The following is a 55,925-nucleotide window of genomic DNA, read 5'->3' as shown; positions in this document are numbered from 1 at the left end:
AACCGCTCGGCCTCCTCGGCGGTCATCGCCGCGTCCAGGGCTCCCGTGTCGACGGGCCCCGGGCTGACGGCGTTGACCCGGATGCCGCGGGGCAGCAGCTCGCGGGAGAAGCTGCGGGCCATCGAGCGCAGCGCCGCCTTCCCGGCCGCGTAGACGCTGGTGTCCGTCATGCCGATGACATTGGCGACCGAGGTGGTGAGGACGACGCCGGCGCCCGTGTTCAGCAGCGGGGCGAGCTTCTGCACGGTGAACCAGGCGCCCTTGACGTTGATGTCGAACAGCTCGTCGTACGCCTCCTCGGTCGTCGATTCGAGCGGCGTGAGGGTCGCGATGCCCGCGTTGACGAACAGGGCGTCGAGCGTGCCCAGTTCGGCCTTCACCCGGTCGGTGAGGGCGTCCAGGTCCGGCAGTGAGGCCACGTCGCCCCGGACGGCCACCGCGTTCTCGCCGAGCCGCTCCCGGGCGGCGTCGAGCGTGGCCTGCGAACGGCCGGTGATCACCACCCGGGCCCCGCCGGCCACCAGCAGCTCCGCCATCGCGAAACCCATTCCACTGCCGCCACCCGTGATCACGGCATTCCTGTTGCTGTACATTCCCATTTCCGGGTCCCTTTTCGCAGACTTTTCCAGCTTCACTTTTTTCGGGTCACCCCTGGAATGTCAGCCCCTGGGATATTCCCCGCCGTCCACGGCGAGGCTGGTCCCGGTCACCCAGCCCGCCCGGTCGGACACGAGGAACAGCACCGCGTGGGCGATGTCGTCGGGCAGGCCGTCGCGTCCCAGCGGGGCGGTGCCGCTCGGGGCCGGACCGGCGTCGAGGCTCGCCCAGTGCTCCCGGGTCTCCTCCCCGCCGGGGGTGGCGGTCCGGCCGGGGCTGACGGTGTTGACCCGGACGCCGGAGGGGGCCAGCGTCGCGGCCAGTCCGGCGCTGTAGTTGTCCAGCGCCGCCTTCGCCGCCTGGTAGTGCAGGAAGGGGGGCGCCGGGGGCGCGACCGCGGCCGAGGAGATGTGCACGATCGCCCCCGAGCGCCGCTCCCGCATGCCCGGTACCAGAAGGGAGTTCAGCCGGACCGACGCGAGGAGGTTCAGGTTCAGCGTGTCCAGCCACTCCTCGTCGGGGATGACCAGGCCGTCCTTGTGGGGCCGCGCCCCGCCCGCGTTGTGGACCAGGATGTCCACCCCGCCGAGCGCCTCCAGCGCGGCCCCGGCGAGCGCCTCGGCCCCGGCGAGGGTCCGCACGTCCGCCTGCACGAAACCCGCGCCCTCCGGCGCCGGGCCCGTCGCCGACCTGGCGGTCGTGATCACCTCGGCGCCGGCCTCCAGGAGCCGGCGGACGATCGCCGCTCCGATTCCGCGCGTACCGCCGGTGACCAGGGCCCGCTTTCCCGCGAGTTCCCTGTTCTCCGGCACGTTTTCCTTCACGGACATGACGTTTTCCCTTTCACCTTCGCATGATTACCCCCACACGGTAGGTCCGGAAATTGAAGGGAGGCAAAGACGAAATTGCAGCGGCTGCCATAGGAAGCTCCTATGGCAGCCGGGCGGCGTTGACGCGGCGCCTCACGCGCCGTCGTAGGGCCGCTTCTCCTTCGCCTCCCGCAGGGCGCGTCCCCACCACACCAGCTGGTCGAGCATCGTCTTGGCCGCCGCGTCCGGACCGGACGGGTCCCGAAGCCTGCCCTCGCCGTCGAAGGACGCGCCCGCGTTGTGGAAGGAGACGGTGTCGCGGACGGTGACGGCGTGCAGTTCGGCGAAGACCTGGCGCAGGTGCTCCGCGGCCCGCAGACCGCCGGCCAGGCCACCGTAGGAGACCAGGCCGACGGGCTTGGCCCGCCACTCGGTGAAGTGCCAGTCGATGACGTTCTTCAGACCCGCCGGGAACGAGTGGTTGTACTCGGGGGTCAGTACGACGAACGCGTCGGCGTCCGCCAGTTTCGGGGTGATCTCCGCCAGCGCGGCGGTCGCTTCCGGGGTCGGGGCGAGTGTGGTGGGCAGGGCGGTCCCGGCGACGTCCACCACCTCGGGGACCAGGTCGTCGTGGGCCCGGAGGTGGTCCAGGAGCCAGTCGGCGACGACGGGGCCGAAGCGGCCGTGGCGGTTGCTGCCGACGAGCAGGGTGACGCGGAGCGGTGCGGTCGTCGTGTTCACCGTGGTCGCGGTGTTCATGGCGTTCATGGTGTTCATGGTGTTCATGCGGGAGAGCCTGGTACCTCAAGTTTGCTTGAGGTCAAGCCGCCTCGCTCCCGGGCCCGTTCGGAGGCACCGGTCACCCGTTCACACCCGCCCGGGGAGCGGGCCGGGGCCGGTGCGCCTTTCCTCGGTAGGGCAGGGGCCACCGAAGAGCTCAAAGGAGCACCGATGCGACGTACCGCCCGCCTGCTGACCGGTACCGCGCTCGCCGCCGCGGCCGTCGGTCTGACCACCGCGGCCACCGCGGCCCCGGTGTACGCCGGGGATGCCGCCTCCACCGGCGGCCTGACGGTGTATCCGGCCTCGGTCGTGCCGGGCGACCGGGCCGTGGTGACGACCGCGGTGTGCGGAGAGGGCGGCTCGGCGGCGGGCGACGCCAGCGCGGTCGGCGCGGGTGCGTTCCCGCTGGCGCCGGGCACCGGCGAGGGGGAGGCGACCGGCCGCTTCGAGGTGCCGCCGAGCGCGCAGCCGGGGACGTACGAGATCGTCGCGACCTGTGGGGACGACGAGCGGCGGGTGACGGGTGACCTGGTGGTCACGCTGTCCTCGGCCGCCGAGCAGGTGTACCCCAAGGGAAGCGTGAAGACGGGGGTCGGCGGCGCTCTTGGCACCGACCCCGTGCAGACCGCGGCCGGCGTGGCGGCTCTCGCCGTCGCCGCCGCGGGCGGTACCTGGCTCCTGCATCGCCGGGCGAGAGGCGACGGGATCTGACGGGCACCCTCCGCTGCCCGTCCGCCGGTACCGCACTTCCCCACCCCCTCCGGGTCCGACGCCCCTCGCGGCCCGGAGGGGGCAGGGGGTCCCAGGGATCCGAGGGAGAGGGGACGTCATGCGCAGGGTCAAGGACACCGCGATAGCGGCCGTCACCGCGGTCGCCCTCTGCTCGGGCGGATGGCTGCTGCTGGGCGGCTCCCGTACCGACGCCCCGCCGCAACCGTCGGCCGCGCAGTCCGGCACCACCGACCGGGCCGGGCACGCCGACCGGGGCGCGGCCGCACCGGCGCTGCCGCCCTCCCCGCCGGACCGGGTCCGCATCCCGGCGATCGGCGTGGACGCCCCGCTGACCGGCCTGGGCCTGACCGGGACGGGCAGCCTGGACGTGCCGCCCGCCGAGAAGAAGAACCTCGCCGGCTGGTACGAGGCCGGCACCACCCCCGGCGAGACGGGCACCGCGATCGTCGCCGGGCACGTCGACAACGCGGAGGGCCCCGCCGTCTTCTACCGCCTCGGCGCCCTGGAGAAGGGCTCGGCGATCGAGATCGACCGGCGCGACGGCGGCGTCGCCGTGTTCACGGTGGACGCGGTGGAGGTCTACGCCGCCGACGCCTTCCCCGACGAGAAGGTCTACGGCGCCGCCGACCGCCCCGAACTGCGGGTCATCACCTGCGGCGGCCCCTACTCACGCAGTACCGGCTACCAGGGCAACGTGGTCGTCTTCGCCCACCTGACCGGGAGCCGGTGACGCGCTCAGCACGTGCGCCTTCCCCCACGCGCCGAGCGGCACCAGCGCCTCGTTGAGGGCGACGCCCCGGGCGGTCAGCGAGTACTCCACGCGGGGCGGCACCTCGGCGTACTCCTCGCGGTGCACGATGCCGTCGGCCTCCAGCTCCCGCAGCTGCGCGGCGAGCACCTTCTCGGTGACGCCCGGCAGCGCGCGGCGCAGCGCGCCGAAACGGTACATCCCCTCGCCGAGGGCCCACAGGATCAGTACCTTCCACTTCCCGCCGATCACGTCCATCGCCGCGTCGACCCCGCAGTGGTACGCCCCCGGCCGCCGTGCCGTCCCCATACCCGTCACCCCGTCCCTGCCCGCTGCCTGCACGCTTCCGCCGGGGTAACCACCCACTCCGAAGTAGGTACTTGAGCGGTCACCGGCCCCGTCGGAACCTGATCACCATGACTGACAAGACACCCGCCGCCCGTATTCCGCTCACCGTCCTCGGCACCGGCGCCATGGGCACCGCCCTGGTCCGCGCCTGGCTCGCCGCGGGCCACCCCGTGACCGTCTGGAACCGCACCACCGCCCGCACCGGGGCCCTCGCCGCCGAGGGGGCGGCCGTCGCCGCGAGCGCCGCCGAGGCGGTGGCCGCGAGCCGCCTGGTGATCGTCTGCCTGCTCGACGACGCCTCGGTCGGCGCGGCCCTGGACGGGGCCGGCCTGACCGGGCGGGACCTGGTGAACCTCACCACCGGGACGCCCGCCGAGGGCCGCGCCCGCGCCGGGTGGGCGCGGGAACGCGGCGCCCGCTTCCTGGACGGCGGGATCATGGCCGTACCGCCGATGATCGGATCCCCGGAGTCCGGCGGGTACGTCTTCTACAGCGGCTCCGCCGAGCTGTTCGAGGAGCACCGGGACACCCTCGCCGTCCCGGCCGGCACCCGTTACGTGGGCCAGGACGCGGGCTATGCGGCGCTGCACGACGTGGCACTGCTGAGCGCGATGAGCGGCATGTTCGCGGGCATCATGCACGCCTTCGCGCTGATCGGCCCGGAGGACATCGCCCCGAGGGACTTCGCGCCGCTGCTGGTGTCGTGGCTCGGCGCGATGACCGGCTCCGCCCGTCCGGCGGCCGACCGGATCGAGAGCGGCGACTACGCCAAGGACGTCGTCTCCAACCTCGCGATGCAGGTGGCGGGCAACGCGACGCTGCTGCGCACGGCGGCGGAGCAGGGGGTGAGCCCGGAGCTGCTGACGCCGTACACGGCGCTGCTGGAGCGGTGGCTCGCCGAGGGGCACGGGACCGAGGACACGACGGGGGCGGTGGAACTCCTGAACCTGCGCCGGACCGCGGCCTCCACGAGATCCGATCACGTCATGGATAAGACCTGCTGATCCTGTGAAGATCGGCGAATGCATTCGACTACTTCGCGTGGCGCGGTCCTGGCCACCCTGCTGGCCCTCATAGGCGTCTTCGCCACCTACCGGGCACTGCCGGCCGGTGCCGACGGCTGGCAGGACTGCTCCACCGGTCAGTTCTGCCTCTACACGGCCGCCGACGGCTCCGGCACGGCCTGGGCGGCCGGCCCCGACGACGACGGCCAGACCTACGGCGCCGACCGCGACGACAAGGCCGTCTCGGCCTGGAACAACACCCCGTACTGGGCGTGCGTCTACGCGGACGCCTCCTACGGTGGTGGCATCCAGGCGCTGCGGCCCGGATTCCGGGGCGATCTGTCCCTGGGGTCGGTCGACCTCACCGGCGACGTGAGCTCCCACAAGCTGGCCAAGGCCAAGTCCGGTTGCTGGACCGGCTTCGAGCGCTGCACCGACGGCCGCCTGTGCCTCTTCGCGGAGCCCGGCGGACGCGGTGAAGCCACCGTCTCCACCGCCGACAACCCCGGCTACGGCGCGGCGTGGGACAACAAGGTGGTGTCCGTGTGGAACCGCACGGGACAGCACGTCTGCTTCTTCCGGGCCCCCGACTACACGAGTACGTGGACCATCGACGGCCGGGACTACGACGCGTACGTGGTCCTCAGGGGCGACAGCACCACGGTGCCCGCCCCCTACGCCCCGACCTTCAGCTCCCACAAGTTCGTCGACTCGACCTCGGAGTGCTGACCATGACGAAGAAGCTCCCGGGTCCCGCCGTGCACCGCCGCGCGGTCGTCCTCTTCACCGCGGCCCTGCTGCTCGGCCTCGGCCTGCCCCGCGCCTCCGCCGAGTCCCGGCAGGACGAGCCGACTTCCCTGATCACCAGCCCCGGCTACACCCGGACGACCGCGTCCCCCGGGCCCGGTCTCACGCTGTTCACCTACCAGAACCCCGACGACGACCGCGTCGTCCACGTCCTGCGGGCCGACCCGGACGCAGCCCCCCTGACCGTCGAGAGCACCGCGGGCACCTCCGGCGCGCGGGCCGAGAAGACCACGGACATGCTGAAGTCCACCACCGGCTACGCCCCCCGGTGGCCGCACGCCGGGCTCAACGGCGGGTTCTGGTACCGCCAGGGCGACACCTTGGCGTTCATGGGCATATCCGTCCAAGAAGGTGTCGTGCAGAGCGCGTCCTGCTCGGCGGCGGGCCGGGGCGAGGCCGCGCTGATCCAGCACGGCCGCCCCTACATCGGCGACTTCACCACCCACCTGGCGGTGACCGCTCCCGGCGCCGCCCCGATGCCACTGGACGGCGTCAACCGGCACCCCGGCTGGATGACCGGCTGCGCCCAGGGCTCGGGAGCCACCGCGGACCGCTCGATCGGCGGCGGCGTCTTCGCCGACGCCTCCGAGATCATCGCCTTCACCTCCCGGTTCAAGGCGCCTACGCCGGTGCCCGACGCCGACGCCCGCTTCACCGAGGACGACGACCCCGGCGCCGAGGCGGTCGTCGCGGCCGACGGCACGGTGCTGTCGCTGAACCCGAACGGCCGGGGCGGCGTCACCGTCCCCACCGGCGGACGCGTGCTCCAGGGCACCGGCACGGGCGCCGACTGGCTGCGCGCCCACGCCACCCCGGGTACCGATCTGGCCTTCGAGGAACGCCTCCACGACGAGCGCTTCGGCGACGACATCCCCCTGGACTCCTCGGTCGACGTCGTCAACGGCCACTACCCCTTGGTGCACAACGCCCAGTACGCCTACACCGGGCAGAACACCGCCGTCGACCCGCGCAGCGCCATAGCCGTCGACGGCCCGGGCCGCACCCTCTTCGTCACCGCGACCGGCAAGTCCGGCCGCAACGGCGTCACTCTCGACGAGTTCGCCCGCATCCTGCTCGACCTGGGCGCGGTGGACGGCCTGAACATGGACGGCGGCGGCTCCACCACCCTCGTCGTCGAGCAGGCCGTCGTCAATCGCCCGTCGGACAGCACGGGCGAACGCCCGGTGGCGGACAGCCTCTACATCGGCCACGGCGGCTACGGCCACTACGCCGACTGACACCTCACCGGCAGGAGTGCCTCCCGGGGCCTCCTGCCGGCCCCCGCGTCAAAGGGCTCAGGCCACCCACTGCTCCCACGCCAGGTTCGCCACCAGGGCGAAGACGACCGTCAGCAGGACGACGCGGACGAAGCCGCTGCCCCTCTTGAGGGCCGTGTGGGCGCCGAACATGCCGCCGGCCAGGTTGAAGGCGGCCATCAGGACGGCCAGCTGCCACAGCACCGCGCCCTGCCAGGCGAAGGTGGCGAGGGCGCCGGCGTTGGTGCAGCAGTTGACGATCTTGGCGGTGGCGGAGGCGGTCACCAGGTCCAGGTGGAGCAGCGCGGTGAGGGCCAGGACCAGGAAGGTTCCGGTGCCGGGGCCGACGAGGCCGTCGTAGAAGCCGATGCCGAGGCCCGCGAGACCGATCGCGGCGAGGATCCGGCGGCGGGTGGCCGGGCCGGTGGCGGGCGCGGTGCCGAAGGCGGGGCGGAAGATCACGAAGGCGGCGACCGCGAGCAGCACCACCATGATCACCGGTTTCAGGACCTCGGTGCTCATCCCGGCGGCGAAGAAGGCGCCGCCCGAGGACCCGGCCAGCGCCGCCAGGCCGATGCGTACGGCGGTGCGCACGTCCACCGGTGCCTTGCGGGCGTACGTCACCGCCGCGCCGGTGGTGCCGACGATGGCGACCGCCTTGTTGGTGCCGAGCGCGTGCGCGGCCGGGGTGCCGGAGGGCAGGCCGAGCAGGAGCGCGGGCAGCAGCAGGAGGCCGCCGCCGCCGACCACGGCGTCGATCCAGCCGGCCGCGAGTGCGGCGAGGCAGAGCAGGACGACCGTGGTCAGCGATATGTCGGGCATGATCGCGACCTTATGGACGGGATGGATGTGCCGTCCATCGAGATGAGGGACTTCTGAGGTTCCCGCGCCCCGGCCGGGGCCCTCACACGCGCCGGCCGGGCCCGCTGAGGGCAGCGTTCCCCGTGGGAAACAGAAGGGATGCGGCCGGGTAACACCCGCACCGCACGCTCGGTGCCATGACCTCGAAAACGCGTGTGGTGGTGATCGGCGCCGGACTGGCGGGTGTGACGCTCGCCCGGCGGCTCGGTGAGCTGGGCACGCCCGCGCTGACCCTCGGCGACGAGGAGCACCGCCCGTACAACCGGGTGCTGCTCGCCGAGGTGCTGGCCGGACGGTACGGCCCCGAGGTGATCGCCCTGCCGGCGCCCGCCGGGCTGCTGCGCGGCCGGGTCACCGGCATCGACCGGGCCGGGCGGACCGTGCGCTGCGCCGACGGGTCCGTGATCGCGTACGACACGCTGGTCCTGGCCACCGGCTCCAACGCGGTGCTGCCGCCCCTGCGCGGCCTGTTCACCCCGGACCACGAGCTGCCCGAGGGCGTGCACGCGTTCCGGACGATGGACGACTGCCTCGGGTTGTCGAAGGCGGTACGGCCGGGGGTGCGGGCCGTCGTGATCGGCGGCGGGCTGCTCGGGGTGTCCGCCGCCCGTGCGCTGGCCGTGCGCGGCGCCCAGGTCGTGCTCGCCCAGCAGTCCGAGCGGCTGATGGAGCGGCAGCTCGACCCGGCGGCCTCCGCGCTGGTGCGGCGGCACCTGGAGGGCCTCGGCGTGGAGGTGCACACCGAGTGCCGGGTACGGGACGTGCGCAGCGTCGGCGGGGCGGTGCGGTCGGTGGAGATGGGCGACGGGTACGCCCTCGGCGCCGACCTGGTGGTGCTCGCGTGCGGGGTGCGGCCGCGGGCCGGGCTGGCGCGGGAGGCGGGGCTGGCGGTCGGCAAGGGCGTCCTCGTCGACGACGAGCTGCGCACCTCCGACCCGCACATCCGCGCGATCGGCGACTGCGCCCAGCACGCGGACCGCGTCTACGGCCTGGCCGCGCCCGCCCTCGAACAGGCCGGGGTGCTGGCCGAACTGCTCGCGGAGGGCGGGACCGCCACCCGGCACTACACCGGCACCCGCGCACTGACCCGGCTCACCCTCACCGGGGCGGACAGCCCGTTCGCCCCCCTCGACCTCGCCGCGTTCGGCGAGACCGACCCCCGCCCCGGCGACGACGTCGTGCAGCTCGCCGACGCCACCCGGGGCACCTACCGCAAGGTCGTCGTCCGCGACGACCGGCTGGTGGGCGGGGTGCTGGTCGGCGAACTCGGCACCGTCGGCGCGCTGGCGCGCGCCTGGGAGGGAGCAGAGCCGCTCCCCTCCGACGGCGGCCCCCTGCTCCACCTGCTCACCCAAGACGGAGGCTCCTGATGACCGCCACCCCGGGGAACCCCCCGACGATCGTGCTGGTCGGCCACGGCATGGTCGGCCAGCGCTTCCTGGAGGCCCTCGCCGAGCGCGGCCTGACCGGCACCCACCGCGTGGTCGTCCTGTGCGAGGAGCCGCGCCCCGCCTACGACCGCGTCCAGCTCACCTCGTACTTCTCGGGGAAGACCCCCGAGGACCTGTCGATGACCGACCCGGCCTTCATCGCCGAGCACGGCATCGAGCTGCGCGTCGGGGATCCGGCGGAGACGATCGACCGGGAGGCGCGCAGGGTGACCGCCCGCTCCGGGCTGGTCGTCGAGTACGACGTCCTCGTCCTGGCCACCGGCTCCTACCCGTTCGTCCCGCCGGTGCCCGGCAAGGACGCCGAGGGCTGCTTCGTCTACCGCACGATCGAGGACCTGCTCGCCATCGAGGCGTACGCGAGGACCCGGGCGACGACCGGTGCCGTGGTCGGCGGCGGGCTGCTCGGCCTGGAGGCCGCCGGTGCGCTCAACGGGCTCGGACTCACCTCGCACATCGTGGAGTTCGCGCCCCGCCTGATGCCGGTGCAGGTCGACGAGGGCGGCGGCGCGGCGCTGCTGCGCACCATCGAGGAGATGGGCCTGTCCGTCCACACGGGCGTCGGCACCCAGGAGATCACGACCGGCGAGGACGGCGCCGTCACCGGGATGAAGCTGTCCGACGGCTCCGAACTCGCCACCGACCTCGTGGTGTTCAGCGCCGGTGTCCGCCCCCGCGACCAGCTCGCCCGGGACTGCGGACTGGCGGTCGGCGAGCGCGGCGGCATCAGCGTCGACGAGCGGTGCCGCACGGTCACCGACGAGCGCGTGTTCGCGATCGGCGAGTGCGCGCTGGCCGCCGACGGCCGGGTGTACGGGCTGGTGGCGCCGGGGTACGAGCAGGCCGAGACGGCCGCCGCCACCATCGCCGCCCAGGAGGCGTCCTTCACCGGCGCCGACCTGTCCACCAAGCTGAAGCTGCTCGGCGTGGACGTGGCCTCCTTCGGCGACGCGCACGGCACCGCCGAGGACTGCCTGGACGTCGTCTACTCCGACTCCCGCGCGGGCCTGTACAAGAAGCTGGTCGTGGGCCGCGACGGCACGCTGCTCGGCGGCATCCTGGTCGGCGACGCGGAGGCGTACGGCACCCTGCGGGCCTTCACCGGCTCGGTCCCGCCGGTCTCCCCCGAGTCGCTCGTACTGCCCGCCGGTGCCGGGGCCCCGGCCCAGCTGGGCCCGGCCGCGCTGCCCGACGACGCGGTGATCTGCTCCTGCCACAACGTCACCAAGGGCACCATTCGCGGCGCGGTGACCGAGCACTCCTGCACGACCGTGCCCGAGGTGAAGAAGTGCACCCGGGCCGGCACCGGCTGCGGCTCCTGCGTGAAGGTGCTCGGCCAGCTGGTCACCGCCGAGCTGGAGGCGAGCGGAGTCGAGGTCGACAAGGGGCTGTGCGGCTGCTTCGCGCAGACCCGCGAGGAGCTGTACGAGATCGTCGGCGCCCTGCGGATCACCTCCTACCGGGAGCTGCTGGACCGGCACGGCCGGGAGGGCGCGCGGGGCGGTGAGGGCTGCGAGGTGTGCAAGCCGGCGGTCGGCTCGATCATCGCCTCGCTGGCCCCGAGCATCGGCGCCAGCGGCTACGTCCTGGAGGGCGAGCAGGCCGCGCTCCAGGACACCAACGACCACTTCCTGGCCAACCTCCAGCGCAACGGCTCGTACTCCGTCGTGCCGCGCATCCCGGGCGGTGAGATCGCGCCGGAGAAGCTGATCGTCATCGGCGAGATCGCCCGGGACTTCGGGCTCTACACGAAGATCACCGGCGGTCAGCGCATCGACATGTTCGGCGCCCGCGTCGAGCAGCTGCCGCTGATCTGGGCCCGGCTGGTGGACGCCGGCTTCGAGTCGGGGCACGCGTACGGGAAGTCGCTGCGCACGGTGAAGTCCTGCGTGGGGCAGACCTGGTGCCGCTACGGCGTCCAGGACTCGGTGCGGATGGCGATCGACCTGGAGCTGCGCTACCGGGGGCTGCGCTCCCCGCACAAGCTGAAGTCGGCGGTCTCCGGGTGCGCCCGCGAGTGCGCCGAGGCCCAGTCGAAGGACTTCGGGGTGATCGCCACCTCCAACGGCTGGAACCTGTACGTCGGCGGCAACGGCGGGGCCACCCCGCGCCACGCGGACCTGCTCGCGCAGGACCTGTCGGACGCCGAACTGGTCCGCCTGATCGACCGGTTCCTGATGTTCTACATCCGCACCGCCGACAAGCTGGAGCGCACCTCCACCTGGCTGGAGCGCATCCCCGGCGGCCTGGACCACGTACGGGACGTCGTCGTGCACGACTCGCTCGGCATCTGCGACGAGCTGGAGTCCCTGATGCGGGCCCACGTCTCGCACTACCGCGACGAGTGGGCCGAGACCGTCAACGACCCGGAGAAGCTGGCCCGGTTCGTGTCCTTCGTGAACGCCCCCGACGTCCCCGACCCGGTCGTGGGCTTCGTGCCCGAACGCGACCAGATCAAGCCCGACCTGCCGCTGCTGGACATCGGCCGGCGGCCCGCCTCAGCGGACGACCTCCTGGAAGGAAGCACCCGGCGATGACTATGGCACCCGAGACCCTCGCCCCCGACACGACCGGCCTGGAGGTCCGGCTGCGGCTGACGGACGACTGGTTCACGGCCTGCGACCTCGGCGCCCTGCTCCCGGGCCGGGGCGTGGCGGCCCTGCTGCCGGACGGCGGCCAGGTGGCCCTGTTCCGCGACCGGGACGGCGGGCTGTACGCCATCGACAACCGGGACCCGTTCACCGGCGCGGCGGTCCTCTCCCGCGGCCTGACCGGCACCCACCAGGGCCGCCCGTTCGTCGCCTCCCCGCTGCTCAAGCAGCGCTTCGACCTCACGACCGGGGAGTGCCTGGACGACGCGGCGATGCGGGTGGAGACGTATCGGGTACAGGCCGTGCGGGCGGTGCCGGCCGTGAACGCCGTGAACCCCGCCTGAGCCGGGCTTTCTTGACCGATCGTTTCAGATGGTCCTAGGCTGTCGATCGTGGCCAGGACCAAGGAGTTCGATCCGGACGCCGCGCTGCGGGCAGCCCTTGAGCTGTTCTGGCGGCGCGGCTACGAGGCGACGTCGATGTCCGACCTCGTGGAGCACCTCGGCGTCGGGCGCGCCAGCATCTACGCGACCTTCGGCAACAAGCGCGAGCTGTACCTGAAGGCGCTGGCGCGCTACGAGCAGGGGCTGCTCCCGGACCTGCTGGCGGACCTGTCCCGGCCGGGCCCGGCCCTGCCGGGCGTGCGGGCCCTGGTGCGGCGCTACGCCGCCGAGGCGAGCGCCGACGACTCGCGCCTGCACGGCTGCTTCGTCACCAACACCGCCGCCGAGCTGGCCGCGCACGACGCGGTCGCCGCCCGGCGGGTCGAGCGCAACTGGGACCAGTTGGAGACCGTGCTGCACTCGGCGCTGGCCCGGGCCCGCGCCGAGGGCGACCTGCCCGCGGGGCGCGATCCGCTGGCGCTCGCCCGGATGCTGCTGGTCCTGCTCCAGGGCATGCGGGTGGTCGGGAAGGCCTCGCCGGACCCGGCCAGGATGCGGGACGCGGCGGAAGCGGCCCTCGCGCTGCTCGACTGAGGAAACGGACGCACCCCTCTCCGGAGGGGTCTCTTCACGGCCACATACTGAACCGATCGGTCAAGAAAAAGGGGAGATTCATGACCACCCAGCGCTTCACCGGCAAAACCGCCCTCGTCACCGGCGCGGGCTCCGGCATCGGACGGGCCGTCGCCCTCGCCCTGGCCGCCGAGGGCGCGCACGTCGTCGTCGCCGGGCGCGCGAGGGGACCGCTGGACGAGACGGCGGCCCTGGTCGAGCAGGCGGGCGGCAAGGCACTGGCCGTCACCGCGGACGTCACCCGGCGCGAAGACGTGGACGCCCTGGTGTCCGCCGCGGTGGAGCACTTCGGCTCCCTCGACGTGGCGGTGAACAACGCGGGCGTCTTCCGCGGCGGGGTACCCGTCGCGGACCTGTCCGAGGAGGACTGGCACACGCAGCTCGACATCAACGTCACCGGCGTGTTCCTCGCCCTGCGCGCCGAGGTCCGGCACATGCGCGCCCAGCCGGGCGGCGGCACGATCGTGAACATCGCCTCCACCTTCGGCGCACACAAGCGCAGCCCCGGCGCCACGGCCTACGCGGCGACCAAGGCGGCCGTCTCGGCCCTCACCCGGGGCGCCGCCCTGGACCACATCGGGGACGGGGTCCGCATCAACGCCGTCAGCCCCGGCGCCACGGCGACCTCCATGTCCCTGCGACCGGGCGAGACGGAGGCCGGGCGGGCCGAGCGGATGCGGCAGGAGACGCCGCTCGGCCGGGTCTCGGCGGTGGCGGAGGTCGCGGCGGCCGTGCTGTACCTGGCGTCCGACGACGCGGCGTCGGTGGTGGGGACCGACCTCGTGGTGGACGGCGGCCAGACGGCCTGAGCGCCGGAGGTCGCCCCGGCGCCCTCCGGCCGCCCCCGGGCCCCTCAGGGCAGCAGCGCCTCGTAGATGACGCCCGTCAGCCGTTCGGAGGCCGCCCACAGCCGCTCGCCCATCGCGTCGTCGATGGTCCAGGACGCCCGCCAGGACGGTGCGGGCGTCCCGCGCCACATCGCGAAGGACGGTCCGGTGAAGGAGTCGGAGGGGACGCCGGGCGCGGTCGCCGCGTACAGCACGGGCAGCGCGCCGGCCTCCGGGGACTGGGCGACGACCCGGCTCCCGAGCCGCGCCAGCCGCTCGGCGAGCCGACGCCCCTCGGCCCGGGGCCCGGCGCCGTGGAGTCCGGTCTCCGCGTACCCGGGGTGGGCGGCGACCGCACGGACGTCCGAGGCGTCCTCCCGTCCCGCGAGCCGGCGCGCCAGCTCGTGGGTGAAGAGCAGGTTGGCGGACTTCGAGCGGGCGTACGCGGTCCAGCGCCCGTACCGCCGCACGCTGTTGAGGTCGCGCGGATCGACCCTGGCCAGCGCGTGCAGGACGCTGGAGACGGTCACGATCCGGGCCCCGGGGGCGGCCAGCAGGGAGGGCAGCAGCAGCCCGGTGAGCGCGAAGTGCCCCAGGTGGTTGACGCCGAACTGGGTCTCGAAGCCGTCCACCGTCGTGCCGTGCGGCAGCGCCATCACCCCGGCGTTGTTGACGAGGAGATCGACCCGCTCGTACGGCAGTCCGTAGGCGAACTCCCGGACCGAGGCCAGGTCGCCGAGGTCCAGCCGCGCCGGTTCCACGGCGGCGGCGGGCACCTCGCCCATCAGGCGCCGCACGGCCGCGCTCCCCCGCTCCTCGCTGCGGCAGGCGAGTACGACGGTCGCGCCCTTGCGGGCCAGCTCCCGGGCGATCACGTAGCCGAGGCCGCCGTTGGCCCCGGTGACGACGGCGACGCGCCCGTCCAGGTCGGGGATGTCGCCCGTGCTCCAGCCGGTCATCCGCGGCTCCTTCCCCGGTCCTGACCCGTCTCACCGTACGCGCCCGGCGGCCCTGAGCGGAGAGCTACCGTCCGGTCACGTCACGTTCTCATCACGAGTCCTTCATATCCCCACCACATCTTGGTCACCTCAATAGCTTCGTCACCTCATATCCGCCCATCCACACCGTTCCCGGGACTCTCGATGAAGCTGCTCCGCAAGCCCGCCGCCGTGACCGTCGCCGCACTGGCCCTCGCCGCCCTGCCGGCCGCCGCCGCCCAGGCGCACGACGGCGCCCACCCGTTCAAGAACTGCTCCGAGGCGTACGACGCCGGCTACTCCAACATCAAGAAGGGCGACGAGCACTACGGCGAGCACCTGGACCGCGACAAGGACGGCGTCGGCTGCGACAAGCCGCCGGCCGGCTTCGTGCCCGCCGACGGCAAGGACAGCGGCGCCAAGGACACGGACGACGCGGCGGACGCCGGGAGCGGGAAGGACTCCGGGAGCGAGGAGGGCGGCGGCGCCGAGGCCGCCGGGCAGCAGGGCACCGACCTGGCCGAGACCGGCGGCGACGACAGCACCCCGTACCTGGCGGCGGGCGGCGCGGTCGTCGTGCTCGCGGGCGGCGGACTGCTGCTGGCCGCGCGCCGCCGCCGCAGCGACGGCGCGGCCTGAACCGCGGCGCGGCCCGAACCGCCCCGCGCCCGGCCCGCGTCGCGCCCCTGGAGCCCCGTCGTTCAGCGGCGGGGCTCCGGCGCCCTGAGGCTGAACGCGGCGCTGCTCAGCCAGCGCCGTGCGGCCCGGGCCACCGGGCGCTCGACGAACCGCTGCACCACGTAGGACAGCGCGACCAGGGCGGCGACGGTGACGCAGACCACGACCCACGGGTGGGCCCGGTCGCCGAAGTGGTGCATGACGTTGACGCCGATGGCGTCGTGCAGCAGGTACAGCGGGAAGGTCAGCGTGCCCGCGACGGTCAGTCCGCGCCAGCGGATGCGGCTGGTCCAGCCGAGCGCGACGGCGGCGACCAGCAGGAAGAACACGGTGATGATCAGGACCAGCCAGCCGCGCCCGGGCTGCCACACGTCCCAGTCCAGACGGCCGCCGCCGGGCGTCAGCAGGTAGTGCAGCGCCAGCAGCCACGACATGGCGACGATGCCCCACAGCAGCGGGGTGGGGCGGTAGCGGTACATGAGGTAGAAGGCCATGCCCGCGATGAAGTAGGGCGCGGACGGCGGGTTCACCAGCAGGGTGAGCAGGTGGATGTCGGCGCCGGGGGCGAGCACGGCGGCGACCGTCCACAGGCCGCAGTAGATCACCACCCGCTGGTACGTCAGGCCCTTCCACACCACGACCGCGAAGGTGAGGTAGAAGCACAGCTCGGGCCAGAGCGTCCAGTAGACGGAGTCCAGGTTCTCCACGCCCAGCGGCGTCTGGAGCATCGTCAGGTTGGCGAAGATCACGCGCGGGTGCGGCTGCCCGAACGGGTCACCGGCGAAGTAGATCACGCATGCCGTGATCGCGATGGCCACCCAGTACATGGGGTACAGCCGGGTGACGCGGGAGATGAAGAAGTCGCGCGGGGTGCGGCCCCACGCGCTCATGCAGATGACGAACCCGCTGATCAGGAAGAAGAGTTCGACGCCGAGCCGGCCGTAGGCGAAGTAGCTCTGGGCCTCGGGGAAGACGCTGTCGACGGGGCGGCCCCACATGGTCTGCATCGTGGAGGGCACCTGACCGACGAAGTGGAAGAAGACCACGGACAGGGCCGCCAGGAACCGCAGTCCGTCCAGGGCGGCGAGCCGGTTCCGGGCCACGGGTGGCCCGGCCTCGGGGACTCTCTCCTCCGCGCCGGTCCGGGGGCTGGGCACCTTCCCCGCCGCTCTGTCCCCGCTCCCGTCCCGGTGGGCCGTACCGGCCGGTTCCCTGTGATCCGTCTGGGTCATCCAACCACCGTTCCGGGTGTCGGCCGCTGTCCGCTGCCAGGGCCCTCCGAGTCTGCTGACAGCTTGCTGCTGCTCAGCGGACAGGAATTCACACCGTTGCACGTGTCACAAAAGGCGGCACCCCCGCACGGGTGCCGCCTTTTCTCGTGGTCCGGAGCCGCCGCCGATCGGTGAGGGTGGTCGGGTGACAGACGGCGGCTCCGGGGCCTTTGACCCCGTTCGGGGGTTACCGGTGGTCGCTGCCCTTCGACCGCGACGCCGCCCGGCCCGCCTCCAGGCGGGCCACCGGGATCCGGAACGGGGAGCAGGAGACGTAGTCCAGACCCACCTCGTGGAAGAAGTGGACCGACTCGGGGTCGCCGCCGTGCTCGCCGCAGACGCCGAGCTTCAGGTCGGGACGCGTGGCGCGGCCGGCCTTCGCGGCGGCGGCGACCAGGGAGCCGACACCGTCCTTGTCGATGGTCTCGAACGGGGAGACGCCGAAGATGCCCTTCTCCAGGTAGGCCGTGAAGAAGCTGGCCTCGACGTCGTCGCGGCTGAAGCCCCACACGGTCTGGGTCAGGTCGTTGGTGCCGAAGGAGAAGAACTCCGCGGCCTCGGCGATCTGCCCGGCGGTCAGCGCGGCGCGCGGCAGCTCGATCATCGTGCCGATCGACAGCTTGAGCTTGGCGCCGGTGGCGGCCTCGACCTCGGCGATGACCTGGTCGGCCTCCTCGCGGACGATCTCCAGTTCCTGGACGGTGCCGACCAGCGGAATCATGATCTCGGCGCGCGGGTCGCCCTTGGCCGCCTTGCGCTCGGCCGCGGCCTCGGCGATGGCGCGGACCTGCATGGTGAACAGGCCGGGGATGACCAGGCCGAGGCGCACCCCGCGCAGGCCCAGCATCGGGTTCTGCTCGTGCAGCCGGTGCACGGCCTGGAGCAGGCGCAGCTCGTTCTCGTGCGGCTCCTGACGGGACTCCGCGAGCGCCACGCGCACCGACAGTTCGGTGATGTCGGGCAGGAACTCGTGCAGCGGCGGGTCGAGGAGGCGGACCGTGACCGGGAGGCCGTCCATCGACTCGAAGAGCTGGACGAAGTCCTGCTTCTGGAGCGGCAGCAGCTCCTTGAGGGACTCCTCGCGCACCGCCTCGGTGTCGGCGAGGATCAGCCGCTCCACCAGCTCGCGCCGGTCGCCGAGGAACATGTGCTCGGTGCGGCACAGCCCGATGCCCTGGGCACCGAACCGGCGGGCGCGCAGCGCGTCCTCGGCGTTGTCGGCGTTGGCGCGCACCCGCAGCCGGCGCTTGCGGTCGGCGAAGGCCATGATCCGGTGCACGGCCTCGACCAGTTCGTCGGCGTCCTCGGCGCCCGCGTGCATCCGGCCCTCGAAGTACTCGACGACCGGGGAGGGCACGACCGGCACCTCGCCGAGGTAGACCTTGCCGGAGGAGCCGTCGATGGAGATCACGTCGCCCTCCTCGACGACGTGCCCGCCGGGCACGGTCATCCGGCGGCGCTTGGTGTCGACCTCCAGCTCCTCGGCGCCGCAGACACAGGTCTTGCCCATGCCGCGCGCCACCACGGCCGCGTGGGAGGTCTTGCCGCCGCGCGAGGTCAGGATGCCCTCGGCGGCGATCATGCCGTCCAGGTCGTCGGGGTTGGTCTCGCGGCGGACCAGGATGACCTTCTCGCCGGACCGGGACCACTTGACGGCGGTGTACGAGTCGAAGACGGCCTTGCCGACCGCCGCGCCCGGCGAGGCGGCGATGCCCCGGCCGACCTTCTCGACCTTCGCCTCGTCGTCGAAGCGGGGGAACATCAGCTGGGCGAGCTGGGCGCCGGTGACCCGCTGGAGGGCCTCGGCCTCGTCGATCAGGCCCTGGTCGACGAGCTGGGTGGCGATCCGGAAGGCGGCGCCCGCGGTGCGCTTGCCGACGCGGGTCTGGAGCATCCACAGCTGGCCGCGCTCGATGGTGAACTCGATGTCGCACAGGTCCAGGTAGTGGTTCTCCAGCGTCTCCATGATCTGCATCAGCTGGTCGTACGACTTCTTGTCGATCTGCTCCAGGTCCGCCAGCGCGACGGTGTTGCGGATGCCCGCGACGACGTCCTCGCCCTGGGCGTTCTGGAGGTAGTCGCCGTAGACGCCCTGGTGCCCGGAGGCGGGGTCGCGGGTGAAGGCGACGCCGGTGCCGGAGTCGGGGCCGAGGTTGCCGAAGACCATGGAGCACACGTTGACGGCGGTGCCGAGGTCGTGCGGGATGCGCTCCTGGCGGCGGTAGAGCTTGGCGCGCTCGCCGTTCCAGGACTCGAAGACCGCCTTGATGGCGAGATCCATCTGCTCGCGCGGGTCCTGCGGGAAGTCCCGGCCGGCCTCGGTCTTGACGATCTTCTTGAACTTGGTGACGAGCTTCTTGAGGTCGGCGGCCTCCAGCTCGGTGTCGACCGCGACCTTCTTGGCCGTCTTGGCCGCCTCCAGCGCCTCCTCGAAGAGGTCGCCGTCGACGCCGAGGACGGTCTTGCCGAACATCTGGATCAGGCGGCGGTAGGAGTCCCACGCGAAGCGGTCGTCGCCGGCCTGCTTGGCCAGGCCCTGCACGGACTTGTCGGAGAGGCCGATGTTGAGGACGGTGTCCATCATGCCGGGCATGGAGAACTTGGCCCCGGAGCGGACCGACACGAGGAGGGGGTCGTCGGCCTGGCCGAGCTTCTTGCCCATCGTGACTTCCAGGGCGTCGAGGTGCGCACTCACCTCGTCACGCAGTGCCGCGGGCTCCTCGCCGCTGTCGAGGTAGGTCTTGCAGGCCTCGGTGGTGATCGTGAAGCCGGGAGGGACCGGGAGACCCAGGTTGGTCATCTCGGCGAGGTTGGCGCCCTTGCCGCCGAGGAGGTCCTTGAGGTCCTTGTTGCCCTCGGTGAAGTCGTAAACGAACTTCGCTGCGTTCGCTACCTGGGGATCTTTGTTTTCCGACACGGGTCTCGACTCCTCGAGGACGCGGTGGCTGCCCTGACGGCGAGGAATGTACCCAGATCAAAGGCCTGTGGGTACGTCCACGTGTGCGTCATGCGCCTGTAACCACCCGTCCGCCAGCGGATCGAAAGTCAAGGCTTGGCAAGCGACCGACCACTTGTGTTTTCACTTCCTGAACACATGAACTCTCGTACGCCAAACTCTCCGCTCACTTGAGCATCATTATCTACGTTTGAGTTCGCTCGATGAACGATCAACGCATGGCACTCAGTGCCACACCTTGGAGAAGTGGAGTCACCCATGATCCGCTCATCTGAGCACCGTCCTTATCAGAGGTGGCGAGAATCACGCTCCCACAGGCCGCCGGATTTCACCATGCGGACCCGTGAACGGACCGCCGGCGCCGGACGTACGAGAGTGCGGCGGGTCCCGGCCCCCTCGCCGGGGCCCGCCGTCCACCGGGTTTCGCACGGAAGGACCTTCGGGTGCCCGTCATCACGCCTTTCCGCCGGCCGCCGCAGACAGCCGGCGACGATCCCGACACCCCTGGCGCACCCGGACCCGCCCCGCTGAGGGCCCTCACGGCCCTCGGGGCCCGCCTCGCCCACGGGCGCGCGTGGCGCTCCCGGCACCCGCGCGCCGCCGTCGTGGTCCGCCGGGTCACCACGGCCCTTTCGGCCATTCTGGTGTGCGGAGCGCTGCTGCTGCCGAACACGCCGGCGGCCCTGGAGCCCAACCGCTTCGCACGGATCCCGGTCGAGGCGGTCGTCGCGGCGGTGCTGCTGCTCTGCCTGCCCCGGGTGCCACGCCTGGTGGCGGCCGCGCTGTTCGGGACCGTCCTGGGCGCGCTGACCGTGCTGAACCTGCTCGACATGGGCTTCACCGAGTACCTGGGCCGGAACTTCAACCTCGTCCTGGACTGGGGCCTGCTCGACGACGCCCAGTCGTTCGTGGCGGACTCGATGGGCGGGGCGACGGCGGCCTGGGCCGCGGTGGGCGCCGTCGTGCTGGCCGTCTCGCTGGTGGTGCTCATGGCGCTGGCGTCGGTCCGGCTCGGCGAACTGCTCGCCGCGCACCGGGAGCGGGCGGCCCGGGGCGCGCTGCTGACGGCCACCGTGTGGATGACCTGCGCCTCGCTGGGGTTGCAGACCTTCGGCGTGCCGGTGGCCACCACCAGTGCCTCCCGGGCGATGGAGGCACAGGCGCACCGGGTCGTGGACACGCTGCGGGACGAGGCGGCCTTCGCGAAGGAGGCGAAGGCGGACCGCTTCGGCGCCACACCCGGCGCCGAGCTGGTGCCGGACCTGCGCGGCAAGGACATGGTCTTCACGTTCATCGAGAGCTACGGCCGCAGCGCCGTCGAGGACCCGGTGATGGCACCGGGTGTCGACCGGACCCTGGACGCGAGCACCGAGGCGCTGGCGAAGGCGGGCTTCCACGCCCGCAGCGGCTGGCTGACCTCGGCGACGTACGGCGGCAGCAGCTGGCTCGGGCACTCCACCTTCCTGTCCGGCCTGTGGGTGGACAACCAGCAGCGCTACCGCACCGTCACCGCCGGCGACCGCCTCACGCTCACCAAGGCCTTCCGCAAGACCGGCGACTGGGACACGGTCGGGATCATGCCGGGGGTGCAGAAGGCCTGGCCGGAGGCGGACTGGCACGGGCTCGACAAGGTCTACGACGCGTTCGACATGGGCTACCGGGGGCCGAAGTTCAGCTGGTCGACGATGCCGGACCAGTACGCGCTGGAGGCGTTCCAGCGCCTGGAGCACGGCAGGAAGCGCGACCGGCCGCTGCTGGCGGAGGTCATCCTCACCTCCAGCCACCAGCCCTGGGCGCCGATCCCGAGGATGGTCGGCTGGGACGAGGTCGGCGACGGGTCGGTGTACGACGGCATCGAGGCGGCGGGCGTGCGGGCGCCCGACATCATCACCGACTCCGCCCGCTCGAAGGAGGAGTACGGCAAGTCGATCCAGTACTCGGTCACCAGCCTCACCCAGTGGCTGGAGCGCTACGGCACCGACGACACCGTCCTCGTGTTCCTCGGCGACCACCAGCCGCTCGCCCGCGTGAGCGGGAACAAGGCGAGCCGGGACGTCCCGGTGTCGATCGTCGCCAGGGACCCGAAGGTGCTCGACGCGATCGACGGCTGGAACTGGACGGAGGGGCTCCGGCCGGCGAAGGACGCGCCCGTATGGCGGATGAGTTCATTCCGCGACCGTTTCCTGACGGCGTACGGCTCCACCCCGCATCCCAGTCGGTGAAAATACGTTCGACCTGCACGCTTCTGGGCCTACGATCACCGGGTTCCCAACTCGCCGCCGGGGGCGCCCTCCTGGGCGGACCGGCCGTCGGCGGGCCCGCCCGACGTGAGGATCACCGCACATGAAGAAGCGCACCGTCTGCGTCGCCGCCCTCAGTGCGGCCACTCTGGCCGTACTCCCCCTGGCCGCCACCGCCTCGGCCGCCGAGTACACCGTGACCTACGTGGGCGTGAGACACGAAGGCGACGTGTGCACCTCGCACAACTGGACCCACGACTGCAACGGCTCGGCGTCGTTCGTCCATGACGGCGACCACCTGCTGGTCTGGGACAACGCCGCCGACGGGCACTCCGTGGTGGTGGAGTACCTGCGCAGCGACGAGAACGGCGACGACTACCTGCGCGCCTGGAACTACTACGGCAAGTACGACAGGCTTGACGTGAATATGAACCTGGCCGAGGACGGTGGATACATCTCCTACCGGGTCTGCCTGGGCGAGTACGGCACTCGCGAGGTCCTGTCGGACACCTGCAGCCCGTTCAACTTCGAATGGGCCAAGTGATCACCTCGCCGTAGGCCGGTCAGCCGCCGGAGGTGTCCAGCTCCGCGTCCTCGCCGACGCCCGCGCAGTCGTACGGGTCCTTGAGCCAGCCGTCGGGCAGGACCACCCGGTTGTTGCCGGAGGTACGGCCGCGGGGGCCGTCCGCGCCGGCGGGCCAGGGCTGGTCGAGGTCGAGTTCGTCGAGGCCGGCGCGCAGGGCCTCCAGGGAGGAGGTGACGGCGAGCCGCTTGCGCATCTCGGAGCCGACGGCGAAGCCCTTGAGGTACCAGGCGACGTGCTTGCGGAAGTCGATGACGCCGCGCGCCTCGCCCTCCCGTCGCCCACCACCACCCTCAACGGTGGCCCTTCGGGCCGTCCCCCCATTTCCGATCCACTCCCCGAGCAGGGTCGCGTGCCGCACCATCACGTCGGCGACCTCGCGCAGGGTCGGCCGTACGAACGAGTCGGTGCGGCCCTCGAAGGCGGCGACCAGGTCGGCGAAGAGCCACGGCCGTCCGAGGCAGCCGCGTCCGACGACGACGCCGTCGCAGCCGGTCTCCCGCACCATGCGCAGCGCGTCCTCGGCGGACCAGATGTCGCCGTTGCCGAGGACGGGGATCTCCGGGACGTGCTCCTTGAGGCGGGCGATGGCGTCCCAGTCGGCGGTGCCGCCGTAGTGCTGGGCGGTGGTGCGGCCGTGCAGGGCGATGGCGGTGACGCCCTCCTCGACGGCGATGCGGCCGGCGTCGAGGTAGGTGAGGTGGTCGTCGTCGAGGCCCTTGCGCATCTTCATCGTGACGGGCAGGTCACCGGCGCCGGTGACGGCCTCGCGGACGATGGCCCGCAGCAGGTGCCGCTTGTACGGCAGCGCCGAGCCGCCGCCCTTGCGGGTCACCTTGGGCACCGGGCAGCCGAAGTTCAGGTCGATGTGGTCGGCCAGGCCCTCCTCCGCGATCATGCGGACGGCCTTGCCGACGGTCACCGGGTCGACGCCGTACAGCTGGATCGAGCGCGGGGTCTCCGTCGCGTCGAAGTGGATCAGCTGCATGGTCTTCTCGTTGCGCTCGACCAGCGCCCGGGTGGTGATCATCTCGCTCACGAACAGGCCCTTGCCCCCGCTGAACTCACGGCACAGCGTGCGGAACGGCGCGTTGGTGATCCCGGCCATCGGCGCCAGCACCACCGGCGGCGCGACGGTGTGCGGGCCGATGCGCAACGGCGCGGCGGTGGGGTGGGGGGCGGACGTGGTGAGCGTGGACATTCCCCCATTGTCACGCACGCGGGGCGGTGCCCGTCGCGCCTGTGGACGAAGACCGGTGCACCGGTCATTAGTTAGACGCACTATTGAAGTAGGCGTAGGCTGGAGTTCATGCCCGAGCTCACCCATCGCCGCCGCATGCTCGTGCTCGCCATCTGCTGCATGAGCCTGCTGATCGTGAGTATCGACAACACGATCCTCAACGTCGCCCTCCCCTCCATGCAGCGCGACCTGCACGCGAGCACGTCGGGCCTCCAGTGGGCCATCGACGCGTACACGCTGGTGCTGGCCGCGCTGCTGATGCTGTCCGGCTCCACCGCCGACCGGATCGGCCGCAAGCGGGTCTTCATGACCGGCCTGGTGATCTTCACGCTCGGCTCGCTGCTCTGCTCGCTGGCCCCCGGCCTGTCCTCGCTGATCGTCTTCCGGATGATGCAGGCGGTGGGCGGTTCGATGCTCAACCCGGTCGCGATGTCGATCATCACCAACACCTTCACCGACCCGCGCGAGCGCGCCCGCGCGATCGGTGTCTGGGGCGCGGTGGTCGGCATCTCCATGGCCGCCGGTCCCCTGGTGGGCGGGGTGCTGGTGGAGTCGGTCGGCTGGCGCTCGATCTTCTGGGTCAACCTCCCGGTGGGCCTGGCCGCCCTCCTGCTCACCCTCCGCTTCGTCCCCGAGTCCCGCGCGCCGAAGGCCCGGCGCCCCGACCCGCTGGGCCAGCTGATGGTGATCGTGCTGTTCGGTTCCCTGACGTACGCGATCATCGAGGCGCCGAACGCCGGGTTCCGCACCGTGCTGCCCTTCGCGGTACTGGCGCTCGCCGCGCTGATCGGCCTGCTCCTGCACGAGCCCCGCCGCACCGACCCCCTCATCGAGCTGCGCTTCTTCCGGTCGGCGCCGTTCAGCGGGGCCACCGTCATAGCGATCAGCGCGTTCGCCGCGCTGGGCGGCTTCCTGTTCCTGTCCACGCTGTATCTCCAGAACGTGCGCGGACTGAGCGCCCTGGAGGCCGGCCTGTGGATGCTGCCGATGGCCGTCCCGACCTTCCTGTGCGCCCCGCTGTCCGGGCGGCTGGTCGGCAGCAGGGGGCCGCGCCTGCCGCTGCTGATCGCGGGTGGGGCGCTGACCGTGAGCGGGACCCTCTTCGCCGCCTTCGAGGCCGAGACGTCCGACCTCACCCTCTTCCTCGGCTACGTCCTGTTCGGCATCGGCTTCGGCTTCGTCAACGCGCCCATCACCAACACCGCGGTCTCCGGCATGCCCCGGTCCCAGGCCGGGGTGGCGGCGGCCGTCGCCTCCACCAGCCGCCAGCTGGGCCAGACCCTCGGCGTGGCGGTGGTCGGCGCGGTGCTGGCGGCGGGCGTGAGCGGATCGGCGTACCGCGACACCTTCGTCTCCGCCGCCCGCCCCGGCTGGTGGATCCTGGCCGCCTGCGGCCTCGCGGTCCTCGTCCTCGGCGCCGTCACGAGCGGCCGCTGGGCCCACCGCACGGCGGAGCGGACGGCCGAGCGCCTCCGGTCGCCGGAGGTGCGGGAGGCGGCGCGGGCGGGGACGTGACCGTCCCCGGCGGGCGGAGGCCGGTCCCGGCGCCCCGCCTCACCGCACCGCCCGCGGCAGCCGCTCCGCCGCCTTCGGCCAGTACCTCACGATCGCGTCCTCCACGCCCGGCAACGCCCGCTGCCCCGCCAGCGCCAGCGCGATCGCGGCGGCCACGCACGTCCACGCGACCGGGCCCAGCGGGGTGCAGCCGAAGAGGCGGCTGGCGCCCGGCGTCTGGACGAGGGCGACCAGGGCGGCGGCCGAGCCGAGGGACGTGACCTGGACCAGGCGGCTGTCGCGGCGGTCGGCGAGGGTCTGGGCGAGCTGGGTGCCGACGACCGCGCACAGGGCCATGGTCGTCGAGCGGCGCCGGGTGCCCGGCGTGAAGCGGCCCAGCAGCCAGGCCGCGGTCGCCCCGAGCGCCGTGGTCAGGGCCCGGTGCCGGATCTGCCGGATGAGGGGTTCGCCCAGCACGGCCGTGCCGAGCGGCGCGCCCGCGTCGGCGGCCTCCTGCTCCGGATCGCCCGTCTTCGTCACCGCGACCGCCATCGCGGGGAACAGGTCGGTGAAGAGGTTGACCAGCAGCATCTGGCGGGTGGACAGCGGGGCGGCGCCGCCCAGCACCGTGCCGAGGATGCCGAAGCCGACCTCGCCCGCGTTGCCGCCGATCAGGATGGCGATGGCGTCGGCGACGCTGTGCCACAGCGCCCGGCCCTCCCGCACCGCCTCCACCAGCACGAGCAGGTCGTCGCCCGTGACCACCAGGTCGGCGGCGTTGCGGGCGGCGGCCGAGCCGCGGGCGCTGATGCCGACGCCGATGTCGGCGGCCCGGATCGCGGCGGCGTCGTTCGCCCCGTCGCCGACCATGCCGACGACCCGCCCGGCGTCCCGCAGGGACTCGACGACCTGGAGCTTCTGCTCGGGCGCCACCCGGGCCACGACGTCCGCGTCGCGCAGCATCCGGGAGCGGGCGGTGCGGTCGGCGGCGGCGAGCTCGTCGCCGGTGACCACGACCGCGTCCTCGGGCCAGCCCAGGTCGACGGCGATGGCGTGGGCGGTCTGCGGATGGTCGCCGGTCAGCACCACGGGCCGTACGCCCGCCTCGCGCAGCCCGCGCACCAGCGCCGGGGAGGTCTCGCGGGCCACGTCGGCGAGCGCGAGCAGTCCGGTGAACTCCAGCTCCGACGGCTGCCGTTCGAGCACGTCGGCCGCCCTCTCGCCCGTGTCCAGGGTCCGCCGTGCCACCGCGATGATGCGCAGTCCGGCACCGGCCAGCCGCTGCGCCACCTCCAGGGCGTGGTCCGGCAGGCCGGCGCAGGCGGGCAGCACCGTCTCCGGGGCGCCCTTGACCACCAGCACGGCGGCGCCGGTCCCGTCCTCGCGTCCGACGGCGGCGGCGTAGCCGCGGGAGGTCTCGAAGGGCAGGCCCTCCTCCTGTGTCCACCCGGGATCGTCCCCGGCCGCGTCCAGGATCGCCTCGTCGGTGGCGTGGGTGGGGCGGGCGCCGTCGCCGTCCAGCCGCGGGCAGGCGCGCGCGGCGGTCCGTACGGTGTCGGCGGTCTCCGGGTCGCCCGACCGGCGTACCGTGCCGTCGGCGCCCGCGACCCGGGACAGCCGCAGCCGGTTCTCGGTGAGGGTGCCCGTCTTGTCGAAGCAGACGGTGTCCATCCGGCCGAGCGCCTCCAGCGTGCGCGGGGTGCGCACCAGGACGCCCCGGCGGCTCAGCCGGCGGGCCGCGGCGAGCTGGGCCACGGTCGCCACCAGCGGCAGTCCCTCGGGCACGGCGGCCACCGCCACCGACACGCCGCCGGCGACGGCCTGCCGGATCGGCGCCCCGCGCAGCAGCGAGAGCCCGGTCACCGCGGCCCCGCCCGCCAGGGTGAGCGGCAGCGCCTTGCGGGTCAGCTCCTGAAGCCTGGCCTGCACTCCGGCCGCGGACGGCGTACGGGCCGCCAGCGCGACCGCGCGCGCCGCCTCGGTGTGGTCGCCGGTGTCGACGACGACGGCGCGGGCCCGCCCGGCCACCACGGTCGTGCCCTCGAAGACCATGCAGTACCGCTCCGCCACGGGGGCGCGGGGCGCCGGGTCCACGCACTTGTCCACCGGCAGCGACTCGCCGGTCAGCGCGGACTCGTCCACCTCCAGGCCGTCCTCCCACAGCAGCCGCGCGTCGGCGGGCACCACGTCGTCCGCCCGCAGCTCGATCACGTGGCCCGGGTGCAGCTTGGCCGCGTCCACGATCCGCGGCTCCCCCTCCGGCGTGAACTCCGCGGTCTCCGGGCGGAGTTGCTCCTCGGCGACCCGGGCCTTCTGCTTCTGCTCCGCCAGCAGCCCGGACAGCGCCCGCTCGGCGCGCAGCCGCTGGAAGCCGCCGACCAGCGCGTTCAGGTCGAGGGCGCCGACCACGAGCAACGCGTCCACGACCGACCCGAGGATGGCGGAGGCGGCCGAGCCGACCGCCAGCACCGGGGTGAGCGGATCGTCCAGCTCCCCGCGTACGGCCCGGGCCAGCTGCCACGACCAGCGGACCGGAGCCAGCACGGGCACCCGCCCCGCCCGGTCGGCGGCCGCCCGCAGCCGGGCCGTGGCCTGTTCCACGGCGGTCGGCTCGGGTTCGCGCTCCCGCTCCAGCCGGTCCCGTACGTCCTGCGGGTCCAGCGCGTGCCAGGCGACCCGGGCCCGGGGGTGCGGAGCGCGGGCCGTCGCCACGCCGATCGCCGCCCGGGTGCCGGACAGCAGGGCCAGCGCCGCGCTCGCGTCGACCGGCGCGTGCCGCATCCCCAGCAGCGACGACACGCCGCCCCGGCTCCTGCCGCGCGCCTCGCCGACCGCGACCAGCAGTCCGGACAGCGCGGCCCCGGACCGGGCCAGCGTCTGCGACCGGCGCCCGACCGCACGCGCGACCGGCACCGCCCGCAGCACCCGCCACACGTCGGCGAGCCCCTGCGGCGCGAGCACGTCCGCGCCCCAGGCCACCGGGCAGTCCCCGTCGGCCAGCGCGACGGCCACGTCCCCGGCGAGCAGCCCGGCCGACACCGACCCGTCGTCGCCGGGCAGCGGCCGTACGACGGTGACGACGCCGCCCTCGGCGCGCAGTTCGGCCACGACGTCCGCGAGCGGGCGGCGGGCGCCGACGACCTGGTCGGCGAGTCCGGTGAAGTCGGCCAGCGCCGGGTCCTCGACCATGACCACGCGCAGTCCCGCGCGCCGCGCCGCGTCCAGCACGTCCTCGGTCCACGGGTCCGCGCCCGCGTCCGGCACCCGCAGCGCGCTGGGGTGCAGGACGACCGTGCGGACCATCTCCAGCTGCCGCAGCCGCCCGGGATCGCGCACCAGCACACCCGTGCGGGACAGCGCCGCGCTCAGTACGGCGTGGAAGGCGGCGGGCCCGTAACGGGCGGCCTTGGGCGAACCGGCGAGCACCGCCTCCGCCGCCTCGGCCAGGTCGTGCTTGACCAGCAGGGTCGCGGCCGCGCCCGCCACGCTGCCCGCCGAGGCGTGGGCGGCGTAGTCCTGGGCCGGGGAGGTGCGGGGCGCCGGACGCAGGGCGGGTACGGCGGGCAGGCTGTCGCGGCCGGGCACGCACAACCGGTCGTGCACGACCTCGAAGGCGGCACCCCGCGCCACCGCCTCCGTCAGCTGGCACACCCGCAGCGCCCCGTCGAGCACCAGTGAGGTGGGGCTCTGCCCGGCACCGTGGACGGCGGCGTTGGCGGCGGCCAGCGCCACGTCCATGCGGTGGTCGCCGAGCCGCTCGCGCAGCCAGGCGCGGAAGGCCGGGTTCTCGCGCAGCAGCGTCGCTACGGCGGTGACCAGGCGGGGCGAGGGCGGCAGCCGCAGCCGCGCGCCGGTCACGGCGGCGGCGATGCCGAGCACGTCGGCGCCGAGTGCGGCCGCCGCGACGCGCACCGGGGCGGGGTCGCCGGGGTGGTCCGGCTCGTCCACCAGGTCGCCGTCGACCAGATCGTCGTCGACCAGATCGTCGTCGCCCGGTTCGCCCGGGCCGGTGAGGCCGGTCAGGTCCGCCTGGTCCACCCGGGTGAGTCCGTGGCGTCCGGCGAGTTCGGTGGCGTGGTCCACGACCCGGTCGGCGAGTGCGTCCTCGGTCGCGGTCACCACCAGTCTGGCGAGGCCGGTGTCCCAGTAGGCGAACAGCACGTCCGGGTGCTCGGCCAGGGCCGCCGCCACCCGCCGTCCCACCCGCTCGGTACCGCCCGCCCGGCGCACCTCGTCCCTCGCGACCGGCCGCAGCGCGAGGTGCGCCCGGGGTCCGGCCCGCCAGTCCCGCGATCCCCCGGGCAGCGCGGCGCGGGCCACCCGTGCCGCCCGTGCCGCGAAGTCGGCGCCGCGCACACCGGCCCGCGCGGTGCCCGCCGCCGCCCCGGCCGCGGCGCCCACGGCGGGCGCGGTGCCGCGCGCGAGCAGCCGGGGTCCGGCCAGCACGAATCCCGTGACGGCGTCCTGGGAACGCGTGAGCAGTCCGCCGGCCATCGCTCTCCCTCAGCCGGACGTGCGGGTGCGCGACGCGGCGGCCGTCTTGCGTCCGCGGCTTCCGCTCCGGCCGCCGCCCGAGGAGGAGGGCCGGCTCGAGGACGCCTTGGTCCCCGACTGGCTCTTGGCCCGGGTGGGGGACGCGGTCTTCTTCGCGGAGGTCTTCTTCGCGGCGGTCTTCTGCGCGGGCGACTTCCGCGCGGCGGCGGACTTCGCCGCCGTGGACCCGGTGGCCGTGGACTTGGCGGCCTTGGACCCGGTGGTCGTTGACTTGGCGGCCGTGGACTTGGCGGCGGCCTTCTCGGCGCCGGTGGTCCGCCACGTCGCGGCGGCCGACTTGGCGGGGGTGGCCGTCCCGCCCCCGGCGGCCTTCGTCCCGCTCGCCCTCGCTCCGGCCGTCTTCGCCGCAGCCGTCCTGCCGGTGGCGGCCTTCGCCGCAGCCGTCTTCGCCGTGGCGGCCTTCGCCGTGGCCGCCCTGCTGGTGGTCTTCCTGGCCGACGTCCGGGCAGGCTTGCTGCCGACGGCGCCCCGGGCCCCGGCCGCTTCCGCGTCGCCGCCCTTCGCCGCGCCCCCGTCGCCGCCCCGCCCGTTCTGCCCGCGCGGCTGCGTCAGCCAGGCCACCGCCGCCCCGGTGACCGCGACCGGCCACTCCACCAGTCCGGCGACGCCCAGCACTCCGGCGCCCGTGTAGACGAGTACGCGCCGCCCGCGCGGCGACACCGCCCCGATCCTGTCCAGCGCGCCCTCGGCCGCCCTGCCCACCGTCCCGGCACCCGGCACCTTCCGCACCGCCGAAGCGGCCGCGTGCAACGGCCGCGGGAGTGTCCGCGCCGACTTCTGCTCAGCCATGACTGTTCGTCCTCGCCCTGTCCGTGCTGTGGGAACCCCGGGCTGTGCGCGCCCTGGGAAACCCCGGGAACATCACCTTCCGCATTTCCCCGGGTTCCCGCACTTCGGGCGCTCATCCCGACGCGGCCGGCTCCCGCTCCAGGGCGATCGCGTGCAGCCTCTCCAGCCGCTCCCGGGAGTCCTCGTCGGCCGGGGCGTACGTCACCATCCGGGGCCCCGGTTCCGGTCCGAGCCACAGGTCGGTGTGGTCGACGCGGATCCGGCCGACGTGCCGGTTGAGGAACTCCTTGCGCTTGCCCCGGTGCGCGACCACCTCGTGCCGCTCCCAGGCCTCGCGGAAGGCGGGCGACTGGGTGCGCAGCCGCTTGAGCAGCATCTTCCAGGCGGGCTCGGCGAGATGACCGGCCATCGTGGCGCGGAACCGGGCCGCCATCAGCCGCTGGGTCTCCTCCAGATGGACGATGGAGGACCGCCAGTCCTCGTGGGTGAAGCAGAGGACCATGCAGTTGCGGTCCTCGGGCGGCACCGCGTCCAGGTCGCACAGCAGCAGCCCGTACGTCCGGTTGTGGGCGAGGATGTCGTACCGGCTGTTCTGCACGCAGGCGGGGTACGGCTCGAACTGCTCCAGCAGGGCGCGCACCGCCGGTGTGATGGCCGGGCAGTCCGTCGCGGGCGTCGGGTCGACGGAGCCCGCCAGCTGGAACAGGTGGGCGCGCTCGGTGGGGTCGAGCAGCAGGGTGCGGGCGAGGGCGTCGAGCACCTGCACGGAGACCTGGATGTCCCGGGCCTGCTCCAGCCAGGTGTACCAGGTGACGCCGACGGCCGAGAGCTGGGCGACCTCCTCGCGGCGCAGCCCCGGGGTCCGGCGCCGTCGTCCGCGGGGCAGCCCGACCTGCTCGGGCGCGATGCGCTCGCGGCGGCTGCGCAGGAAGGCGGCGAGTTCGTGCCGCCGGATCTCCGAGCCGGTGTCCCGGGGCGGGGACTGGACGGCCGTCTCCCGACCCGTCATCGTCGTCATGCCTCCAGGATGCCGCGCCCGGGAACCTGTTGCCAGGTACTTCTACTACCAGCATAAGAAGACTCTGGTACCACCCTGGAAACGGCCGCAGGCTCGACCACGTGACCGAAACCATCACTTCACGTCCCGTCCGTACGGGCACCCCGGAAGCGCCGCCCGCACTCGGCGGCCTCGGACTCTTCACGGTGCTGCTGGGTGCGGCGCTCCCGCTCGTCGACTTCTTCATCGTCAACGTCGCCCTGCCCACCATCGGCGCGGACCTCTCCGCGGGCGAGGCGGTCCTGGAACTGGTCGTCGCCGGATACGGGGTCGCGTACGCCGTCCTGCTGGTCCTCGGCGGCCGGCTCGGCGACCTGCTCGGCCGGCGCCGCCTGTTCCTGGGCGGCATGGCGGCCTTCGGGCTGACCTCGCTGGCCTGCGGCCTGGCGCCGGACGCCTGGTCGCTGGTGGCCGCGCGGGTGGCGCAGGGCGCCTCGGCCGCCGCGATGCTGCCGCAGGTGCTGGCGACCATCCAGGCGACCACGACCGGTCCCCGGCGCGCGAAGGCCATGAGCCTGTACGGGGCCACGGCCGGTCTGTCGATGGTGGCCGGGCAGATCCTCGGCGGCGTCCTGGTGGCGGCGGACATCGCGGGCACCGGCTGGCGTTCCGTCTTCCTGGTGAACGTCCCGGTCGTCCTCGCGGGTCTCTTCCTCGCCGCCCGCGCGGTCCCGGAGACCCGCTCCGCGCGCCCCGAGCCGGTGGACGTCCCCGGCACCTTCCTGCTGGCCGCCTCGATCCTGACCCTGCTGGTGCCGCTGACCGAGGGCCGGGCGGCGGGCTGGCCGCTGTGGACGTGGCTGTCGCTGGCGGCGTTCCCGTTCGCGGCGGCGGCGTTCTACGCGGTGGAGCGCCGGGCGGACCGCGCGGGCCGTACCCCGCTGGTCCCGCCGAGCCTGTTCGCGATCGTCTCGCTGCGCCGCGGCCTGCTGCTGATCGTGCCGTTCTCGATCGGCTTCAGCGGCTTCATGTTCGTCATCGCGGTGGCGTTGCAGCAGGGCGCGGGCCTGGGCCCGGTGGCCGCGGGGCTCGCCCTGGCCCCGCTCGCGGTGGTGTTCTTCCTCTTCTCCCTCGCCGGCCCCCGACTGGTCGCCCGCTACGGCACCCGCGTGGTGCCCACCGGCGCCGTCCTCCAGGGAGTGGGCCTGGCCCTGATGACGCTGGCCGCGTGGCGTTCCTGGCCCGACCTCGGCCTGGTCGAACTCCTGCCGGGCGCGGCGGTCGCGGGCGCGGGCCAGGCACTTCAGCTCCCGGTCGTCCTCCGGTTGGTCCTCTCGGAGGTGCCCGCCGAACGCGCCGGCGTGGGCAGTGGCGTCATGGTCACCACCCAGCAGTCGTCGCTGGCCCTGGGCGTGGCCACCCTGGGCACCCTGTTCCTGTCGCTGACCCCGGGGATGGGCATGCGGGACGCCCTGGTGACGACGCTGCTGGTCCAGTTGGCCGGGGTGGCGCTGACGGGCCTGCTGAGCCTGCGCCTCCCCCGGACGATCGCCTGACGACGCCCGATCCGCACACGCCACTTGGTCCAGACCTCTTGACGAAAGGTCTGGACCACAGCACTGTCATGCCTACGACACAAGAAGACTCTCCCTCACCGACCCCCACCGGGAGGCCCGGCATGATCCGCCGCACAATCCGTCTACTGGCCGCCGCACTGGCGGCCACCGTTCTGGTCCCCCTGGGAGTCGCCACCGCGTCGGCGGCTCCCGAGGGCGCCGCCCCCACCGGCGCGGCCGCCGACACCTGCGCCGTGAAGTCGAAGCCCGCCGGCAAGGTCCTCCAGGGCTACTGGGAGAACTGGGACGGCGCCGCCAACGGCGTCCACCCGCCCTTCGGCTGGACCCCGGTCACCGACCCCCAGATCGGCGCCCACGGGTACAACGTCCTCAACGCGGCCTTCCCGGTGATCCTCTCCGACGGCACGGCCCTGTGGGAGGACGGCATGGACCGGGGCGTGAAGGTGGCGACGCCCGCGGAGATGTGCGCGGCCAAGGCGTCCGGGCAGACGCTGCTGCTCTCCATCGGCGGCGCGACGGCCGGCATCGATCTCAACTCGACCGCGGTCGCGGACCGTTTCGTCGACACGATCGTGCCGATCCTGAAGGAGTACAACTTCGACGGCATCGACATCGACATCGAGACCGGCCTGACCGGCAGCGGCAACATCAACCAGCTCTCCGCGTCCCAGTCCAACCTGATCCGCATCATCGACGGCGTACTGGCCCGCATGCCCTCGAACTTCGGCCTCACGATGGCCCCGGAGACGGCGTACGTCACCGGCGGCAGCATCGTCTACGGATCGATCTGGGGCGCGTACCTGCCGATCATCAAGAAGTACGCGGACAACGGCCGCCTGTGGTGGCTGAACATGCAGTACTACAACGGCAGCATGTACGGCTGCGCCGGCGACTCCTACTCGGCCGGTACCGTGCAGGGCTTCACCGCCCAGACCGACTGCCTGGACAAGGGCCTGGTCATCCAGGGCACCACGGTCCGGGTGCCCTACGACAAGCAGGTCCCGGGCCTGCCCGCCCAGCCCGGCGCGGGCGGCGGTTACATGCCACCGTCCCTGGTCTCCCAGGCATGGAACCACTACAACGGCGCCCTCAAGGGCCTGATGACCTGGTCCCTCAACTGGGACGGCTCGAAGAACTGGACCTTCGGCACCAACGTGAAGTCCCTCCAGGGCCGCTGAGCCCGGGGGGTGGACCTGTAAGTCCGGGCCCCCGAAACGCCGAAACGCCCACCCCCCTCCCGACCGAGTCGGGTGGTGGGTGGGCACAGGCCCCGGGGCCCAGGGGGCGGAGCCCCCTGGTACCTCAACGCAGACGGACGTTCAGCACCCAACCAGCCGAGAGGCGAGGTACCCCTCGATCTGGTCGAGAGACACACGCTCCTGCTTCATGGTGTCCCGCTCCCGAACGGTCACCGCGTTGTCGTCGAGCGTGTCGAAGTCGACGGTCACGCAGAACGGCGTGCCGATCTCGTCCTGACGGCGGTACCGGCGCCCGATCGCACCCGCGTCGTCGAACTCGATGTTCCAGTTCTGCCGCAGCGCCTGCGCGAGCCCCTTCGCCTTCGGCGACAGCTCCGGGTTGCGGGACAGCGGCAGCACGGCCACCTTCACCGGGGACAGCCGCGGGTCGAGCCGCAGCACGGTGCGCTTCTCCAGCTTGCCCTTGGCGTTCGGCGCCTCGTCCTCGATGTACGCGTCGAGCAGGAAGGCGAGCATCGCGCGCCCGACACCGGCCGCCGGCTCGATGACGTACGGCGTCCAGCGCTCCTGGGCCTCCTGGTCGTAGTAGGAGAGGTCCTGGCCGGAGGCCTTGGCGTGCGAGGAGAGGTCGTAGTCGGTCCGGTTGGCGACGCCCTCCAGCTCGCCCCACTCGCTGCCGCCGAAGGAGAAGCGGTACTCGATGTCGGCGGTGCGCTTGGAGTAGTGGGAGAGCTTCTCGGCCGGGTGCTCGTACCAGCGCATGTTCTCCTCACGGAGACCAAGGCCCGTGTACCAGTTCCAGCGCTGCTCCATCCAGTATTCCTGCCACTTCTCGTCCTCGCCCGGCTTGACGAAGAACTCCATCTCCATCTGCTCGAACTCACGGGTGCGGAAGATGAAGTTGCCGGGCGTGATCTCGTTGCGGAAGGACTTGCCCATCTGGGCGATGCCGAACGGCGGCTTGCGCCGCGAAGTGGTCTGCACCTGGGCGAAGTTGGTGAAGATGCCCTGGGCGGTCTCGGGTCGCAGGTAGGCGACGGAGCCGCTGTCCTGGGTCGGGCCGAGGTGGGTGGAGAGCAGACCGGAGAACTGCTTGGGCTCGGTGAAGGTGCCCTTGTTGCCGCAGTTGGGGCAGTTGAGGTCGGCGAGGCCGTTCTCCGGGGCGTGCCCCTTCTTCTCCTCGTACGCCTCCTCCAGGTGGTCCGCGCGGAACCGCTTGTGGCAGGAGGTGCACTCGGTCAGCGGGTCCGTGAAGGTGGCGACGTGACCGGAGGCCACCCAGACCTCGGGGGCCAGGATCACGGAGGAGTCGAGACCGACGACGTCCTCGCGCGAGGTGACCATGTAGCGCCACCACTGGCGCTTGAGGTTCTCCTTGAGCTCGACACCCAGCGGACCGTAGTCCCAGGCGGCGCGCTGACCGCCGTAGATCTCACTGCACGGGAATACGAAGCCACGGCGCTTGCTCAGGCTGACGATGGTGTCGATCTTGTCGGCGGCCACGGTGCTCTCTTCATTACGACGACGGGCGACGAAGCGAGATGCTTCCAGAGAATGCTTCAGGTTACCGGCGTGGGTCGCCCCACGGCCAAATCGGGGCCTCCCAGCTGCGGAATCGTCCGCTTGTTGACAACGGTTTCCATATTTGTTGAAAATGAGTGTCATGAACGTACGACGACGCCGCATATCCGGCATAGCAGTCACCGCGGCCACCGCGCTCGGCCTCGGCACCCTCTCGGCCTGCTCCAGCGACAGCTCGGCGGCGGGCAACACCGACAAGTTCGACGTCGTCGCGTCGTTCTACCCCATGGAATACCTCGCCGAGCAGATCGGCGGGGACCACGTGAACGTCACCACGCTCACCGAGCCCGGCCAGGAGCCGCACGACCTGGAGCTGAGTGCCAAGCAGACCGCCCGGATGGGCGAGGCGGACGCGGTGCTCTACCTCAAGTCCCTCCAGCCCGCCGTGGACGAGGCCATCGCCCAGTCCGACGTGAAGACGAAGATCGACGCCGCCTCGCTGACGAAGCTGGAGGACCACGGCAACGTCGAGCACGACCATGACCACGGCGGCGAGGAGCACGCGGACGAGCACGCCGAGGAGGAGCACGCCGAGGAGGAGCACTCCGAGGGCGGCGAGCACGCGCTCGACCCGCACGTCTGGCTGGACCCGGTGAAGTACGCCGAGATCGCCCAGGGTGTCGCCGAGTCCTTCGAGAAGGCCGACCCGGACCACGCCGGCGACTACCGCAAGAACGCCGAGGCGCTGGCGAAGAAGCTGAGCGGCCTGGACACGGCGTACAAGGACGGCCTGAAGAACACGGCCACCAAGGTCTTCTTCACCAACCACGCCGCCTTCGGCTACCTCGCCGAGCGCTACGGCCTCACCCAGGAGGCCATCAACGGCCTCGACCCGGAGAGCGAGCCCAGCCCCGCCCGGATCAAGGAACTCCAGCAGGAGGCCAAGGCCGACGGCGTCACCACCGTCTTCTACGAGACACTGGTGTCCGACAAGACCGCGAAGACCCTCGCCAAGGACGCGGGCCTGAAGACGGACGTCCTCGATCCGCTGGAGGGCATCACCGACAAGTCCAAGGGCGAGGACTACGTCGGGGTCATGGAAGCCAACCTCAAGGCGCTCGAAACCGCCCTCGGCGCCAAGTAAGCAGCCCGGCCGGGCAGCCCGAACGGGCGGCCCGGCCCGTTCGATCGTTACGGAGGACATCGTGAGCGACGAGTCCGTCATATCCCTGCGTGGCGTCCGCGCCGAGCTGGGCTCACGCCCCGTCCTGCGCGGCATCGACCTCACCGTGCGGCGCGGCCAGGTGGTCGCGCTGCTCGGCGCCAACGGCTCGGGCAAGTCCACGGCCGTGCGCACGATCATCGGCCAGGTGCCGGTGACGGCCGGCGAGATCGAGCTGTTCGGCACCCCCAGGCGCCGCTTCCGCGACTGGGCGCGCGTGGGCTACGTCCCGCAGCGCACCACGGCCGCGGGCGGCGTCCCCGCCACGGTGACCGAGGTGGTCTCCTCGGGCCGGCTCTCCCGGGCCCGCTTCGGCGTCCTGCGCAAGGCCGACCACGAGGCCGTACGCCGCGCCCTCGGCCTGGTCGGCATGGCCGACCGCGCCAAGGACTCGGTGAACGCCCTCTCCGGCGGCCAGCACCAGCGCGTGCTGATCGCCCGCGCGCTCGCCGCCGAACCCGAACTGCTGATCATGGACGAGCCGATGGCGGGCGTCGACCTGGCCAGCCAGGAGGTGCTGGCGGAAACCCTGCGCGGGCAGGTCGCGGCCGGCACCACCGTCCTCCTCGTCCTGCACGAGCTGGGCCCGCTGGAGCCGCTGATCGACCGGGCCGTGGTGCTCCGCGACGGCTGCGTCCTGCACGACGGCCCGCCGCCCGAGGCGGTCGGCCAGCACGCGCTGCCCGGCCACGACCACGTCCACCCGCACGCACCGGCGGGCGCCGAACCGATCCGCACCGGCCTGCTGAGCTGAGAAGGCGACGACCATGGAAATCCTGAACTACGCCTTCATGCAGCGGGCGCTGCTCGCCGCCGTCCTGGTGGGCATCACCGCCCCGGCCATCGGCATCTACCTGGTCCAGCGCCGCCAGGCCCTCATGGGCGACGGCATCGGCCACGTGGCGATGACCGGCGTCGGCCTCGGCTTCCTGCTCTCCTGGTCCCCGGTGTGGATGGCGACCCTGGTCTCCGTCCTCGGCGCGGTCCTCATGGAGCTGATCCGCTGGTACGGCAAGACCCGCGGCGACATCGCCCTCGCCATGCTCTTCTACGGCGGCATGGCGGGCGGCGTGATGTTCATCAACCTCGCGCCGGGCGGCTCCAACGCCAACCTCACCTCGTACCTCTTCGGGTCCCTGTCGACGGTCTCCGAGTCCGACGTCACCGCGATCTGCGTGCTGGCCGCCTTCGTGGTCCTCGTCACCGTCGGGCTGCGCCGCCAGCTGTTCGCCGTCAGCCAGGACGAGGAGTTCGCCCGGGTCACCGGGCTGCCGGTGCGCGCGCTGAACCTGCTGACGGCCGTCACGGCGGCGGTCACGGTGACCGTCGCGATGCGCGTCGTCGGCCTGCTCCTGGTCTCCGCGCTGATGGTGGTCCCGGTGGCCGCCGCCCAGCAGCTCACCCGCAGCTTCGCCGCCACCTTCGCGATCTCCGTCGCGCTCGGCGTGAGCGTGACCATCGGCGGCACGGTCACCTCGTACTACCAGGACGTGCCGCCCGGCGCGACGATCGTGCTGCTCACCATCGGCGCGTTCATCCTGCTGAGCCTGCTGGCCGCACCGCTGGCCAGGCGACGCGCGCGGGCACTCGCCGCCGCGCGGCCCGCCGAGGATCCGGCGGAGTGCAAGATTCCGGCCACCAGGGGGGCCGCCGACGAGGTCGGCGTCTGACCGCGGGCCGACCGGGCTGGCACAATGGCCCGGCAAGCCGCGAAGACGTGAGGAGGAATCCAGTGACCACCGCTGGACCGCCCGTGAAGGGCCGCGCCACCCGGCAGCGGGCTGCCGTGTCGGCCGCCCTTCAGGAGGTCGAGGAGTTCCGCAGCGCGCAGGAACTCCACGACATGCTCAAGCACAAGGGCGACGCGGTCGGGCTCACCACGGTCTACCGCACCCTTCAGTCCCTCGCCGACGCCGGTGAGGTCGACGTCCTGCGCACCGCCGAGGGCGAGTCCGTCTACCGGCGCTGCTCCACCGGCGACCATCACCACCACCTGGTCTGCCGCGCCTGCGGCAAGGCGGTCGAGGTGGAGGGCCCCGCCGTCGAGAAGTGGGCCGAGGCCATCGCCGCCGAGCACGGCTACGTCAACGTGGCGCACACGGTGGAGATCTTCGGCACCTGCGCCGACTGCGCGAGGGCCTCCGGCGGTTGAGCCGGTGGGGCCGGGGCTGTGCCCCGGGCCCCTGTATCGGCCTGAACGGCTCGTCCTCGAACTTCCCCAGAGGGGGTACCCTCAGACGGGCCGATTCTGCCACCCGGGGCTTACCGGGTACTGCGGCCTTCCATGGCCAGAAGCTCCTCGTTGGGGATGGCGCCGCCGAAGCGGCGGTCCCGGGAGGCGAACTCCAGGCAGGCCCGCCACAGGTCGCGCCGGTCGAAGTCGGGCCACAGGACGTCCTGGAAGACCATCTCCGCGTACGCGCTCTGCCACAGCAGGTAGTTCGACGTCCGCTGCTCCCCGCTCGGCCGCAGGAACAGGTCCACGTCCGGCATGTCCGGGTAGTACAGGTACTTCGCGAGCGTCTTCTCGTTGACCTTGGCCGGGTCGAGCTTCCCGGCCCGCACGTCCTCGGCGAGGGCCTGCGCCGCGTCGGCGATTTCCGCCCGCCCGCCGTAGTTCATGCAGAAGTACAGCGTGAGCCGGTCGTTGTCCTTGGTCTGCTCCTGCGCGACCTGGAGCTCCTTGGCCACCGACTTCCACAGCCGGGGCATCCGCCCCGCCCAGCGCACCCGCACGCCCAGCTCGTCGAGGGTGTCGCGGGACTTGCGGATGAAGTCGCGGTTGAAGTTCATCAGGAAGCGCACCTCTTCGGGCGAGCGCTTCCAGTTCTCGGTGGAGAAGGCGTACAGGGAGATGTTCCCGACGCCCATCTCGATCGCGCCCTGGAGCACGTCCATGACCTGCTCGGCACCGACCTTGTGCCCCTCGGTGCGCGGCAGCCCGCGTTCCTTGGCCCAGCGCCCGTTGCCGTCCATGACGATCGCCACGTGCTCCGGCACCAGGTCGCCGAGCTTCGGCGGCCGCGCGCCGGAGGGGTGCGGCTCCGGCGTCCTGTACTCCCGGCGCTGCCGCCCCAGAATCCCGCGTACGGCCATATCGGTTCTCTCCTACTTCTCGACGTACCGCAGGGAGCGCAGTCCCCGCTCAAGGTGCCAGTGCAGGTAGGCGGAGACCAGTCCGCTCCCCTCCCGCACGTACCGCGGCTCGGCCGCGTCCGCCGTACCCCAGTCTCCCGTAAGCAGCGCCCCGAGCAGTTCCAGGGCCTGCGGCGAGGGTACGACGCTGCCGGGCACCCGGCAGTCGACGCAGACGGAGCCGCCCGAGCCGACCGAGAAGAACCGGTTGGGACCGGGCATACCGCACTTCGCGCAGTCCCCGAAGGTCGGGGCGTACCCGTTCACGGCCAGCGAGCGCAGCAGGAACGCGTCCAGCACCAGCGTCGGCGCGTGCTCGCCCCGGGCGAGGGTCCGGAGCGCGCCGACCAGCAGCAGGTACTGCTGCACCGCCGGCTCGCCCTCGTGGTCGGTGAACCGCTCGGCCGTCTCCAGCATGGCGGTCCCCGCGGTGTAGCGCGCGTAGTCGGTGACGATCCCGCCGCCGTAGGGCGCGATCGTCTCGCTCTGCGTGCACAGCGGCAGCCCGCGCCCGACCAGCTCGCTGCCCTTCGAGAAGAACTGCACGTCCACGTGCGAGAACGGCTCCAGCCGCGCGCCGAACTTCGACTTCGTGCGCCGCACCCCGCGCGCCACGGCGCGTACGCGCCCGTGACCGCGCGTGAGCAGGGTGATGATCCGGTCCGCCTCACCCAGCTTCTGGGTGCGCAGCACGATGCCGTCGTCGCGGAACAGGCTCATGCCGCCCATTCTCGCGCATCCTTCAAGGCACCTCGCCACGGCTTCGGGCGTTGGTGTACGCCGTCGCCGCGCTGAGCCGCTCCGACGCGGTGGCGTGGCGTACGTCACCCGGCTCGGCGTCCCACTCCCGTCCCCCGCCGTACGGCCGCATCTGCACGTACGGCCCCTCGTGCCCCATGACGATCCCGACCCGTCCGCTGCGGGTGTCCACGGCGTAGACCCCGACGGGCGGCATCGTCGTCATCGCAGCACCGCGGCGAGGCGCTGCGCGGTCTCGACGGAACACCGGCCCAATTCGATGAGCGGGCAGGGTTCCTCCCGCGCAAGACTCACCGGGTCGAGACCGAGTGAGGGCAGAACAATTCCTGCCTCCGCGAGCGCCGCCCGCAATTCTTTCACCGTGTCCTCCCCTCCTTCGACGCAGAGCGCCGAGTGCCGTGCCTCCATCGCTTTCCCTTCCCTTTACGGTTTCACTCTTCGCGCCCCCAGAATGCCGCGACGTGCCTACACTCGGCAGGAGTACGTGCACTACAAGTGCGGGTCAGCACATGGGGGTTGGTTATGGCCAATGGTTCACGGCAGGCCGCGTGGGAGTTCTTCGGAACGGAACTGAAACGACGGCGAGAGGACGCCGGAATCACCCAAGTGGACCTGGGATCCAGGGTTTTCGTCTCCGGTGGCTACATCGGCCAGTTCGAACAGGCAATTCGGAAACCACAGTTGGATGTGGCCCAGCGGATCGACGAGGCGCTACAAACCGACGGTATTTTCGAGCGCCTGTGCCGGAAGCTGATTGATGATCCCCGGTATGCGGATTACTTCGCCGGGGTGGTCGAGCTGGAGCGGCTGGCCACGAAGATCTGCGAGTTCGCCCCGACGGTCGTGCCGGGCCTGCTCCAGACCGCCGACTACGCCCGCGCGGTCACCATCGCCGCGAACCCCTTCAAGCCGGACTCGTACGTCGACGACATCGTCGCCGCGCGTTTGGAGCGGTCGCTGATCCTGGCCGACGCTACAAGGCCCGAGTATTGGGTGACGTTGCACGAGAACGTGCTGCGGATCCCGGTGGGCGGCCCGCAGGCGATGGCGGCACAACTGGAGCACGTGGCGCGGCTGATGCGGGAGCGCGCGGCGGTCGTGACGGTGCTGTCGTTCGGGGCGGGGGCGCATGCGGCCATGAACGGCTCTCTGAAGCTGATGGAGTTCGAGGACGCACCTCAGGTCGCCTATACAGAGACGTCGTTTTCGGGAACGCTGGTCGACGACCCGGCCGTGGTGAAGCGGGCACAGCGCGCATACGATCTGCTCAGGGTCGCCGCGCTGTCGCCGGAGGCGTCCCTGGCCCTGATCGACTCGGCGGCGGAGGACTTCAGACGATGCGCGAGTACGACCTGACGGACGCCCGCTGGACGAAGAGCAGCTACAGCAACGGCGAGGGCGGCGACTGCTTTGAGGTCGCGCAAGACTTCCCCGGCGCCGCCCGCTGGCGCAAGAGCACGTACAGCAACGGCGACGGCGGCAACTGCCTCGAAGTCACCGACGGAGTCCCCGGCGTCATACCCGTCCGGGACAGCAAGGTGGCCGACGGCCCGGTGATCGTCGTCGGGTCGGCGGCCTGGACGGAGTTCGTCCGCACCGTTGTTCAGTCCCGCGGAGCGGGTGTCTGAACAACTCGTCCGGCACTTGAGTGGCCCCATGCTCACGCGCCGATCCGCCCTCGCCCTGTCCGCAGCCGCCACGACGCTCCTGACGCTGTCCGCCTGCGGCGGCGATGACGGGAAAGCGGCCGACCGGAAACCGACCCGGGCCGCTTCCTCCGCCCCGGCGGACTCGGGGCAGCCGTCGGCGGCCGCGTCCTCGGCCGGGCCCGCGACCCCGGCGGAGCTGATGCCGGCCTACCGGATCGCCTACGGCGTGAGCAGCTCCCCGATGTGCAGCCACGTCGCCTGGGACGACCCGGGGTGCGGGAAGGACCTGACCGCCGCCGGGGAGCTCGCCGGCGCCATGGCCGAGAGCGTCGAGCGGGACTTCCCGGACGGTCAGTACACGGACGTCGAGGACTCCGCGGGGCAGGTGGTGAAGGCGGTGAACACCGTCCGCAAGCTCGGTTGCTACGGCATGGGTTCCACACCGCCCAAGACCGACTCGGCCAAGCTGCGGGAGCTGTGCCCGTCCATGAGCACCATCGCCTCCCTGGCCTGGCTCGACTTCGAGACCAACGTGAGCGACTGGTAGCCCCGCACAGCGCTCTCCCTAGGGGGTAACCCCCCGTAAATATCGGGATGTTGCCCGGATGTGGCGCCCCCCGGAATTCCGCGAGGCTCCTCGCATGACGCAGCGCAAGCGAAGCAGAAGCATCCGCAACGCCGCCATCGTCGGCGTGTCCACCGCCCTCCTCGGCGTCACCGCGCCGGTGACCGCCTCCGCGGCGGGTGGGAGCACAACCGATGCCCTCACCTGGTCCGCCTGCGAGGGCACCGGGCTCGACCCCCGGCAGGAGTGCGCCACCCTCGACGTGCCGATGGACTACGCCGATCCCGACGGCCCCCGTATCGAGATGGCCGTCTCCCGCATCCCCGCCGAGAAGCCGGACGCCCGGCGCGGGGCCCTGCTGCTCATCGCCGGCGGGCCGGGCGGGTCGAGCCTCAACGACCCGTCGGGGAAGGGGCAGAAGCTCCCCCAGGAGGTCCGCGACACCCACGACCTCATCGGGTTCGCACCGCGCGGCCTCGCGCCGTCCACTCCCGCCGACTGCGGGCTGGAGTACGGCGACCTCGCCACCTCCAGGCTGCGCCCCTGGCCGGCCCCCGACGGCTCGGTGGACGGGAACATGACCACCGCCCGGCGCATGGCCGACGCCTGCGCACGCAACGGCGGCGAGCTGATCAAGCACCTCAGCACCGCCAACGAGGCCCGCGACATCGACCGCCTCCGGGCCGCGCTCGGCGAGCGGAGGATCTCGGCGTGGGGAGTGTCGTACGGGACGTACGTCGGGTCCGTGTACGCGCAGTTGTTCCCGCACCGCACCGACCGGATCGTGCTGGACAGCGTCGACAACCCCGACCCGGCTCTGGTCAACCGTGCCTGGCTCGCGGCGCACGAGCGGGGCGTCGAGGACACCTTCCCGCACTTCGCCGCGTGGGCGTCGAAGCCCGGCAACCCCGACCGCCTGGCGGACCGGGCCGCCGACGTGCGGCCGCTGTTCCTGCGGCTCGCCGCCCGGCTCGACCGGGAGCCGATCCCGTGGCCCGGCGCCAATCCCGAGGAGCTGAACGGCAACGTGCTGCGCCAGACCATGCTGGACAGCTTCGCCGCCCCCGGCCGCTACCCGACGCTCGCCCGGCTGATGCGGGCCGCGGCGGAGGGCACCGTGCCGCCCGCGCCCCAGGCGCCGCCCGAGGCCGTGCTCCAGAACGTCGCCGCCGTGGGCGCCGGGGTGCTCTGCAACGACGTGGCATGGCCCAAGGGCGCGGCCGGGTACGAGAAGGACGTCGCCGAGAGCCGCGCCAAGTACCCGCTCACCGCCGGGATGCCCCGCAACGCGATGCTCTGCGCGGCCTGGCCGTACCCGCCGCGTGAGGCACCGGTGCGGATCACCGACCGGGGGCCGTCCAACGTGCTGCTCGTGCAGAACGAGCGGGACGTCAACACCCCGCTCGCCGGCGCGCTGCGGATGCGGGAGGCGCTCGGCCGGCGCGCGGTCATGGTGACCGTGGACTCCACCGGCCACGACTCCTACCTGGCCAACGGCACCGCCTGCGGGGACGCCACGGTCTCCCGCTTCCTGGCGACCGGACAGCGGCCGGGGTCGGACGTCTACTGCGACTGAGACGTCTGCTGCGACTGACCCGCGCCCGGCGTCACCAGGCCCGACTCGTAGGCCACGATGACGAGTTGGGCCCGGTCCCGCGCTTCCAGCTTGCCCATGATGCGGCTGACGTGGGTCTTCGCGGTGAGCGGGCTCAGGCCCAGGGCCTCGGCGATCTCCGTGTTGTTGAGGCCCCGGGCCACCAGGGTGAGGACCTGGCGTTCCCGCTCCGACAGGCAGTCGGGGCCCGATCCGGGCGGGTGGAGGGCCGACGGGCTGCGCAGGAAGCGCTCGATCAGGCGGGCCGTCGGGCCGGGTGAGAGAAGGGCGTCGCCCGCCGTCACCGTGCGGATGGCCTCCAGGAGTTCGGCGGGCCTGGTGTCCTTGACCAGGAATCCGGAGGCGCCCGCGCGCAGCGCCTCCACGATGTTCTCGTCGGTGTCGTAGGTGGTGAGGACCAGCACGCGGACCCCGGCCAGATCCTCGTCGGCGGCGATCAGCCGGGTCGCCTCGATGCCGTCCAGGTCGGGCATCCGTACGTCCATGACGACCAGGTCGGCGCGTCGGGCGCGGGCCAGCTCCACGGCCTGGCGGCCGGTGCCGGCCTCGCCGACCACCTCCATGTCGGGGGCCGACGCCACCAGCAGGGCGAACGCCGCGCGGACGAGGTTCTGGTCGTCCGCCAGCAGCACGCGTATCGTCATGCGGTTCTCTCCGGGGTCGGGTGGGCGGTACGGGTCGGGGCGGGGGTCGGCAGTACGGCCGTCACCTCGAAGCCGGCGGCGCCCCGGCGCGGTCCGGCGTCGAGTGTGCCACCCACGCTGCGGGCCCGCTCGCGCATGCCGACGAGGCCGAAGCCCGGGGTGCCCGCCGGGTCCGGGCCGGTGCCGTCGTCGGTGACGGACAGCCGCAGGGCGCCCCGCTCGCCGTGCACCGCGACGCGGACGGACGGCTTGGGTCCCGCGTGCCGGACGGCGTTGGTCAGCGCCTCCTGCGTGATGCGGTAGACGGCGGCACCGACCGCGGGCGGGACGTCGTCGGCGCGCACCGACAGGTCGACGTCCGCTCCGGCGAGCCGGGCACTCTCCGCCAGGTCGGGCAGCCCGCTCAGGCCGGGCAGCGGACCGCGGGCGTCGGGGACGCCGGCGGTGTCCTGCCCCCTGAGCACCTCGAGGGTGGTGCGCAGTTCGCCGCGCGCCGAGCGGCAGGTCTCGGCGATGTCGTCGAGGGCCTTGGCGACGGCCTCCCGGTCCAGTCGTTCGGGATCGGCGGTCAGGACGTGGGCGGCGACCGAGGTCTGCACGCCGATGAGGGTGATGCTGTGCGCCAGCAGGTCGTGCAGGTCCCGGGCGACGCGCAGGCGTTCCTCGGCGACGCGGCGCCGGGCCTCCTCCTCGCGGGTGCGTTCGGCGCGTTCGGCGCGCTCCACTATGGCGGCGACGTACTGGCGGTAGTACCGGACGTCGATGCCGCAGAAGAGGATGGCGATGACCCAGCCCGAGGTGCGGATCAGTTCGAGCGCCTGGTGGGTGTCGACGATGAGCATGATGCTCACGGACACGGTGAGGACCGCGATGCCGGTCAGGATGGTGCGCAGCGGACGGCCGGTGACCGCCAGCGTGTAGAGGGCCACGTAGGAGGCGGGGCCCACGGCGGTGTGGTTGTTGTCCATCGCGTGGTACGGCGCGACCACGGCGACCAGCGCCGCGAGCACCAGCAGCGGGTGGCGCCGCCGCCACACGATCGGGACGTGCGCGGCGACCAGCAGCGTCCAGCCGAGGGCGTCCGGGCGGCGGCCGTCGTCGGTGAACAGCGCCAGGCAGACGGCGCCGAGGAGGAGGACCCCGGCGAGCACGGTGTCGTTGCGGGTGCCGTGCTCGGCCGTGCGCGGGTCGCGGTTGATCGCGGCGATGATCCGCTCGCCCCTGCGGGGCCGGGCGGTCCGCCGCGGGTTCGTCGCTGTCGTGGTTGCCTGCACGCGTCCATACTCCGCGACGAACGCGCCCCTCCGGGAGGGGAGGGGCGCGCTCCGGACGCCGGGCACCTCAGACACCGACCGGCTTCCGTACGTCGTCCGGCGCGGAACGGCCTGGCTCCCGGGACAGCCGGCCCGGCCACCACACCCGGCGGCGCAGGGCGACGCTGGCGCTGGTGACCAGGTAGGTGCGGACGAGGAAGGTGTCGAGCAGGACGCCGACCGCGATGACGAAGCCCAGCTCGACCAGTTGCACCATCGGCATGCTGGTGAGCACGGCGAAGGTGGCCGCGAGGACCAGCCCGGCCGAGGCGATGACACCGCCGGTGGTGCGCAGCGCGGACAGGGCCGCCGCGGTGGGTTCGGCGCCGTTCAGGGACTCCTCGCGCATCCGGTGCATCAGGAAGATGCCGTAGTCGACGCCGAGGGCGACCAGGAAGACGAAGGAGAGCAGGCCGAGCCCGGGGTCGGTGCCCTCGAAGCCGAAGAGGGGATCGAAGACGAGCCCGCCGATGCCGAGGGCCGCGCCCCACACGGCGACGACGGCGGCGACCAGGATCAGCGGCGCCACCAGCGAGCGCAGCAGCACGGTGAGGATCAGCAGGACCGAGAGCAGCACGAGCGGTACGACGATGGCGGTGTCCCGGGCGTTGGTGTCCTCCAGGTCGATCTGCTCGGCGCTGGGGCCGCCGACGTAGGAGCCGTCGAGCTTGTCGCGCAGGGTCTCGATGGTGGCGCTCTCGGCGGCCGACTGGGGCGGCGCGGAGGCCAGGACGGTCAGCTCGGTCCAGCCGCCGCCGCTGCGGCCGGCCTCGGCGCTCTCGACGCCCTTGGTGGCGCGGATCTCGGTGAGCGCGGCCTCGGCGCGGCCGGTGGGGCTGATGACGCTGATCGGCTGGGTGCCGGACTCCGGGTAGGCGCCGGCGAGGGTCTCCATCGCGGCGATCGCGTCGGGGCGGGTGGTGAAGGAGTCCTCCTGCTTGAGGTTGCCGGGCAGGGCGAAGGTGCCCAGCGCGAGCGCGCCGAGCAGGACGGCGCCGCCCACCAGGACGGTGCGGGGCCGGCGTTCGGCGGAGCCGCCCATCGCGGCGAACAGCGACCGGCGGGCCTTGGGGGTGCTGCCGTGGCGGGGCACCAGCGGCCAGAAGACGCGGCGGCCGAGCAGGACGAGGAGCGCGGGCAGCAGGGTCAGCATGGCGGCCAGCGCGCACAGCACGCCGACGGTGCCGAGCGGGCCCATGCCCCGGCTGGAGTTGAGGTCGGCGGCGAGCAGGCACAGGAGTCCGGCGGCGACGGTGCCGGAGGAGGCCAGTACGGCGGGCCCGCAGCCGCGCAGGGCGGCGAGCATGGCGTCGTACGGCCGCTCGATGCGGCGCAGTTCCTCGCGGTACCGGGAGACCAGCAGCAGCGCGTAGTCGGTGCCCACGCCGAAGACGAGGATGGTCATGATGCCGCTGCTCTGGCCCGAGACGGCGGTGCCGAAGGTCTGGTTGAGGCCGTAGGCGACGCCCATGGAGAGGTAGTCGGCGAGTCCGGCGACGGCGAGCGGCACGAGCCACAGGAAGGGGCTGCGGTAGATCAGGATCAGGAGGAGGGCGACCACCGCGGCGGTGGTGTAGAGCAGCGGACCGTCGAGGGAGTTGTAGACCTCGGAGGCGTCGGTGGCGAGCGCGCCGGAGCCGCCGACCTCGACGCCGAGCCCGTCGCCCCCTCGGGCGATGTCCCGTACGTCGTTGACGAGTGCGTCGCGGGCCTTCTCGTCCGTGCCGGGCTCGGTGGAGGCGACCGGGTACATGAGGGTGGTGCCGTCCTTGGACGGGATGCCCGCGGGACGGCCGGTGAGTTCGTGCGCGCCGGCGATCTCGGCGACCTGCTCGGCGGCGGTGGCCCGGTCGGCGGCGGTCAGTCCGGCGTCGCGGTGGTAGACGAGGACCATCTCGGTGGCCTCGCCGCCGGGCAGCCGCTCCTGGATCTTGGCGACCTGCGTCGAGTCGGCGCTCGCCGGCAGGTAGTCGACGGCCCGGTCGTGCTGCACGTCGCCGAGTTTCGCCGCGAACGGCGAGGCGATCGCCAGCACGGCGATCCACAGTCCGAGCACCAGCCAGGGCACGGCCCGCCGCCGCGCCGTGCCTGTCGTTGTGGCCCCCATCTGACGGGCCTCCCTCCGGTGGATGTCTGGGTGGGTCTCCAGACTTCCGCCGGCGGGGTGCCGACGCGTCGGGCGTGAGGGCGAGCCTCGGGCTACTGCCCGGGGAGACACGGGGCCGTCGTTACTCCCCGGGGAGTACGGCGGCCCTCACGCCTGGTCGACCACCCATTTCCCGTCCTCCTCGTCGTCGACGCGCACCTCCAGTTCGCGCAGGCCCATGCCCGCGTCCCAGAGCTCCCTGAAGCGCTTGAGCCGGTCCCGTACGTAGTCCTGGCGTGCGGTGAGCCGGGTGCGGACGTTGACGTCCCGCAGGTCCTGCTCGATCTCGAACGACACCTCCTCGTCGTAGAGGATGAAGTCGTTGGTGGTGCCGCGCTGGAGGTGCGGGGGCAGTTCCGGCAGGACCGCCACGCGGACGTCGATGCGGCGCAGCTCCTGCTCCTCGCACAGCCGCAGCAGCCGGTCGTCGAGTTCGCGGGCGCTCTCCAGCAGGAACAGGCGGCGCACGGTGACGCCCTGTTCGTCGATGGCCGCCTGCTGGGCGTCGAGGTAACGTCCGGCGGGCTCGCTGTTCCAGAACTGCCGGTCGACGGAGGTGCTGGTGGCGAGGATGGACTGCTCGGCGGCCTTGGTGAGGGTGAGCATCCAGTCGTGGTTCTCGCCGGGGCACTCGGCGCTGAGGTTGGTGAGGTCCGCCATGTGGCCGACCACCCGGGACATCTCCAGGTGGACGAAGGTGTGCAGGATGGAAGGGCTGGGCAGCAGGACGTCGGCGAAGCCCTTGGCGAGGTCGGGCACGCTGTCGATGCGGACCGGGTCCAGCGCGCGGGCGGCCTCGGCCGGCCCGTGGTCGGCCTGGGTGACATGGGTCTCGACCAGCTGCTTGACGTCCTCGGTGTGCCGGGTGAGGCCCGATTTCAGCTCGGTGTCGTAGCGGCTGAGACCGTCGCGTACGGCGGTGGTGTTCTCGGCGAGTGCGTCCTCCACCCGCCGGGTGTGCTCCTCGAGCCGGGTGTGCTCGTCCAGCCGGTCCGGTCCCGGGCGCGGGGCCATGCCGAGGACGTACTGGACGGCCAGCGCGGCGGCGGCGCAGAGTACGGCGGCCACGAACTGCCGCACGGTGCCGTCGTCCGGGTCGAGAAGGGCCGCGACGCTCCAGAAGAGGCCGCCGACGACCAGGGCGACCAGCAGCATGCGGGTCCAGGGGGACTCGCCCCTCGGGTCGATCGGGTTGGTCGTGCGGGGCGTGTCGTCGGGTCGGGGTGACTGTGCCGTGCTCATCTCGCTCTCTCCCCCCGTTGGGATACGCGTCGGATCGTGCGGGGATGTGCGTGCGGTGACGGGCGTGCGGTGCTGCGCGTGCCGGACGGCGGGCTCGGTCAGGGAGCCGGTTCCACCTCCCGATGGGCTGCGGGAATGGCGTGCAGGGTGAGCTGGTCGCGGATGCGCTGCACCAGGGCCTGCCACTGGCGGGTGAAGCCGGGGCGCTCCTCCAGCGGGTCCCACAGCGCGGCCAGTTCGAGGCCGACCCGGGCGCCCGGCATCCACAGGTGCAGGAGGTGGTCGACGGCCGGGCGCAGGGTCCGTACGACGGCGCCGGCGTCGTGGGCGGCCCCGGCGCCGAGGCGGAGGCCGTCGAGCATGCGGACGACGGTGGTGAGCAGCCAGTCGTGCAGGGCCAGGTCGTCGCAGAGCGCGGCGAGTTCGGCGCCGGTGGTGCCCTCGGGCACCCGCAGGCGTACGGTGCGCAGCTCGTCCTCGGCGAGGGTGAACCGTTCCAGCGAGGGGCCCTCGCCGGGGGCCGCGGGCAGCGCCGCCCAGCGCAGCCGGGTGGGGCGGGAGCGGAAGGGCGGGCGCTGGTCGAGCAGGGGGTGGCGCAGCACCCGGGTGAGCAGGCCGTCGGCGATGAGTCCGACGTCGAGGTCGCCGTGGCGGGGGCCGCCGAGGACGCCTTGGGCGACCGCCTCGTGCGGGAGCTTGCCGAGCGGTTCGACGACGCCGGGCCGCACCAGGTACTCGCCCCAGGGGCGCCGCTGGTCGGGTCCGCTGCCGGGCAGGCGGCAGTGGGCGGAGGTCTGCAGGACGCGGCCCTCGGTGAGCGCGGCGTGCGCGGTGACGGTGCCGACGGCACGGATGCGGGCGCCGTTGGCGCTGGGCAGGGGGCAGTCGACGCCGGTGAGGGTGTCGGGGGAACGCGCGTAGAGGCCGGGGCGTTCGGAGAGCAGCACGCGTTCGTCGGCGCGCAGGCCGAGGAGCTGGGCGGCGGACCGGATGTCGAGGGCCTGCCGGGCGGGCAGCAGGCAGGTGCGGATCTCGCCGCAGGCGAGGACGGCGGGCGGGGTGCTCTGCCGCGGCGCCATGTCAGGGCCCCGAGTAGTACACGTAGGAGATGCGGTCGGCGACCGAGTCGGGGACGGCCATGCGTTCCTTCCCGGAGCGGTCGGCGACCTGCGCGAGTGCTCCCGGGTCGACCTCGATCTGGTCGAGGATCACGCGGACGGCGTGTTCGACGGGGAGGAAGCGGGTGGGCAGGACGGAGCAGGTGCGGTAGGCGGCGAAGGGGTCCGCGCGCTCGTTGAGCTTCAGCAGGGTGGGCAGTTCGTCCCAGGTGTCGGGGAAGCCGCCGGCGGTGTGCGGCTGCGGGGCGAGGACGGCCTCGCCCTCGTTGCGCAGGAGTCCGAGGCGGGCCAGCTGCCACACGGCGGCGAGGAAGGGGCAGGACCACAGGCGCTGTCCGTCGGCGTCGTCGCTCCACAGCTCGACGTCGAGGAAGACGGAGTGGCGGCGGGCGGCGGTCTCGTGCGGGGGCTGCCAGACGGCGGCGCGCTTCATGGCCTGCGGGGTGCGGGCGACGGGGCTGCGTTCGCCGTTGGCGAGCCAGCCGGTCTGCGCGGCGGGCGGGCGCAGGCCGTAGCTGCCGGGCGGCGGGGACTCGACGATGCGGGCGGCGACCGCCTCGGCGACGGGCACCTTGCCGGTGACGGCGCAGCCGGACTCGCGGGCCAGGTAGTCGACGCTCAGTCCGGCCCGCTCGGCCTCCGCGAGGAGCATGGGGACGACCTCGGCGGGGGTGGAGAAGCGGGTGAAGTAGTCGTCGATGAGGAAGCAGGTGCTGATCCGGGGCCGTTTGCCGCCGGCCCGGGCGGTGGCGGCGGTGCGGGCCGCCTCCACCCAGGACCGTACTTCGGCGAAGTGCACGCGCAGCCGTTCGGGTCCGGCCTCGAAGTCCTCCATGTAGAGGTGGCCCAGCTCCACGGAGAGGTGGGCCAGCGGCACGGACTGGGTGCGCGGCTCGGCGGCGGTCTCGCGGAACACGGGCTCCGTCACAGCCGCCCCCAGTGGGTGTCGTCCGTCAGGCGCCGGGCGATCTCCTCCAGCGCCTCCAGCGTCTCCTTGTTGGCTATCTGGGTGGAGAGGACGTCTTCCTCGGTGATGAGCTGCTCCTGCCACTGGAGGATGGGTTCCAGCGGCACGATGCCGAGGACGACGCTGTCGCCGATGCGCTGTTCGGCGGCGAGCCGGCGCAGTGCCTCGTCGCAGGCCTGCATCCAGGTGGCCTGGGCGGTGGAGCCCTGGGACCACAGAGGTGACTCGGGGTCGGGCACGGCGGCCCGCACGAAGCGGATCGCGGCGCGCAGGTCGTCCTCGTCGTGGCCGCGCTCGACGCCGCCGCCGATGATGCCGTGCTCGGCGTGGACGAGCCCGGAGGCGGCGATCACGTGCTGGCGGGTCCAGCGGTGGAAGACCAGCCAGCGGAAGGGGGTGTTGCGCATCCGGGGGTGGGCGGTGGCGTCGAGGACCATGTCGACGGCGTAGCTGCGGCCGGCGCTGAGGTCGACGAAGGTGACGTCGAACTCGGCGTTGAGCTTGAGCAGCAGGTCGACGCAGCGCTCCAGGGCCTCCTCGCCGGTGGCGAACTCGCCGCCGCCCGCGTCGCCGGGGAACAGCACCAGGCGGCCGGACTGGTTGGGGCGGGCGCGCAGCAGGGGGTGCTCGGTCTCCCGCCAGACGTCGATGCGGACCGGTTCGGAGGTGTCGCCCTCCAGGTAGGAGTGCAGACCGCGTTCCTGGGTGCCGCGCATGGCGCTGGGCACGTCGAAGACGGCGGCGGCGGTGGGTGAGCCGAAGTCGAAGTCGACGTAGGCCACGTGGTCACCGGTGAGGGCGCGCTGGTAGGCCAGGTTGGCGCTGGTCACCGAGCGTCCCGTGCCCCCCTTGTCGGAGGCGGCGAAGACCAGCACGCTCACACCTCCTGGGCGGCGGCGCCCCTGGCCTGGGCCAGGGTGTCGAGTTCCTGGAGCACGGGCAGGGCCAGGGCGAAGGCGGTCGCGGGCCGTTCGTCGACCAGGCCGCGGGCGTGGTCGAGGCGGCTCTCGATGCTCCGCATGGCTCTGGCTCTGGCTCCGTCGGCGGCGGCGGACGCCTCCAGCTGCTCCCGGCCGAACAGGTGGGTGGCCTCACTGAGCAGTTCCCGGGCCAGTTCGGCGAGTTCGGGGCTGCGGATGGGCTCCTGCTCGTACAGGATGCGGGCGGCGACGAGGCATTCGGTGACGCGCTCGGTGATGCTCCAGGACATGCGCAGTCCGGCGTCCTGGGCGTCGGGGTAGACGGCCTGGATGTTGTCCCAGAGGCCGGCGCCCTCCTCCTCGTCGATGCGCCGCTTCCACAGGTGTTCGAAGGACTGCTCGGCGAGGCGGAGCAGGCGGTCCTGGGCGCCGATGTTCCGGGAGAGTTCGGCGAGCTGGATGATCCGCTTGAGGAGCTGGGCGGAGAAGTCGGTCATCCGCCACAGGAGCTGGCCGCCGGCGCGCTCGGAGCCCGCGAGCGGCATGGTGACGCCCGGGGTGTGCAGCAGGAGGGTCGGGTCGTTCTTGGTCATGCGGCTGGTGACCCGGCCGCGGTCGGCGAGGCGCTCCATGATGGCGACGGTGCGGGTGAGGTCGTCGTCGGTCGCCTTCCGGCGGACCAGGTCGTGGACGAGGATGGCCGCGACGGTCAGGGAGAAGTACTCGGACTCCAGGCGCAGGCCGGTGGTCTGCCAGGGCAGGTCCTCCAGGGGCCAGCGCTCGCCGCCGAAGCGGGCGATCGCGGACCAGTACTGCTGGCTCAGCTCCCAGCGCAGGCGCAGCATCTCGGCGAGTTTCTGCTGGTCCTCGTCGAGCAGGCCGAGGGTGAGGGTGCGGTCGGAGAAGAGGTCCTGGATGCCGTCGAGGGCTACGACGGTGAAGTACACGTAGGGCAGCCGGTCGGCGATGCCGTCGGGCTGGCCGGGTACGTCGACGTTCAGGTCGGTGATCTGCGGTGCGTCCTTGACGATGCCCCAGGCCCAGCCGCACTCGAAGAGCTGGCTCTCGTCGCGGATGCCCTCGTCGACCTGGATGCCCCGGGAGAGGCTCTCGATGATGGTGGCGCGCAGCGGGCGTAACCGGCGGGAGAACTGCTGGAGGACGATCCGGTCGGACTGCCCGCCCTGGCCGATGACCTGGATGAGCCGCTTGCCCTGCTCCGACTCGGCGTCGAAGACGTTCACGGAGAAGGACCGCAGCAGGCTGACCATCGCGGAGGTCAGCCGGGCGTTGGTGGCCTCCCGCAGTTCGGCGATGGCCTTGAGGACCTCGGGCCGGGTGGTGGTGCCCTCGTAGACCTTGAGGAAGCCGAGGGTGGCCAGGCAGAGCGTGACGGACATGGAGTAGGAGTCGACCACGCCCAGCTGGCGCTGTTCGTGGCTGACCGTGCCGCCGGGTTCGGAGGGGCGGAAGTAGTGTCCGCCGGAGAAGGTGGGGCTGTCGTCCGTGCCGGTGTGGGTGCGCATGAACTGGGTCAGCGCGGCGATCAGGTTGGGCGGGATCTCCAGCCGGCTGCCGACCCGGTCGAGGGCGCGCAGGACGTCACGTTCGGTGGTGTCCGGCTGGTCGAGCCGGAAGGCGGGGACCTCGGTGGCCGGATACAGCAGGCAGAGCAGACGCTCGGCGTCCGCGACGCTGCTCAGTCCGTCGGTGTCCCCCCGGACCAGCTTCCCGTCGTCGAACGAATGACGGGCCATGGCCTGCCAGATGTCCAGCAGGTGCTGGCGTGGCTTGATCTGCATCCCCGCACCCCTCGTACAGACCTCGTTGCCCTGTGTTCGGCATGTCCCCGTTGCGATGGTCCCCGTTGAGCATGTCCCCGTTCCTACGGGGCGGCAATCGCCGAATTGCGCCGTCCCAGGGCGAGGAGCATTCCCTCGTGCCCCGGCCGCACCGAGTGGTGCAGATCGTGGATCTCCAGCTCCTGGGTGAACGGCTCCAGGCTCTGGCCGACCGTTTCCTCGTTCACCCGGTAGGCCGGGTAGTCGTGGGCGCCGACGCGGTAGCCGACGGACTCCTTCATGAAGGCGGCGGCGAACGGCGCTCCCTCGCCGAGCGCGTTCATGAAGCAGCGCACGCCGCGGTGGAACTCCTCGGGCGCCTCGGACATGGAGTCGGCGACGAAGAACATGGTGCCCAGCGACCAGCGCCGGTCGCCGCCCTCCAGGTCGAACAGGTTGCCGCGCTCGACCCGGACGATGTCGGCGACCAGCGGTCTCGGTTCGACGGCGGCGTAGGCGGGGGCCTCGCGCAGCACGTCCCAGAAGGGGTCCCAGGCGATGTCGTACCCGGCCGGGGCGACCTGCTTCTCCAGGTATTCGACGTTGGGGCGCGCGTACTCCAGCAGGAGCAGCTTCTCGCACCAGGGCAGCATGGACAGGGCGGGGTACAGGTTCGCGCCGGCGCCGACGTCGATGCCGCGCGCCGAGCGCGCGGGGGATCCCTCGAAGCAGCGGGTGAAGTAGTCGCGCATCAACCGGACGATCAGCAGGTCGACTTCGAGAGGTGTCCGGTAGTTGTTGTCCACGTACACCTCTGGATCGAACTTCGACCAAGGCGCGTCGGCGTTGCGATCCATAGTCACCCTGCCACGTTCCATTCGAATTTGGACAAATCCCCAGCACTGTTCACGGTAAGTGACACGGCCACTACGGACCAGTACGGGAA

At 72.6% G+C, this 55,925-nt stretch carries 50 protein-coding genes (1 of these 50 only partly in view); 24 read left to right on the top strand and 26 right to left on the bottom strand.

What is annotated here, in order from left to right:
* The 3 genes from R2E43_RS25860 to R2E43_RS25850 all read right to left on the bottom strand — a co-directional run.
* Window positions 1-599: the 5' portion of an SDR family oxidoreductase gene (locus R2E43_RS25860; RefSeq protein WP_003976328.1), read on the bottom strand. The gene continues 145 nt to the left of window position 1, outside the view; 599 of the gene's 744 nt are visible here — the first part of the coding sequence; it begins with the start codon at window positions 597-599; its stop codon lies off the left edge, out of view.
* Window positions 600-659: 60 nt separating this feature from the next.
* The gene (locus R2E43_RS25855) at window positions 660-1,427 is read right to left on the bottom strand and encodes an SDR family oxidoreductase (protein WP_030863808.1); all 768 of its coding nucleotides are present in this window, start codon (window positions 1,425-1,427) and stop codon (window positions 660-662) included.
* A 132-nt stretch (window positions 1,428-1,559) separates the two neighbouring features.
* A complete protein-coding gene (locus R2E43_RS25850; RefSeq protein WP_016326160.1) occupies window positions 1,560-2,192 on the bottom strand; it encodes an NADPH-dependent FMN reductase in 633 nt (210 codons plus the stop codon).
* Between the two features lie 165 nt (window positions 2,193-2,357).
* On the opposite strand from R2E43_RS25850, the gene R2E43_RS25845 reads away from it, so the two are divergent.
* Both R2E43_RS25845 and R2E43_RS25840 read left to right on the top strand, forming a co-directional pair.
* A complete protein-coding gene (locus R2E43_RS25845) occupies window positions 2,358-2,900 on the top strand; it encodes a hypothetical protein (protein WP_332056608.1) in 543 nt (180 codons plus the stop codon).
* A gap of 118 nt (window positions 2,901-3,018) precedes the next feature.
* On the top strand, window positions 3,019-3,651 hold the full coding sequence (locus R2E43_RS25840; RefSeq protein ID WP_332056607.1) for a class F sortase: 633 nt from the start codon (window positions 3,019-3,021) through the stop codon (window positions 3,649-3,651).
* Here R2E43_RS25840 and R2E43_RS25835 read toward each other — a convergent pair.
* Window positions 3,589-3,978, bottom strand: a complete 390-nt coding sequence (locus tag R2E43_RS25835; protein ID WP_011028376.1) for a winged helix-turn-helix transcriptional regulator — start codon at window positions 3,976-3,978, stop codon at window positions 3,589-3,591. The genes R2E43_RS25840 and R2E43_RS25835 overlap by 63 nt on opposite strands.
* A 107-nt stretch (window positions 3,979-4,085) precedes the next feature.
* Here R2E43_RS25835 and R2E43_RS25830 point away from each other — a divergent pair, with 107 nt between their 5' ends.
* From R2E43_RS25830 to R2E43_RS25820, 3 genes are read left to right on the top strand one after another with little or no spacing between them, the layout of a single operon-like run.
* A complete protein-coding gene (locus R2E43_RS25830; RefSeq protein WP_011028377.1) occupies window positions 4,086-5,021 on the top strand; it encodes an NAD(P)-dependent oxidoreductase in 936 nt (311 codons plus the stop codon).
* Window positions 5,022-5,039: 18 nt separating this feature from the next.
* On the top strand, window positions 5,040-5,750 hold the full coding sequence (locus R2E43_RS25825; protein WP_011028378.1) for a peptidase inhibitor family I36 protein: 711 nt from the start codon (window positions 5,040-5,042) through the stop codon (window positions 5,748-5,750).
* Window positions 5,751-5,752: 2 nt separating this feature from the next.
* Complete coding sequence (locus tag R2E43_RS25820; protein WP_030863803.1) at window positions 5,753-7,066, top strand: phosphodiester glycosidase family protein; 1,314 nt, start codon at window positions 5,753-5,755, stop codon at window positions 7,064-7,066.
* Between the two features lie 57 nt (window positions 7,067-7,123).
* Here the strand turns inward: R2E43_RS25820 and R2E43_RS25815 are convergent, their stop codons facing one another.
* Entirely contained in the window at window positions 7,124-7,906 is a 783-nt protein-coding gene (locus R2E43_RS25815) for a sulfite exporter TauE/SafE family protein (RefSeq protein WP_136208604.1), read from the bottom strand.
* 176 nt (window positions 7,907-8,082) lie between these two features.
* Between R2E43_RS25815 and R2E43_RS25810 the strand changes: the two genes are divergently transcribed.
* The 5 genes from R2E43_RS25810 to R2E43_RS25790 all read left to right on the top strand — a co-directional run bounded on the left by R2E43_RS25810 (window position 8,083) and on the right by R2E43_RS25790 (window position 13,809).
* Complete coding sequence (locus tag R2E43_RS25810) at window positions 8,083-9,315, top strand: NAD(P)/FAD-dependent oxidoreductase (protein ID WP_003976318.1); 1,233 nt, start codon at window positions 8,083-8,085, stop codon at window positions 9,313-9,315.
* Window positions 9,315-11,930: a nitrite reductase large subunit NirB gene (gene nirB, locus R2E43_RS25805; protein WP_191849398.1), complete on the top strand. Its 2,616-nt coding sequence runs from the start codon at window positions 9,315-9,317 to the stop codon at window positions 11,928-11,930. Before R2E43_RS25810 ends, nirB begins: the two co-directional genes overlap by 1 nt.
* The gene (gene nirD / locus R2E43_RS25800) at window positions 11,927-12,328 is read left to right on the top strand and encodes a nitrite reductase small subunit NirD (RefSeq protein ID WP_161270036.1); all 402 of its coding nucleotides are present in this window, start codon (window positions 11,927-11,929) and stop codon (window positions 12,326-12,328) included. Before nirB ends, nirD begins: the two co-directional genes overlap by 4 nt.
* A gap of 48 nt (window positions 12,329-12,376) precedes the next feature.
* Complete coding sequence (locus R2E43_RS25795; protein ID WP_003976315.1) at window positions 12,377-12,961, top strand: TetR/AcrR family transcriptional regulator; 585 nt, start codon at window positions 12,377-12,379, stop codon at window positions 12,959-12,961.
* Window positions 12,962-13,041: 80 nt separating this feature from the next.
* Complete coding sequence (locus R2E43_RS25790) at window positions 13,042-13,809, top strand: SDR family NAD(P)-dependent oxidoreductase (RefSeq protein ID WP_003976314.1); 768 nt, start codon at window positions 13,042-13,044, stop codon at window positions 13,807-13,809.
* A 44-nt stretch (window positions 13,810-13,853) separates the two neighbouring features.
* On the opposite strand, the gene R2E43_RS25785 is transcribed toward R2E43_RS25790, so the two are convergent.
* A complete protein-coding gene (locus R2E43_RS25785) occupies window positions 13,854-14,786 on the bottom strand; it encodes an oxidoreductase (protein ID WP_319706827.1) in 933 nt (310 codons plus the stop codon).
* A 183-nt stretch (window positions 14,787-14,969) separates the two neighbouring features.
* On the opposite strand from R2E43_RS25785, the gene R2E43_RS25780 reads away from it, so the two are divergent.
* A complete protein-coding gene (locus R2E43_RS25780; RefSeq protein WP_011028384.1) occupies window positions 14,970-15,443 on the top strand; it encodes an excalibur calcium-binding domain-containing protein in 474 nt (157 codons plus the stop codon).
* Between the two features lie 62 nt (window positions 15,444-15,505).
* Here R2E43_RS25780 and R2E43_RS25775 read toward each other — a convergent pair whose 3' ends face one another.
* Window positions 15,506-16,714: an acyltransferase family protein gene (locus tag R2E43_RS25775; protein WP_003976311.1), complete on the bottom strand. Its 1,209-nt coding sequence runs from the start codon at window positions 16,712-16,714 to the stop codon at window positions 15,506-15,508.
* 226 nt (window positions 16,715-16,940) lie between these two features.
* Window positions 16,941-19,670: a pyruvate, phosphate dikinase gene (gene ppdK / locus R2E43_RS25770; RefSeq protein WP_136209424.1), complete on the bottom strand. Its 2,730-nt coding sequence runs from the start codon at window positions 19,668-19,670 to the stop codon at window positions 16,941-16,943.
* A 482-nt stretch (window positions 19,671-20,152) separates the two neighbouring features.
* On the opposite strand from ppdK, the gene R2E43_RS25765 reads away from it, so the two are divergent.
* Together R2E43_RS25765 and R2E43_RS25760 are read left to right on the top strand one after the other, a co-directional pair.
* The gene (locus R2E43_RS25765) at window positions 20,153-21,931 is read left to right on the top strand and encodes an alkaline phosphatase family protein (protein ID WP_030863785.1); all 1,779 of its coding nucleotides are present in this window, start codon (window positions 20,153-20,155) and stop codon (window positions 21,929-21,931) included.
* 121 nt (window positions 21,932-22,052) lie between these two features.
* Window positions 22,053-22,493 carry a hypothetical protein gene (locus tag R2E43_RS25760; RefSeq protein ID WP_332056606.1) on the top strand — a complete coding sequence of 147 codons (441 nt, stop codon included), beginning with the start codon at window positions 22,053-22,055 and terminating at the stop codon, window positions 22,491-22,493.
* Window positions 22,494-22,512: 19 nt separating this feature from the next.
* Here the strand turns inward: R2E43_RS25760 and dusB are convergent, their stop codons facing one another.
* The gene (gene dusB, locus R2E43_RS25755) at window positions 22,513-23,733 is read right to left on the bottom strand and encodes a tRNA dihydrouridine synthase DusB (RefSeq protein WP_003976305.1); all 1,221 of its coding nucleotides are present in this window, start codon (window positions 23,731-23,733) and stop codon (window positions 22,513-22,515) included.
* Between the two features lie 108 nt (window positions 23,734-23,841).
* Here dusB and R2E43_RS25750 point away from each other — a divergent pair, with 108 nt between their 5' ends.
* Window positions 23,842-25,287, top strand: a complete 1,446-nt coding sequence (locus R2E43_RS25750; RefSeq protein ID WP_003976304.1) for an MFS transporter — start codon at window positions 23,842-23,844, stop codon at window positions 25,285-25,287.
* Window positions 25,288-25,326: 39 nt separating this feature from the next.
* Here the strand turns inward: R2E43_RS25750 and R2E43_RS25745 are convergent, their stop codons facing one another.
* From R2E43_RS25745 to R2E43_RS25735, 3 genes are all read right to left on the bottom strand, one after another.
* Window positions 25,327-29,760 carry a cation-translocating P-type ATPase gene (locus R2E43_RS25745; RefSeq protein WP_332056605.1) on the bottom strand — a complete coding sequence of 1,478 codons (4,434 nt, stop codon included), beginning with the start codon at window positions 29,758-29,760 and terminating at the stop codon, window positions 25,327-25,329.
* Between the two features lie 9 nt (window positions 29,761-29,769).
* Window positions 29,770-30,609: a hypothetical protein gene (locus tag R2E43_RS39025; RefSeq protein ID WP_387586370.1), complete on the bottom strand. Its 840-nt coding sequence runs from the start codon at window positions 30,607-30,609 to the stop codon at window positions 29,770-29,772.
* Window positions 30,610-30,721: 112 nt separating this feature from the next.
* Window positions 30,722-31,618 (bottom strand): helix-turn-helix transcriptional regulator, encoded by an 897-nt coding sequence (locus tag R2E43_RS25735; protein ID WP_003976301.1) that lies wholly within the window; start codon window positions 31,616-31,618, stop codon window positions 30,722-30,724.
* A gap of 110 nt (window positions 31,619-31,728) precedes the next feature.
* Here R2E43_RS25735 and R2E43_RS25730 point away from each other — a divergent pair, with 110 nt between their 5' ends.
* Both R2E43_RS25730 and R2E43_RS25725 read left to right on the top strand, forming a co-directional pair.
* Window positions 31,729-33,162 carry an MFS transporter gene (locus R2E43_RS25730; RefSeq protein WP_011028390.1) on the top strand — a complete coding sequence of 478 codons (1,434 nt, stop codon included), beginning with the start codon at window positions 31,729-31,731 and terminating at the stop codon, window positions 33,160-33,162.
* A 122-nt stretch (window positions 33,163-33,284) separates the two neighbouring features.
* Window positions 33,285-34,361 carry a chitinase gene (locus R2E43_RS25725; RefSeq protein WP_319123885.1) on the top strand — a complete coding sequence of 359 codons (1,077 nt, stop codon included), beginning with the start codon at window positions 33,285-33,287 and terminating at the stop codon, window positions 34,359-34,361.
* A 141-nt stretch (window positions 34,362-34,502) separates the two neighbouring features.
* Here R2E43_RS25725 and R2E43_RS25720 read toward each other — a convergent pair whose 3' ends face one another.
* Window positions 34,503-35,885: a glycine--tRNA ligase gene (locus tag R2E43_RS25720; protein WP_003976298.1), complete on the bottom strand. Its 1,383-nt coding sequence runs from the start codon at window positions 35,883-35,885 to the stop codon at window positions 34,503-34,505.
* Window positions 35,886-36,045: 160 nt separating this feature from the next.
* On the opposite strand from R2E43_RS25720, the gene R2E43_RS25715 reads away from it, so the two are divergent.
* The 4 genes from R2E43_RS25715 to R2E43_RS25700 all read left to right on the top strand — a co-directional run bounded on the left by R2E43_RS25715 (window position 36,046) and on the right by R2E43_RS25700 (window position 39,277).
* Window positions 36,046-37,047, top strand: coding sequence for a zinc ABC transporter substrate-binding protein (locus tag R2E43_RS25715; RefSeq protein WP_093456118.1), 1,002 nt, complete (start codon window positions 36,046-36,048; stop codon window positions 37,045-37,047).
* 61 nt (window positions 37,048-37,108) lie between these two features.
* On the top strand, window positions 37,109-37,879 hold the full coding sequence (locus R2E43_RS25710) for a metal ABC transporter ATP-binding protein (protein WP_011028392.1): 771 nt from the start codon (window positions 37,109-37,111) through the stop codon (window positions 37,877-37,879).
* Between the two features lie 13 nt (window positions 37,880-37,892).
* The gene (locus tag R2E43_RS25705; RefSeq protein WP_011028393.1) at window positions 37,893-38,795 is read left to right on the top strand and encodes a metal ABC transporter permease; all 903 of its coding nucleotides are present in this window, start codon (window positions 37,893-37,895) and stop codon (window positions 38,793-38,795) included.
* Window positions 38,796-38,857: 62 nt separating this feature from the next.
* Complete coding sequence (locus R2E43_RS25700) at window positions 38,858-39,277, top strand: Fur family transcriptional regulator (protein ID WP_003976294.1); 420 nt, start codon at window positions 38,858-38,860, stop codon at window positions 39,275-39,277.
* Between the two features lie 110 nt (window positions 39,278-39,387).
* Here R2E43_RS25700 and R2E43_RS25695 read toward each other — a convergent pair whose 3' ends face one another.
* Genes R2E43_RS25695 through R2E43_RS25680 form a run of 4 tightly spaced genes read right to left on the bottom strand, consistent with a single transcriptional unit; the run spans window position 39,388 to window position 41,427 of the window.
* Window positions 39,388-40,221 (bottom strand): isoprenyl transferase, encoded by an 834-nt coding sequence (locus tag R2E43_RS25695; RefSeq protein WP_003976293.1) that lies wholly within the window; start codon window positions 40,219-40,221, stop codon window positions 39,388-39,390.
* Window positions 40,222-40,233: 12 nt separating this feature from the next.
* Window positions 40,234-40,980: a DNA repair protein RecO gene (gene recO, locus R2E43_RS25690; protein ID WP_030863758.1), complete on the bottom strand. Its 747-nt coding sequence runs from the start codon at window positions 40,978-40,980 to the stop codon at window positions 40,234-40,236.
* A 22-nt stretch (window positions 40,981-41,002) separates the two neighbouring features.
* Entirely contained in the window at window positions 41,003-41,224 is a 222-nt protein-coding gene (locus R2E43_RS25685; RefSeq protein WP_011028395.1) for a hypothetical protein, read from the bottom strand.
* A complete protein-coding gene (locus R2E43_RS25680; protein ID WP_332056604.1) occupies window positions 41,221-41,427 on the bottom strand; it encodes a hypothetical protein in 207 nt (68 codons plus the stop codon). Before R2E43_RS25680 ends, R2E43_RS25685 begins: the two co-directional genes overlap by 4 nt.
* A gap of 114 nt (window positions 41,428-41,541) precedes the next feature.
* Between R2E43_RS25680 and R2E43_RS25675 the strand changes: the two genes are divergently transcribed.
* From R2E43_RS25675 to R2E43_RS25660, 4 genes are all read left to right on the top strand, one after another.
* The gene (locus R2E43_RS25675; protein WP_011028397.1) at window positions 41,542-42,375 is read left to right on the top strand and encodes a helix-turn-helix domain-containing protein; all 834 of its coding nucleotides are present in this window, start codon (window positions 41,542-41,544) and stop codon (window positions 42,373-42,375) included.
* Window positions 42,357-42,647 carry a DUF397 domain-containing protein gene (locus R2E43_RS25670; RefSeq protein ID WP_003976289.1) on the top strand — a complete coding sequence of 97 codons (291 nt, stop codon included), beginning with the start codon at window positions 42,357-42,359 and terminating at the stop codon, window positions 42,645-42,647. Before R2E43_RS25675 ends, R2E43_RS25670 begins: the two co-directional genes overlap by 19 nt.
* Window positions 42,648-42,675: 28 nt before the next feature.
* Complete coding sequence (locus R2E43_RS25665) at window positions 42,676-43,215, top strand: hypothetical protein (protein ID WP_003976288.1); 540 nt, start codon at window positions 42,676-42,678, stop codon at window positions 43,213-43,215.
* 94 nt (window positions 43,216-43,309) lie between these two features.
* Window positions 43,310-44,809, top strand: coding sequence for an alpha/beta hydrolase (locus R2E43_RS25660; protein ID WP_191849421.1), 1,500 nt, complete (start codon window positions 43,310-43,312; stop codon window positions 44,807-44,809).
* On the opposite strand, the gene R2E43_RS25655 is transcribed toward R2E43_RS25660, so the two are convergent.
* From R2E43_RS25655 to R2E43_RS25615, 9 genes are all read right to left on the bottom strand, one after another.
* Window positions 44,797-45,492: a response regulator gene (locus R2E43_RS25655; protein ID WP_003976286.1), complete on the bottom strand. Its 696-nt coding sequence runs from the start codon at window positions 45,490-45,492 to the stop codon at window positions 44,797-44,799. The genes R2E43_RS25660 and R2E43_RS25655 overlap by 13 nt on opposite strands.
* The gene (locus R2E43_RS25650; RefSeq protein WP_030863745.1) at window positions 45,489-46,766 is read right to left on the bottom strand and encodes a sensor histidine kinase; all 1,278 of its coding nucleotides are present in this window, start codon (window positions 46,764-46,766) and stop codon (window positions 45,489-45,491) included. Before R2E43_RS25650 ends, R2E43_RS25655 begins: the two co-directional genes overlap by 4 nt.
* A 67-nt stretch (window positions 46,767-46,833) precedes the next feature.
* A complete protein-coding gene (locus R2E43_RS25645; protein WP_011028402.1) occupies window positions 46,834-48,912 on the bottom strand; it encodes an MMPL family transporter in 2,079 nt (692 codons plus the stop codon).
* A gap of 147 nt (window positions 48,913-49,059) precedes the next feature.
* Window positions 49,060-50,193: a hypothetical protein gene (locus R2E43_RS25640; RefSeq protein ID WP_319123872.1), complete on the bottom strand. Its 1,134-nt coding sequence runs from the start codon at window positions 50,191-50,193 to the stop codon at window positions 49,060-49,062.
* A gap of 98 nt (window positions 50,194-50,291) precedes the next feature.
* On the bottom strand, window positions 50,292-51,272 hold the full coding sequence (locus tag R2E43_RS25635) for an SCO2521 family protein (RefSeq protein ID WP_003976282.1): 981 nt from the start codon (window positions 51,270-51,272) through the stop codon (window positions 50,292-50,294).
* A 1-nt stretch (window position 51,273) separates the two neighbouring features.
* Window positions 51,274-52,239, bottom strand: a complete 966-nt coding sequence (locus R2E43_RS25630; protein ID WP_162495157.1) for an SCO2522 family protein — start codon at window positions 52,237-52,239, stop codon at window positions 51,274-51,276.
* Window positions 52,236-53,153: an SCO2523 family variant P-loop protein gene (locus R2E43_RS25625; protein ID WP_003976280.1), complete on the bottom strand. Its 918-nt coding sequence runs from the start codon at window positions 53,151-53,153 to the stop codon at window positions 52,236-52,238. The genes R2E43_RS25630 and R2E43_RS25625 overlap by 4 nt, the downstream gene beginning before the upstream one ends.
* Window positions 53,154-53,155: 2 nt before the next feature.
* On the bottom strand, window positions 53,156-55,000 hold the full coding sequence (locus tag R2E43_RS25620) for an SCO2524 family protein (RefSeq protein WP_011028405.1): 1,845 nt from the start codon (window positions 54,998-55,000) through the stop codon (window positions 53,156-53,158).
* Window positions 55,001-55,083: 83 nt separating this feature from the next.
* The gene (locus R2E43_RS25615; protein WP_003976278.1) at window positions 55,084-55,857 is read right to left on the bottom strand and encodes an SCO2525 family SAM-dependent methyltransferase; all 774 of its coding nucleotides are present in this window, start codon (window positions 55,855-55,857) and stop codon (window positions 55,084-55,086) included.
* Window positions 55,858-55,925 lie beyond the last annotated feature (68 nt).

Source organism: Streptomyces violaceoruber, from assembly GCF_033406955.1.
GTDB lineage: Bacteria > Actinomycetota > Actinomycetes > Streptomycetales > Streptomycetaceae > Streptomyces > Streptomyces violaceoruber.
The sequence above is the reverse complement of the archived record's forward strand: the minus strand, read 5'-3'. Positions and strand labels throughout refer to the sequence as shown.

Excerpts from the sequence above, each read along its gene's own strand:
- R2E43_RS25830 (WP_011028377.1), top strand. The coding sequence starts at position 4,086 with ATGACTGACAAGACACCCGCCGCCCGTATTCCGCTCACCGTCCTCGGC.
- R2E43_RS25660 (WP_191849421.1), top strand. The coding sequence starts at position 43,310 with ATGACGCAGCGCAAGCGAAGCAGAAGCATCCGCAACGCCGCCATCGTC.
- R2E43_RS25750 (WP_003976304.1), top strand. The coding sequence starts at position 23,842 with ATGCCCGAGCTCACCCATCGCCGCCGCATGCTCGTGCTCGCCATCTGC.
- R2E43_RS25635 (WP_003976282.1), bottom strand. The coding sequence starts at position 51,272 with ATGGCGCCGCGGCAGAGCACCCCGCCCGCCGTCCTCGCCTGCGGCGAG.
- recO (WP_030863758.1), bottom strand. The coding sequence starts at position 40,980 with ATGAGCCTGTTCCGCGACGACGGCATCGTGCTGCGCACCCAGAAGCTG.
- R2E43_RS25780 (WP_011028384.1), top strand. The coding sequence starts at position 14,970 with ATGAAGCTGCTCCGCAAGCCCGCCGCCGTGACCGTCGCCGCACTGGCC.
- R2E43_RS25715 (WP_093456118.1), top strand. The coding sequence starts at position 36,046 with ATGAACGTACGACGACGCCGCATATCCGGCATAGCAGTCACCGCGGCC.
- dusB (WP_003976305.1), bottom strand. The coding sequence starts at position 23,733 with ATGTCCACGCTCACCACGTCCGCCCCCCACCCCACCGCCGCGCCGTTG.
- R2E43_RS25685 (WP_011028395.1), bottom strand. The coding sequence starts at position 41,224 with ATGACGACGATGCCGCCCGTCGGGGTCTACGCCGTGGACACCCGCAGC.
- R2E43_RS25850 (WP_016326160.1), bottom strand. The coding sequence starts at position 2,192 with ATGAACACCATGAACACCATGAACGCCATGAACACCGCGACCACGGTG.
- R2E43_RS25835 (WP_011028376.1), bottom strand. The coding sequence starts at position 3,978 with ATGGGGACGGCACGGCGGCCGGGGGCGTACCACTGCGGGGTCGACGCG.
- R2E43_RS25645 (WP_011028402.1), bottom strand. The coding sequence starts at position 48,912 with ATGGGGGCCACAACGACAGGCACGGCGCGGCGGCGGGCCGTGCCCTGG.
- R2E43_RS25665 (WP_003976288.1), top strand. The coding sequence starts at position 42,676 with ATGCTCACGCGCCGATCCGCCCTCGCCCTGTCCGCAGCCGCCACGACG.
- R2E43_RS25615 (WP_003976278.1), bottom strand. The coding sequence starts at position 55,857 with ATGGAACGTGGCAGGGTGACTATGGATCGCAACGCCGACGCGCCTTGG.
- R2E43_RS25775 (WP_003976311.1), bottom strand. The coding sequence starts at position 16,714 with ATGACCCAGACGGATCACAGGGAACCGGCCGGTACGGCCCACCGGGAC.
- R2E43_RS25640 (WP_319123872.1), bottom strand. The coding sequence starts at position 50,193 with ATGAGCACGGCACAGTCACCCCGACCCGACGACACGCCCCGCACGACC.
- R2E43_RS25815 (WP_136208604.1), bottom strand. The coding sequence starts at position 7,906 with ATGCCCGACATATCGCTGACCACGGTCGTCCTGCTCTGCCTCGCCGCA.
- R2E43_RS25810 (WP_003976318.1), top strand. The coding sequence starts at position 8,083 with ATGACCTCGAAAACGCGTGTGGTGGTGATCGGCGCCGGACTGGCGGGT.
- R2E43_RS25735 (WP_003976301.1), bottom strand. The coding sequence starts at position 31,618 with ATGACGGGTCGGGAGACGGCCGTCCAGTCCCCGCCCCGGGACACCGGC.
- R2E43_RS25840 (WP_332056607.1), top strand. The coding sequence starts at position 3,019 with ATGCGCAGGGTCAAGGACACCGCGATAGCGGCCGTCACCGCGGTCGCC.
- R2E43_RS25725 (WP_319123885.1), top strand. The coding sequence starts at position 33,285 with ATGATCCGCCGCACAATCCGTCTACTGGCCGCCGCACTGGCGGCCACC.
- nirD (WP_161270036.1), top strand. The coding sequence starts at position 11,927 with ATGACTATGGCACCCGAGACCCTCGCCCCCGACACGACCGGCCTGGAG.
- R2E43_RS25680 (WP_332056604.1), bottom strand. The coding sequence starts at position 41,427 with ATGGAGGCACGGCACTCGGCGCTCTGCGTCGAAGGAGGGGAGGACACG.
- R2E43_RS25670 (WP_003976289.1), top strand. The coding sequence starts at position 42,357 with ATGCGCGAGTACGACCTGACGGACGCCCGCTGGACGAAGAGCAGCTAC.
- R2E43_RS39025 (WP_387586370.1), bottom strand. The coding sequence starts at position 30,609 with ATGGCTGAGCAGAAGTCGGCGCGGACACTCCCGCGGCCGTTGCACGCG.
- R2E43_RS25845 (WP_332056608.1), top strand. The coding sequence starts at position 2,358 with ATGCGACGTACCGCCCGCCTGCTGACCGGTACCGCGCTCGCCGCCGCG.
- R2E43_RS25675 (WP_011028397.1), top strand. The coding sequence starts at position 41,542 with ATGGCCAATGGTTCACGGCAGGCCGCGTGGGAGTTCTTCGGAACGGAA.
- R2E43_RS25855 (WP_030863808.1), bottom strand. The coding sequence starts at position 1,427 with ATGTCCGTGAAGGAAAACGTGCCGGAGAACAGGGAACTCGCGGGAAAG.
- R2E43_RS25695 (WP_003976293.1), bottom strand. The coding sequence starts at position 40,221 with ATGGCCGTACGCGGGATTCTGGGGCGGCAGCGCCGGGAGTACAGGACG.
- R2E43_RS25790 (WP_003976314.1), top strand. The coding sequence starts at position 13,042 with ATGACCACCCAGCGCTTCACCGGCAAAACCGCCCTCGTCACCGGCGCG.
- R2E43_RS25705 (WP_011028393.1), top strand. The coding sequence starts at position 37,893 with ATGGAAATCCTGAACTACGCCTTCATGCAGCGGGCGCTGCTCGCCGCC.
- nirB (WP_191849398.1), top strand. The coding sequence starts at position 9,315 with ATGACCGCCACCCCGGGGAACCCCCCGACGATCGTGCTGGTCGGCCAC.
- R2E43_RS25760 (WP_332056606.1), top strand. The coding sequence starts at position 22,053 with ATGAAGAAGCGCACCGTCTGCGTCGCCGCCCTCAGTGCGGCCACTCTG.
- R2E43_RS25745 (WP_332056605.1), bottom strand. The coding sequence starts at position 29,760 with ATGGCCGGCGGACTGCTCACGCGTTCCCAGGACGCCGTCACGGGATTC.
- R2E43_RS25785 (WP_319706827.1), bottom strand. The coding sequence starts at position 14,786 with ATGACCGGCTGGAGCACGGGCGACATCCCCGACCTGGACGGGCGCGTC.
- R2E43_RS25620 (WP_011028405.1), bottom strand. The coding sequence starts at position 55,000 with ATGCAGATCAAGCCACGCCAGCACCTGCTGGACATCTGGCAGGCCATG.
- R2E43_RS25820 (WP_030863803.1), top strand. The coding sequence starts at position 5,753 with ATGACGAAGAAGCTCCCGGGTCCCGCCGTGCACCGCCGCGCGGTCGTC.
- R2E43_RS25825 (WP_011028378.1), top strand. The coding sequence starts at position 5,040 with ATGCATTCGACTACTTCGCGTGGCGCGGTCCTGGCCACCCTGCTGGCC.
- R2E43_RS25655 (WP_003976286.1), bottom strand. The coding sequence starts at position 45,492 with ATGACGATACGCGTGCTGCTGGCGGACGACCAGAACCTCGTCCGCGCG.